The sequence below is a fragment of the Oceanibaculum pacificum genome (genome assembly GCF_001618175.1).
GTDB classification, from domain to species: Bacteria; Pseudomonadota; Alphaproteobacteria; order Oceanibaculales; family Oceanibaculaceae; genus Oceanibaculum; species Oceanibaculum pacificum.
In genome coordinates this window covers 111,743-167,143 of record NZ_LPXN01000001.1, presented here as the reverse complement: position 1 = coordinate 167,143, position 55,401 = coordinate 111,743, and the positions used below count along the sequence as shown (strand labels likewise).

Below are 55,401 nucleotides of genomic sequence, written 5' to 3'. Positions count from 1 at the left end.
AAATCACGAAGCCGTCGCGGTTCGCGTCATAGGGACGCGAAGCCTTCTCCGGCGTATCGTTATATTTCGACGACATGGCGCCCATGGCGTCGAACAGCACCGACATGGTCCAGTGCAGCTCCTCGCCGCCGCCGGCGAACACGATGTCCTGCTTGCCAAGCTGAATCAGCTCCGCGCCATTGCCGATGCAATGCGCCGAGGTCGAGCAGGCCGAGCTGATGGAATAATTTACGCCCTTGATCTGGAAGAAGGTCGACAGGCAGGCGGAGTTGGTGCTCGACATGGCGCGCGGCACCATGTACGGCCCGACCCGCTTCGGCCCCTTCTCGCGCGCCGTGTCGAAGGCCAGCATCATGTTGCTGGTCGACGGCCCGCCCGACCCCATGATCAGGCCGGTGCGGATATTGACGACATCCTTCTCCTCCAGCCCGGAATCGGCGATGGCCTGCTCCATGGCGAGGTAGTTGTAGGCAGCGCCCGGCCCCATGAAGCGCAGCAGCTTGCGGTCGATCGCCTGTTCCAGGTCGATCTTCAGCGAACCATGCACCTGGCAGCGGAAGCCCATCTCGCGATATTCATCGGCCGGGGCAATGCCCGACTTACCGATGCGCAGCGATTGAGTCACCTCTTCCGCGTTATTGCCGATGGAAGAGATGACGCCCAATCCGGTGACGACGACGCGTCGCATGTTCAGCCTCCGGCGGCCATCGCGGTGTCGGGCTGGAACAGGCCGACACGGATGTCCTTTGCTTCGTAGATCGTTTCCCCGTCGCACTCGACCCGGCCATCGGCGATGCCGAGGACCAGCTTGCGGCGGATGACGCGCTTGATATCCAACATATAGGTGACCTTCTTGGCGGTCGGCAGCACCTGGCCGGCGAATTTCACCTCGCCCACCGCCAGGGCACGGCCCGCGCCTGGCGCTCCCACCCAGCCCAGAAAGAAGCCCAGCAACTGCCACAGCGCATCCATGCCCAGGCAGCCAGGCATCACCGGATCGCTCTCGAAGTGGCACTTGAAGAACCACAGGTCCGGCTTAATTTCGAACTCGGCCTTCACGACGCCCTTGTCATAAGCGCCGCCCTCTTCGCTGATCTCGGTGATGCGATCAAACATCAGCATCGGCGGCAGCGGCAGGCGGGCATTTCCGGGTCCGAACAGCTTGCCATGCGCACAGGCGAGCAAATCCTCGTAGGTGTAGTTGTCCTTGCGGTCGGCCATCTCGGCTAGGCTTCTTTCCTGGTTGTTGCGACCCAATCATTCTTGCCGATCAGGCCCGTGAACGGAGCGATTCCCCTATCGCTGGCCAGCGACTTTACCGGAACACTTCCCCGAAACGGAACAGAAATGGCAGTCTCGATGCCGCAACGCAACCCGGAAGGCCGGAAAAGCGCAGCGCGGCGCGATTGAATCCCCTGTGGAAATCTCATAGAAGAATTACATATTACAGTTGCACGAGCTTTTTCGTGACGGTTTGCGGAAAACCGACAGTAACTGAACCCTGGTGGCCGGAATGCAGATAGATACGACCCGCCCCTACACCCACAGCATCGAACGCCTTAAGGCGGCGGGCCTGCGCCCGACGCGCCAGCGGCTGGCCCTGGCCCGGCTGCTGTTCGAGGGTTGCGACCGCCATGTGACGGCCGAACAACTGCATGGCGAGGCGCTGGGCGCCAATGTGCGGGTTTCCCTGGCCACGGTTTATAACACGCTGCACCAGTTCACCGATGCTGGCCTGCTGCGCGAAGTGGTGGTCGAGGCCGGCCGCTCTTATTTCGACACCAACACCGGCACCCATCACCATTTCTTCTTCACCGATTCCGGCGACCTGCTGGATATCGCCTCGGAGGATATCGGGCTGGAGCGCCTGCCCCAGGCGCCGACGGGCACGATCATCGACAGCGTCGACGTCATTATCCGGGTCCGGCGCGGCTGATCCCGGCTTTTGCCAGCGATTCCGCTATATTAGCGCCAACGCTTGTTTGAGAATGATTTTCATTCAAAATATTGTTTCAGATTAAGCACTTAAAATCGTCTTTAGAGCCATTCAAAGGCGTTGACTTGTCATAATCTAGCGTCCATATCCCTAGCTGTTGATAGTGATCGACCGCCCGGAGCCGTCCCAGCCCCGTCGATCCGCCCGCGATCCGCCTCTGCGAAGACCGATCAGGGGCAGCGTTCGAGCAAGGCAGCTCCGGCCGATGAACCGTGACAGGAAGGAGTAAGCCATGTCGGATCTCAAAGGTTCGAAGACCTTCGATAACCTCAAGGAAGCGTTTGCCGGCGAGAGCCAGGCCAACCGCCGCTATCTGTATTTCGCACAGAAGGCCGACGTTGAGGGCTATAACGACGTTGCCGCCGTGTTCCGCTCCACCGCCGAAGGCGAGACCGGCCATGCGCACGGCCATCTCGAATTCATGGAGAGCGTCGGCGACCCCGCCACCGGCGAGCCGATCGGCGCGACCGACCTGAACCTGAAGGCCGCCATCGCCGGCGAAACCCACGAGTACACCGACATGTACCCGGGCATGGCTCGCACCGCGCGCGAGGAAGGCTTCGACGAGATCGCCGACTGGTTCGAGACCCTGGCGAAGGCTGAGAAGAGCCACGCCGGTCGCTTCCAGAAGGCCCTCGAAACCCTCAACGGGTAATGAGGCTCCGCCCCCGCCGACGCCGACAAGGGCGTTGGCGGGGGCTGCTTTTTTATCGCGCCGCCCTACCTCGGTAGGCGCAGCGGCGTTCGAATGGGGGAGGGAAGCATGAAAGAAGGCAGTCTCGAAGCACCGATCCGGCACCCGCTCGCCTGGACCGATCCGGATTTTTACGACGAGGCCAAGTTGGATGAGGAGCTGCGTCGCGTCTTCGACATCTGCCATGGCTGCCGGCGCTGCTTCAACCTGTGCGACAGCTTCCCGCGCCTGTTCGATCTGGTCGATGAATCCGCCACCGGCGAGCTGGATTCGGTGCAGTCGGCGGATTTCAAGCCGGTCGTGGATGCCTGCACCCTGTGCGACATGTGCTTCCTGACCAAATGCCCCTATGTGCCGCCGCACGAATTCAACCTCGACTTCCCGCATCTGATGCTGCGCTACCGCGCCATCGAGCATAAGAAGCAGGGCACCCCCTTCGTGCTGAAGCAGGTCACCGAGACCGACCGCAACGGGAAGATGGCGGCCCCGGTCGCCGGGATCGCCAACTGGGTCAGCGATCGCAAGAACGGCATGACCCGCGGCGCAATGGAATCGGTCGCCGGCATCGACAAGCGCGCCGATTTGCCGAAATTCCACGCCAAGACCTTCACCCGCGCCGCCAAGAGCGACGTGCCGACGGTCAATGCACAGGCTCCGGCCTATGGCCGCAAGGCCGCCCTTTACGCCACCTGCTTCGTGAATTTCAACAATCCCGACACCGGCATGGCCGCACGCCGGGTGCTGGCGAAGAATGGCGTCCAGACCGAGGTGGTCTACCCCTCCTGCTGTGGCATGCCGCAGTTGGAGCAGGGCGATATCGCCGCCGTGGCGGAGAAGGCGAAGAACGTGGCCCGCGAGATGAAGCCCTGGATCGACCAGGGCTACGACATCGTGTCGCTGACGCCCTCCTGCACGCTGATGTTGAAATTCGAATGGCCGCTGATCCTGCCCGACGACGAGGATGTGAAGCGCCTGTCGGCCGCGACCAAGGATATCAGCGAATATCTCGTCGATATCGCTAAGAAGGAAGGTCTGGCCGAGGGCATCCGGCCACTCGATGGCGGTGTGACTGTCCATATCGCCTGCCATGCCCGCGCCCAGAATATCGGCCAGAAGGCGGCCGAGATGCTGCGCCTGATCCCGGAGACCAAAGTGTCGGTCATCGAGCGCTGCTCCGGCCACGGCGGCTCCTGGGGCATCTTCAAGGAGAATTTCGACATTGCCCTGAAAGTCGGCAAGCCGGTGTCGCGCCAGGCCCTGAAGGAGGCGAACAAATATGTCGTCTCCGAATGCCCGCTGGCCGGCATGCACATCCTGCAAGGCATGGAGGCCATCGACGAGAAGGCCGCCATCCCGTCGCAGTCCGAACATCCCATTGAGCTGGTCGCCAAGGCCTACGGGCTTTAGGCCGGCCGCAAAACCCACCGGAGGTCCCATGATGCCTGCTGCAGCCAAGCAGATCACGCACGCGGATATCCTGCCGCTGCCTGATTATGTAAAGATCCGCGCCGACCGCCGCCGCGCCGTGGTCGCGCTGAAGAAGAACCGCCGCATCGAGGTCGGCCCGCACGCCACCTTCTATTTCGAGAATTTCGAGACGATGCTGAGCCAGGTTCAGGAGATGCTCTACATCGAGAAGGGCGGCGACGCGCAGATCGAGGATGAGCTGAGCGCCTACAACCCGCTGATCCCGCAGGGCAAGGAGCTGGTCGCCACGGTGATGTTCGAGATCGACGACGAATATCGCCGTCGCCGCATCCTGGGCAAGCTGGGCGGCATCGAGCATCAGATGTTCGTCAAGGTTGCGGGCGAGACCGTGAAGGGCGTGGCCGAGGACGATGTCGACCGCACAACGGCCGATGGCAAGGCATCCTCCGTGCAGTTCGTGCACTTCCCGTTTACCGAGGCGCAGATCGCCGCCTTCCGCAAGCCGGAAACCGAGGTGATCGTCGGCTTCAGCCACCCGGAATATCCGCACATGTCCGTCCTGCCCGCCGCCATGCGCGACTCGCTGGCGCAGGATTTCGACTGACCCGATAAGAAGAAGCGACGCCCCAAGACTCCCCGTCCCGCCGTCAGGCTGGGCGGGGTTTTCTTTTGCCTCTTGTCAGCGGGCCAAACTCTGCTCAAATACGCATCAGCATCGTATTTCGCCAAATAATACACATCGGGAGCGTATTATGTCCGACCAGAAGCCGGTCTTTCGCGGCAAGATCTATGACAGCATCGTCGATACGATCGGCGCCACCCCGCTGGTCCGCGTGAAGCGGCTGGCCGACCGGCATGGCGTGCAGGCTGAGATCGTCGCCAAGCTGGAATTCTTCAATCCGCTGGCCTCGGTGAAGGACCGCATCGGCGCGGCGATGATCGAGGCCGCCGAGGCCGAAGGCAAGCTGAAGCCCGGCGCCATCATCGTCGAGCCGACCTCGGGCAATACCGGCATCGCGCTGGCCTTCGTGGCCGCCGCCAAGGGCTACCGGCTGATCCTGACCATGCCGGAGAGCATGTCGGTCGAGCGCCGCAAGATGCTGAAGCTGCTGGGAGCGGAACTGGAGCTGACGCCGCCGGAGAAGGGCATGAAGGGCGCCATCGCCAAGGCGGAGGAGATCGTCGCCAACACGCCCGGCGCCTTCATGCCGCAGCAATTCCAGAACCTCGCCAATCCGGCCGTCCACCGCCGCACCACGGCGGAGGAAATCTGGGCCGATACCGGCGGCCGCGCCGATGTGCTGATCAGCGGCGTCGGCACCGGCGGCACGCTGACCGGCGTGTCCGAGGTGCTGAAGCAGCGCAAGCCCGGCTTCCGAACCGTCGCGGTCGAGCCGGAGGATAGCCCCGTCCTGTCCGGCGGCCAGCCCGGCCCGCACAAGATCCAGGGCATCGGCGCCGGCTTCGTGCCCGACATCCTGCAGACCGGCCTGATCGACGAAACCATCCGCATCGGCAACGAGACCGCCTTCAAGATGGCGCGTGAGGCCGCCCGCACCGAGGGCCTGCCGGTCGGCATCTCCTCCGGCGCGGCGCTTGCCGCCGCCATCGAGGTTGGCAAGCGCCCGGAAATGGCCGGCAAGCTGATCGTCGCGATCATCCCCTCCTTCGCCGAACGCTATCTGTCGACCGCGCTGTTCGAGGGGCTGTAAGGCGGCCTATCCCAGCAGGGCCGGCAGCACGGCGTTCAGCCGCTGGCGGCCCTCGGGCGTGGCGCGCAGGCCAGCTTCGTCGGCGACGAGGAAGCCGCCCTCAACCAGGCGCGCAAGACGGCCGGCATCCAGAGCGGCGCGCATCTCCAGGCCGGTCTCCCGCCGGAAGCGCTCAGCCGGCACGCCTTCCGCGGTGCGCAGGCCCATCATCAGCATCTCGGTCAGGCGCTCTTCCAGGATCACCGGCAGCTCGGCCTGCGTGGCGTGGCCATCGCGCTCGACCCGCTCCAGCCAGATGGCAGGCGCGCGGTGCTGGCGGGTCGCCCGCTTCTCGCCGCCGATAGTCAATCGGCCATGCGCGCCGGGGCCGATGCCGGCATAGTCGCCATAGCGCCAATAGGCCAGATTGTGCCGCGATTCCTCGCCCGGCCTGGCATGGTTGGAAATCTCGTAGGCCGGCAACCCCGCCTCGCCCAGAACCGCTTGCGTCGCCTCGTAAAGCGCGGCGGCGGTGTCCTCGTCGGGAATCCGGAACTCGCCGCGCGCATGGCGGGCATAGAAGGGCGTGCCCTCCTCGATGGTCAATTGATAGACCGATAGATGCCCGACGGCATGAGACAGCGCCTGGCGCATCTCCGCCACCCAGCCCTCCACCGTCTGGCCCGGTCGCGCATAGATCAGATCGAAACTGAAACGATTGAACAGCCGCCCCGCCAGATCGACCGCCGCCAGCGCGTCGCGCGCCGAATGCTCGCGGCCGAGGAATTTCAGGTCGGCATCGTTCAGCGCCTGCACGCCGAGCGACACGCGATTCACTCCGGCATCGCGAAACCCGGCCAGGCGCGCCGATTCGACAGAGGTGGGATTGGCTTCCAGCGTGATCTCGACGCCCTCATCCAGCCTCCAGCGCCGGCCGATATGCTCGATCACCGCCGCCGTTGTCGCCGGCTCCATCAGCGAGGGCGTGCCGCCGCCGAAGAAGATGGAGATGACGAGGCGTCCCGGCGTGCGGTCGGCGTAATGATCGATCTCGCGCAGCAGGGCGGCGCGCCAGCGGGCATGGTCGATGCCGGCCGCGACATGGCTGTTGAAGTCGCAGTACGGGCATTTCGACAGGCAGAACGGCCAGTGCACATAGACCGCCAGCGTGTCCGGCCCGGCCATGGGTCAGCCCTTGAAGCAGCGATCGACCAGCTTGGCGAAGGCTGCGGCGCGGTGGCTGGTGGCGTGCTTGTCGGCCGGCTCGATCTCGCCATAGGTCAGGCTCTGCCCGGCCGGCTGGAACATGGCATCGTAGCCGAAGCCCTTTTCCCCGCGCGGCGGCCAGACCAGCGTGCCGTCCACCGTGCCCTCGAAGGTCTCGACATGGCCGTCCGGCCAGGCCAGCGCCAAAGCGCAGATGAAGCTGGCGCTGCGGTCCGTCTTGCCCGACAGCCCGTCCTCGACCTTGTGCATGGCCATCTGGAAATCCTTCGACGGGCCGGCCCAGCGGGCGGAATAGATGCCGGGATCGCCGTTCAGCGCCGCTACCGCCAGGCCGGAATCGTCGGCCAGCGCCGGCAGGCCGGCGGCCTCGGCCGAATGCCGGGCCTTCAGCTCGGCATTGGCCAGGAAGGTCAGGCCGGTTTCCTCCGGCTCAGAAATGCCGAGATCGCCGGCCGACACCACCGCGACGGCGAAAGGCGTCAACAGCTCGCCGATCTCGCGCACCTTGCCGGGATTGTGACTGGCGATGACCAGCTTTCCCTCGGTGAAACGACGCGCCATGGCTTACAGCCCCAGCGCCTGCCGCTGCAGCACCGCCAGCTCGCCGATGCCCTTATTGGCCAGCGCCAGCAGCTCGGAAAGCTGCGCCTGACTGAACGGCGCGCCCTCGGCGGTGCCCTGCACCTCGACGATGCCGCCCATGCCGGTCAGCACGAAATTGGCGTCGGCGTCGCAATCGGAATCCTCCGGATAATCCAGATCGAGCACCGGCTGGCCCTTATAGATGCCGCAGGAGATCGCCGCGACCGAATCGCTGAGCGGGATTTCCTTGATCATGTTCAGCCGCTTCAGATGCTGGAATGCCTGATACAGCGCCACATAGGACCCGGTGATCGCGGCGGTGCGGGTGCCGCCGTCGGCCTGCAACACGTCGCAATCGATCTTGATGGTGATCTCGCCCATCTTCCCGGTCTGAGTGATGGCGCGCAGCGAGCGGCCGATCAGGCGCTGGATTTCCTGCGTGCGGCCGCTCTGCTTGCCCTTGGCGGCCTCGCGGTCGGTGCGGGTGTGGGTCGAGCGCGGCAGCATGCCGTATTCCGCCGTCACCCAGCCCTTGCCGGAGTTGCGCATGAAAGGCGGCACCCGGTCCTCGACCGAGGCGCTGCACAGCACATGGGTATCGCCGAATTTAACGAGGCAGGACCCCTCGGCATATTTGCACGCACCCGGCTCCAGGGTGACGGCGCGCATCTGGTCGAGCGCACGGCCTGACGGTCGCATCCTTACCTCCGATTTTTCTGGATCATGGCGGCGGAAGCTACCGCTTGAGCGCCTGCCCGTCCAGCCCGACGCGCCATCCGCCGAGGACGCATTGACGCCCCACCCCCGCGTACCTAGATTCGGGTGGCCCTGACCATTAGCGGAAGCCAGCGGATTTGTTCGGATTTTCCAGCCCTGCACCCAATTTGATGATCAGCCAGCTGAACGAAAGATCACGCGAGATTTTCCGGCACATCGTCGACGCCTATATGGAGACGGGGGAGCCGGTCGGCTCGCGCACGCTGTCGCGGCGTCTCGATATGTCGCTGTCGCCGGCCACCATCCGCAATGTGATGGCCGATCTGGAGGAAGCCGGGCTGCTCTTCGCGCCCCATACCTCTGCCGGCCGCCTGCCGACCGATGCCGGACTGCGCATGTTCGTGAACGGGCTGCTGGAAGTCGGCCGGCTGAACGAGGGCGAACGCAGCGCCATCGAGGCGAAATGCGCCGCCGTCGGCCGCTCCTTCGGCGATGTGCTGGACCAGGCGACCACCACCCTCTCCGGCCTGGCCAACTGCGCCGGGCTGGTGATGGCGCCCAAGCTGGACCAGCGCCTGAAGCACATGGAATTCGTTAGCCTGGCGCCGGACCGTTCGCTGGTCGTCATGGTTTCCGACAATGGCATGGTGGAGAACCGGGTGATCGACCTGCCGCCCGGCATGCCGCCCTCCGCCCTGATGGAGGCCAGCAACTACATGAATGCGCGGCTCAACGGCCGCACGGTGGAGGAGGCCCGCAGCTTCATCCAGCAGGAGCTGGTGCAGCAGCGCGCCCAGCTCGACGCGCTGACCCAGAAAGTTGTCGAGGCCGGCCTGGCGAACTGGACGGCCGGCGACGGTTCGGGCTATCTCATCGTCCGCGGGCAGTCCCGGCTGCTGGAGGATGTGACGGCACTGGAGGATCTGGAGCGCATCCGCACCCTGTTCCAGACGCTGGAAACCAAGGAAAGCCTGGTCCGGCTGCTGGAGGCGACCAACAAGGGCGAGGGCGTGCAGATCTTCATCGGCGCGGAGAACGAGCTGTTCGGCCTTGCCGGCTGTTCGATGATCGTCGCGCCCTACGCCAACAGCCGGGAACAGGTGCTGGGCGCCATCGGCGTCATCGGACCCTCCCGGATGAACTATGCGCGGATCATCCCGATGGTCGATTACACGGCCAAGATCATCGGGCGGATGATCGGTTGATTTGAGAAGACGGAAACCAGAAGAAGCCATGACCCAGAACAAGCAGCACGACGAGACCCAGGCTCATCAGCAGGACGAGGCCGACATCGCCGACCTGACCGATGCGGAGATCGCCGAGGCCGAGGCCAGCGACCAGGAAGCCAAGGCGGCCCAGGACGCCGCCAAGGAGGCCGAGCCGGACCGCGCCGAACAGCTCGCCCAGGAGCTGGCCAGCACCCGCGACCAGCTCCTGCGCACCGTGGCCGAGCTGGACAATGCCCGCAAGCGCTTCGAGCGCGACCGCGAGCAGGACCGCAAGTTCGGCCAGTCCAATTTCGCCAAGGACATGGTGACCGTGGCCGACAATCTGCGCCGGGCGCTGGAAAGCGTGCCGGAATCGGCGGCCGACAACGAAGCGGTGAAGGCGCTGGTCGAAGGCGTGGAGATGACCGAACGGTCCCTGCTCTCCGCCTTGGAGAAGCACGGCGTGCAGCGCATCTCCCCGGCCGCGGGCGAGCCGTTCGACTATAACCAGCACCAGGCGATGTTCGAGCTGGAGAATACCGGCCATCCCGCCGGCTCCGTCGTGCAGGTGCTGCAGCCGGGCTATATCATCCACGAACGGCTGCTGCGTCCCGCCATGGTCGGCGTCGCCAAGGGCGAGTCGACGGCGAAGCCGCAGCGGGTCGATACTTCAGCGTAAGGCCAGGGGGCCTGAGCCCATGGAACTCGACGAGCAGCAATTCCACCGCTATGCCCGCCACCTGATCCTCGACGAGGTCGGCGAGGAGGGGCAGGAAAAGCTGCTCGACGCGAAGGTGCTGGTGGTCGGCGCCGGCGGGCTTGGCGCGCCGATGCTGATGTATCTGGCGGCGGCGGGAATCGGCACGCTGGGCATCGTCGATTATGACGAGGTCGAGCTGTCGAACCTGCAACGCCAGATCATCCACGGCACCGCCGATCTGGGCCGCCTGAAGGTGGACAGCGCGATCGACACGGTGACGGCGCTGAACCCGGGCATCAAGATCGTCGCCCATCGCGAGATGCTGACGGCGGAAAACGTCGCCGGTCTGGTCGCACAATATGATGTGGTGGCCGATGGCTCGGATAATTTCGACTGCCGCTATCTGCTGAACGATGCCTGCTATTTCGCCGGCAAGACCCTGGTTTCCGGCGCGCTGCTGCGCTTCGAGGGGCAAATCTCGGTGTTCAAGGCGCATCAGCCGGGCAATCCCTGCTATCGCTGCCTGTTCCCGGAGAAGCCGCCGGCCGACATGATCCCGCGCTGCTCCCAGGCCGGCATATTGGGCGCGGTCGCCGGCGTCGTCGGCACGCTGCAGGCGACCGAGATCCTGAAGGAAATACTGGGCCTGGGCGATAGCCTGGCCGGCCGGCTGATGCTGTACGACGCGCTGACCAGCCGGTTCCAGAGCGTGAAGGTGCCGAAAGACCCGGATTGCCCGCTCTGCGGCAGCCAGCCCAGCATCAGGCAGGTCGCGTAAGCCCCAGCCGGCGCAGCAACCGCCCGTCTATCGCCGCCAGGCCGCAGAGGATGGCGGCGAGGCCCAGCAGCTGCCGGGCTTCCAGCCGCTCGCCCAGCACCAGCGCGCCGAGTAGCACACCGCTGGCCGGCACCAGGAAGGTGACCAGCGCGATGTTGGTCGCCCCCGCCTTGCCGAGAATCCGGAAGAAGATGACATAGGCCAGCGCCGTGCTTAGCACCGCCAGCGCCAGGATCGCACCAACCGCCTGCATCGGCGGCATGGCCAGCGCGCCCAGGAACCCCCACGGAACTTGGGTCGCCAGGATCACCGGGGTGAGGATCAGCGTCGACATGGAGAGCTGGCCGGCCGCCAGCGCCATCGGCGGGCGGGCCTTGAAGCGCCGGCCGAAGATGTTGGCGAACCCGTAGGACAGGGCCGCGCCCAAGATGGCGAACTGCGCCAGCGTCGCCCCGCCAAGGCCCTCCAGCGCGTCCGGGCCGATCATCGCCGTGACCCCGGCGATGCCGATGGCGAGGCCAACCAGCTTGCCGCCGCTCAACCGCTCGTCCCCGGTCAGCAGATGCGCCAGCAGCACGGTGAAGAACGGCACGGTGGCGTTCAGGATCGAGGCGAGGCCGGCGCCGATATGCACCTGGCCCCAGAAGATCAGCGCGAAGGGGATGACGTTGTTCAGCACCCCCATGATCGCGACATCGCGCCAGAACCGCCCGTCGCGCGGCAGCTTCACGCCGAAGGCCGGCAGCAGCGCCAGCAGCAGCGACGCGGCGATCAGCACCCGTGCCCACACCACCACCAGCGGCGGCACATGCGTCACCGCCATCTTCGCGAACAGGAAGGAGCCGCCCCACAGCACCGACAGGGTGAACAGCAGCAGCCATTCCACCGGCCCCATCAGTGGGGCGGGGTCGGGCGAGTGGGATGTGCGCATGGTGGCTTTCTCCATTGAATGCCAGCATTCAATCCTATGCGCCTGCCGCTCGCTATCCGCTTCTTGTCCTGGAAACAATGCGGCGTCGGCGGCGTTACTGGCTCATGCCCATCGACATCGCCGCCATCGACATCCCCACCGCCATCGGCTTCGCCGCCGCGATCTGCTCCACCACCAGCTTCGCGCCGCAGGCCTGGAAGATCATCAAGACGCGCCAGACCGCCGATCTGTCGCTGCCGATGTATGTCATCACCGTGCTGGGCTTCGCCCTCTGGCTCGGCTATGGCGCGATTCTGGGGCAATGGCCGCTGATGCTGTCCAACGGCCTGTGCTTCCTGCTGTCCGGCTTCATCCTGGTGATGAAGCTGGCGCCGCGCCGGATGAAGAACCGGATAGCCGATGCGGTCGACCCGGAGGCCCCCGGGTCTTAGAACATCTGCTCCAGCACCCGGTCTGGCGGGGTGTGGCCGTCGACGAAGGTCTTGATGTTGATGATGACCTTCTCGCCCATATCGATGCGGCCCTCGATGGTGGCCGAGCCCATATGCGGCATCAGCACCACATTATCCAGCTCCAGCAACTTCGGGTTCACCGCCGGCTCATGCTCGAATACGTCGAGGCCAGCCCCGGCTAGCTCGCGGCCGGCCAGCGACTTCGCCAGCGCGTTCTCGTCGATCACCTCGCCGCGCGAGGTGTTGACCACAATGCTGGTCGGCCGCAGCAGCTTCAGCCGGCGCGAGGACAGCAGATGGTAGGTCGCCGGCGTGTGCGGGCAGTTGATCGAGATCACGTCCATGCGGGCCAGCATCTGGTCCAGGCTGTCCCAATAGGTCGCCTCCAGCTCGTTCTCGATGTCGGGATGGACACGGCGGCGGTTGTGATAATGGATCGACAGGCCGAAGCCGCGCGCCCGCCGGGCGACCGCCTGGCCGATGCGCCCCATGCCGATAATGCCCAGCCGCTTGCCCCAGATGCGATGGCCCAGCATCAGCGTCGGACCCCAGCCTTCCCAGCTACCGGCGCGCACCAGCCGCTCGCCCTCGGTCAGCCGGCGGGAAACGGCGAGGATCAGCGCCATCGTCATGTCGGCGGTATCCTCGGTCAGCACGCCTGGCGTGTTGGTGACCGTCACCCCGCGCTGGCGGGCCGTTGCGAGATCGATATGATCGACGCCGGTGCCGAAGGAGGCGATAAGACGGAGCTGCGGGCCGGCCTGCGCCATGATCCGCGCATCGACACGGTCGGTGACAGTCGGCACCAGCACCTCGGCCACCTTCACCGCCTCGATCAGCTCGGCCGGGCTCATCGGCCGGTCGTCCAGGTTCAGCCGTGCGTCGAACAACTCCATCATCCGGGTTTCAATGGCGTCCGGCAGCTTGCGGGTGACGACGACAATCGGCTTCTTGACGCTGGTCGGCATGCTTTCTTTCCGTCCCTGTTCGGACCTTCCGACGATTTCCCCGACCCTAGCATGAGCGCCGCTCGCGCGGCACCTGCTATGGCGCGGATATGCCTGCGGCGCTTTTCTTGACCCGCCGGAGAACGGCTTCGTTATAATGCGGCCCGCTCCTCGGTCCAGACCAGAATCGACGATTCCGCCGGCCATGCCGTTTCCAGAAAGCTTCCCCCCGATGGCCCGACCTTTTTTGGCCCGACCTCTTTCGGCCAGCCCCGCCCTGCTCACCCTGCTGGCCGCCTTCCTGTTCCTGCTGGCCGCGCCGATGGCGGAAGCGCAGGCGCAATCGGGCCTGCCGATCCCGCGCTTCGTCTCACTGCGCTCCGGCGAGGTGAATATCCGCACCGGACCGGGCGTGCGCTATCCGGTCGACTGGGTGTTCCTGCGCAAGAATTTGCCGGTTGAGATCGTCGCCGAGTTCGATACCTGGCGGCGCATCCGCGACAATGAAGGCACGGAGGGCTGGGTGCACCAGTCGCTGCTGTCGGGCAAGCGCACGGTGATTTTCACCGCCCCGCTGGCCAGCCTGCGCCGCGAGCCGCGCGAAAGCGCCCCGCTGGTCGCCCGGGCCGAGCCCGGCGTGGTCGGCGAGCTGATCGAATGCCGCCCCGCCTGGTGCCGCGTGCGCGCCGCCGGCCTGGAAGGCTGGGTCCAGCCGATCGAATTCTGGGGGACCTACCCGGACGAGAAGGTGCAGTAGCGAACGCGGCCCTTAGATCGTGAAGTCCAGCGGGGCCTTGGCGGCGCTGTCGATGCCCTTCTGGCGGGCCTGCTCGCACAGATCCTCGATGCTGATGGCGTCGAGCTTTTCCAGCAGGGCCGCCTGCATTTCGGCCCAGAGCGGGCGCACCACCTCGCGGCCCAGATCGGAGCCCTCTGTGTCCTCCAGCGCCTCCTGCTGCTCGACGCTGCCGGATTCGACGATGCGGCAGATTTCGCCCAGGCTGATGCGCCGGCGTTCGCGGGCCAGGCGGTAGCCGCCGCGCGGGCCGCGCACCCCGGTCAGGATGTCGGCGCGGACGAGCTGCTGCAGCACCGGTTCCAGATAGCGCCGGGGAATGCCCTGGCGTTCGGTGATGTCGCGGCTCTGCACCGGTGTGTTGGCGGCGTTATAGGCGATGTCCAGCACCGCCTCGATGGCGAACAGCAGCTTGCGGGAAGCTTTCAGCATCAGCGCCCTCCTGTACCAGTGGCGGTTCCGGTGGAGCCGAAGCCGCCGGCCCCGCGCGCGGTCTCGTCCAGATCGGCGACCGGGCGCCACTCGATCCGGGTGACCGGCGCGACCACCATCTGGGCGAGGCGCTCGCCGCGCCGCACGGTGAAGGGCTCCTGGCCCAGATTGATCAGCAGCACCTTCACCTCGCCGCGATAATCGGCGTCGATGGTGCCCGGTGTGTTCAGCACCGTGATCCCATGCTTCAGCGCCAGGCCGGAGCGCGGGCGAATCTGCGCCTCGAATCCGGCCGGCAGAGCGATGGTCAGGCCGGTCGGCACCAGCGCCCGCGCGCCGGGGGCCAGGACGACCTCCTCCGCCACCGCCGCCACCAGGTCGAGGCCGGCGCTGTGCTCGGTCTGGTAGGCCGGCAGGGCCAGCCCTTCACCATGCGGCAGGGTGCGGACGGATACGGGAAGGCTCATGCCGGAAGGCTCCTGAAATGCTCGGCGATGCGGGCGGCCAGCCGGTCGGCGACCTGCTGCTTGGTGAGGCGCGGCCAATCCTCGACGCTGTCGGCGGTGACCAGATGGATGGTGTTGGCGTCGCCGCCGAAGGTGCCGGTGCCGGTCGAGACATCATTCGCCAGCATCCAGTCGCAGCCCTTGCGGGCGCGCTTGGCGACGGCGTTCGCCACCATATTCTCGGTCTCGGCGGCGAAGCCGATCACCAGGCCGGGGCGGCCCTGCGCCAGCCGGGCGATGGTGGCGAGAATATCGGGATTCTCCGCGAACTCCAGGCGGGGCGGCTGCCCGCCTTCCTGCTTCTTCAGCTTCTGCGGCGCTTGCCCCGCGACCCGCCAATCGGCCACGGCGGCGGCGAAGACGGCGATGTCGACCGGCAGGGCGTCCTGGCACGCCGCCAGCATCTGCCGCGCGGATTCGATGCGCACAACCTGCACACCCTGCGGGGCCGGCTCGGCCGTCGGGCCGGTGATCAGCGTGGTTTCCGCCCCGGCCCGCGACAGGGCGGCGGCGATGGCGTGGCCCTGCTTGCCGGAGGAGCGGTTGCCGATGAAGCGCACCGGGTCGATGGCCTCATAGGTCGGGCCGCTGGTCACCAGCGCGCGGCGGCCGACCAGCGGCGCATCCTTGCCGAAATAGGCTTCGATGGCGGCGACGATCTCCATCGGCTCGGCGACGCGGCCGGGGCCGAATTCGCCGCAGGCCATGTCGCCCTCGTTCGGGCCGACGAAGCGCACGCCCCGGCTTTTCAGCGTGGCGAGATTGGCCTGGGTGGCGGCGTGGTTCCACATCCGCACATTCATCGCCGGGGCCGCCAGAACGTCCTTGTCGGTCGCCAGCAGCAGCGTGGTGGCGAGGTCGTCGGCGATGCCGCCGGCCATCTTCGCCAGGATGTTCGCGGTAGCCGGGGCGATCACCACCAGGTCGGCCTGACGGGAGAGGTTGATGTGCCCCATCTCCGATTCGTCGGTCAGGGAGAACAGCGCGCGATAGACCTTGTCCTCGCTGAGCGCCTGCAGCGACAGCGGGGTGACGAACTGTTCGGCCGATTCAGTCATCACGCAGCGCACGGCGGCCTTGCGCTCGCGCAGGCGGCGAATCAATTCCAGGCTCTTATAGGCGGCGATGCCGCCCGAGACGATCAGCAGGATGCGCTTGCCGGCCAGCATTCTTGTTCCCTCGGTTCTACACCAGCGGTCAGGACAATAGCGCGATCGCCAGCACAAGCGCCAGAGCCGCCCAGACCGGCCATTGCGCGACCAGCCCCGCGCGCCGGCGGCGCAGCAAGGCGGCGGCGGTATCGGGATGCAGCTTCACCCCGGCCGGATCGGCCAGCCGGTCGGCCGCGCGCTCCATCTGGCCCAGCAGGGCGGGCAGGCGTTCGACGACATGGCCGATATCCAGGGCGGCCTGGCGGATGCGGGCTTCCGGGCCGCGATGCTCGCGCATCCAGCGCTCGATCAGCGGGCGCGCCAATTCCCACATATTCAGGCGCGGGTTCAGCCGGCGGCCCACCCCCTCGGCGACCAGCATGGTCTTTTGCAGCAGCAGGAGCTGCGGCTGGGTCTCCATCTGGAACGCCTCGGTCACCTGGAAAAGCTGAGCGAGCAGCCGGGCGACGGAAATCTCGTGCAGCGGCCGGCCCAGGATCGGCGCGCCGATGGAGCGACAGGCCTGGGTGAAATCGTCGATCGACTGGTCGGCCGGCACATAGCCGGCCTGGAAATGCACTTCGGCCACCCGGCGGTAATCGCCGTTCAGGAAACCCACCATCATGTCGGCCAGGAAATAGCGGGTCTTCACGTCCAGCCGCCCCATGATGCCGAAATCGACCGGGCGCAGATCGCCGGCCGCATCGACGAACATGTTGCCGGGATGCATGTCGGCATGGAAGAAGCCGTCCCGGAACACCTGCAGGAAGAACACTTCGGCCGAGCGCTTCAGCAACAGGTCGGGATCGTGCCCCGCGGCCAGCAAGATCTCCACATCGTCGATCCGATGGCCGTCGATACGCTCCAGCGTCAGCACGCGGCGCGCGGTGCGCGGCCAGTCGATGCGCGGCACGCGGAAGCCGTCATAATCGGCGAAATTCTCCGCCAGCTCGGCGGCGGCGGCGGCCTCGAAGCGTAGATCCATCTCGGCGCGCACCGTGGCGGCGAAGATGGCCACCACCTCGCGCGGCTTCAACCGGCGGAGCTGCGGCTGGGTGCGCTCCACCAGCGCGGCGATCCAGGCGAACAGGTCGAGGTCGCGCGCGAAGGCCAGCTCGATGCCGGGCCGCAGCACCTTCACCGCGACCTTCTCGCCCTCCAGAGTCTCGGCGAAATGCACCTGGCTGATCGAGGCGGCGGCGACCGGCGCCTCGTCGAAGGCGGCGAACAGGCTTTCCAGCGGCTGGCCCAGCTCCAGCTCGATGGTGCGGCGGGCCTCGACGCCCGGAAAGGGCGGCAGCCGGTCCTGCAGGCGCGACAGATCGGCCGATATCTCCTCGCCGATCAGGTCGGAGCGGGTGGCCAGCGTCTGTCCCAGCTTGATGAAGCTGGGCCCCATCTCGTGCAAGGCAGCCGCCAGCCGCTCGCCGGGCCGGCCCGGCACGCCCTTGCGGGAGAAAATCCGCGACACCCAGCCCAGCAGCGGATAGGCGGGAAACAGCTCCAGCGGGAACAGCGCATCGTGCCGAGCCAGCGTCCGGCCGATCCGCAGCAGCCGGACCGTATTGCGAAGAGCGCGGATCATCGCGCTATAGACGCCAGCCGGAATGCAGCGCCGCGATCCCGCCCGACAAATTGCGGTAGCTCACCATCTCGAAGCCCACGGCGCGGATGCGCGCGGCCAGATCCTCCTGCGGCGGAAAGGTGCGGATGCTTTCGGCCAGATAGACATAGGCCTCGCGGTCCTTGGCCACATACTGGCCCAGCGCCGGCAGCACGCTGAAGGAATAGGTGTCGTACAGCTTGTCCAGCACCGGCAGCACCACCTGGCTGAATTCCAGGCACAGGAAGCGCCCGCCCGGCTTCAGCACGCGGAACGCCTCGGCCAGCGCCTTGTCGATCCGGGTCACGTTGCGCAGGCCGAAGGCGATGGTGTAGGCGTCGACCGAGCGGTCGGCGACCGGCAGCTGCTCGGCGTTGCCGGCGACCCAGTCGATGCCGCCCTCGGCGAAGCGCGTCAGCCGCCCCTTGTCGATGGCGCGGTCGCGGCCCACCGCCAGCATGCCCGGCGTCAGGTCGCAGACCATGACTGGCCCGCCGCCCCGCTCCTGAAAGCGGAAGGCGATGTCGCCGGTGCCGCCGGCGACGTCCAGCAGAGTCATGCCGGGACGCGGCGCCAGCCAGTCGAGCATGGCGGATTTCCACAGCCGATGAACCCCGCCGCTCATCAAATCATTCATCAGGTCGTAATTCTGCGCCACCCCGTCGAACAGGGTCTGCACCAGCCCGTGCTTCTCCGACGCCGCCACCTCGCGGAAGCCGAAGGGGGCCTTCTCCTGGTCCGTGCTCGCCTGCATCTGCGGCCGTTTATCCTGGTTCTGTCGGGACATGCAGCAGGAAGATAGCGTCTGGAAGCCGGTTTCGCTACGGTGACGCCGGTTGCAACAGAGGCGCTTCCCCCGCATGCCCGAACTCCCAGAGGTCGAAACCGTTCGTCGCGGCCTGGCGCCTTTCCTCGAAGGTCGCCGGCTGGTTCATGTCGAACAGCGCCGGCCGGATTTGCGCTGGCCGCTGCCGCCCGATTTCGTGCCGCGCCTCCAGGGCCGGCGAATCATCGCCTTGCGCCGGCGCGCGAAATACCTGCTGGCGGAAATCGAGGATGGCACGGTGCTGATCGCCCATCTGGGCATGTCGGGCCGCATGCTGATCACCCAGGGCCGCCCAGCGGCGCTTGAGAAGCACGACCATATCGTGCTGGCGACCGAGGATGACGTCTGGCTGCGCTTCAACGACGCGCGGCGCTTCGGCTCGATGGATCTGGCCACGCTGGAGACGCTGGACAGCCACAAGCTCTTGGCCGGACTGGGGCCGGAACCGCTGTCGAACGCCTTCAACGGGCCGGCGCTGGCCGCCGCACTGGCGGGAAAGCGCACGCCGATCAAGGCGGCCCTGCTGGACCAGAAGGTGGTTGCCGGCATTGGCAATATCTACGCCTGCGAGGCGCTGTACCGCGCCGGCCTGTCGCCGCGACGGCTGGCCGCCAGCGTGCAGGGCGGGCGGGCGGAGAAGCTGGCGACAGCCGTGAAGCAGGTGCTGGCCGAAGCCATCGAATCCGGCGGCTCCACCTTGCGCGACTATCGCCAGGCGGATGGCGAGCTGGGCTATTTTCAGCACAGCTTCAAGGTCTATGACCGCGAGGGGCTGGCCTGCGCAGCCGCCGATTGCGGCCGCCCGCTGCTGCGCCTGGTGCAATCCGGGCGGTCGACTTTCTATTGTGCCCGCTGCCAGAGCTGATGGTATAGACGGTCCTCATGAAGGCGTGGCGATGGCTTCCTTTCCTGCTGACGGCGCTGATGCTGGTCCTGGTTCAGGCGGCACCGGCGCGCTCGGCGGAGGCGTTCGTTCCCGGTTTCGAGGATCTGCCGCTGGCCCCCGGGCTTGAGGCGGTTCCCGACACCGGCGTCACTTTCGATTCGCCGGCCGGGCGGATCGTCGAATCCTATGCGGCCGGCCGCATGGCGCAGGAGGACGTTCTGCGCTTCTACGCCGCCACCCTGCCGCAACTCGGCTGGACCGCCGAGACCCCGACCCGCTATGCGCGGGAAGGCGAGGAGCTGACGCTCGACCTGACCCGGAAGGAGGGCGTGCTGAGCGTGCGCTTCTCCCTCTCGCCACGCTGACCGCCAAAACACGAGACACCCGACGATAACGGGAGTGGGGGAATAGATCATGGGCTATGAGAATATTATCGCCGACAAGCGCGGCGCGGTCGGCATCGTCACGCTGAACCGTCCGAAGGCGCTGAACGCGCTGTCCGCCGGACTGATTGCCGATTTGGGCAAGGCGCTGGACGATTTCGAAGCGGATGCGGAGATCGGCTGCATCGTCGTCACCGGCAGCGAGAAGGCCTTCGCCGCCGGCGCCGACATCAAGGAGATGGCCGGCTTCTCCTACATGGACGCTTATAAGCGCGATTTCATCACTGACGGCTGGGAACGGCTGGCGCAGTGCCGTAAGCCGGTGATCGCGGCAGTGGCCGGCTATGCGCTGGGCGGCGGCTGCGAGATCGCCATGATGTGCGACTTCATCCTGGCCGCCGACACCGCCAAGTTCGGCCAGCCGGAAATCACCATCGGCACCATGCCGGGCGCCGGCGGCACGCAGCGCCTGACGCGTTTCGTCGGCAAGTCCAAGGCGATGGAGATGTGCCTGACCGGCCGCATGATGGACGCCGAGGAGGCCGAGCGCGCCGGGCTGGTGAGCCGCGTGGTCCCGGCGGCGGAGCTGGTGGACGAGGCGATCAAGACCGCCGAACGCATCGCCTCGATGTCGAAGCCGGTGACGATGATGACCAAGGAATCGGTCAATCGCGCCTATGAAACCACACTGACCGAAGGCGTGCGCTTCGAGCGCCGGCTGTTCCATTCCACCTTCGCCACGGCCGACCAGAAGGAAGGCATGGCCGCCTTCGTCGAGAAGCGCAAGCCGGCCTTCAAGGACGAATAGGATTATCCACAGCGGTCTTGACGGCATGGGGGGCCGGGTATATAACCCGCCCTCCTTTAGATCAGGCGACAAAAACTACGTAGGCAAGGCACCATGGCCAATACAGCGTCGGCGAAAAAGCGTATCCGCCAGACCACCCGCCGCACCGAGATCAATCGGGCGCGCGTCAGCCGCATTCGCTCCTTCGTGAAGAAGGTCGAGATGGCTATTTCGTCGGGCGACAAGACCGCCGCCGCCGATGCCTTCAAGGCCGCCCAGCCGGAATTGCAGCGCGGCGTCGTGAAGGGCGTGCTGCACAAGAACACGGTCGCGCGCAAGTTGTCCCGGCTGTCGACCCGCATCAAGGCCCTCTAAGAGCCTTCCCTTTCGCGCAGCGCACCGCCCCCCGGCTCACGCCACGGGTCGTCGCTGCGCCTCCTCGACCCCAATAACGGCATCCCGGTGCGGACTCCAGCGTCCGCGGCGTCGATGCCCTATTGCGTTACGCTAACGTGACGAACTTTTTTCATCGTTCCCTTTTCGTCCTGTTGCGAGTCCAAATAGGGCTAGATACATTTTCCACAGGGGCGGCGCTAAGAAGCGAAACAGAATTACGGGACGCGCGGCCTTTAAATTTAAAAGCCAGCAAAAAGCCGGCTAAAGACACAAAAAGCGCCAAACTTGTAATGCTTGCGATTTACTTTACGGGACTGGCAAAGGAACAATACTTTCTTGCTTTTTACCGCCGCCAGACCGCAAAATCGGACGCTTCTTTTTAAGATGACCCGACAAGCAAGCTTCTATTGTAGGTCGTGGGCCGTGAGAGAGTCTTGATTCATCAACCTCTTGCAACCCATTCCCAAAGCGGTGGCACAAGAGAGGCCGCCTCGGCGATCCCCGGCAAAGGATCGTGTCGAGATGGTCATCAAATATAAAACGGAGAAGGCCACAGAAGATGGTTCAGGTCGGCAAGGCGCATATTGAGGAAAGTGTTTTTCCAGGCGAGTTGAGCGCGCAATGGACCCGGGTCCGTAACCGTCTGCGCCACGAGGTCGGCGATTCCGCCTTCCGCAGTTGGCTGAAACCGCTGACGCTGATCGAGGCGACGGCGGGCGGCGTGACCCTGTCGGTGCCGACCCGCTTCATGCGCGACTGGGTAGCCACCCATTATGCCGACCGGCTGCGCGCCTTGTGGGGCAGCGAGGATCCGGCAATCCGCTCGGTCGACATCGTGGCCCGCGCCTCCGCCGCCGCCTCGGCGGAAACGCCGGTCGCCGCCAATCGCGCGACGGCGACGACTCCCCCGACCACCCCCCCGGCAATGCTTGCAACGCCCGCGATCGTGCCGGCGGACGGCGCCCAGTTGCCGGTCGACCTGCTTGACCTCGACGCCAATCTGGACAATCGCTTCACTTTCGAGAATTTCGTCGTCGGCAAGCCGAACGAGCTGGCCTTCGCCGCCGCCCGGCGCGTGGCCGAAAGCTCGACCGTGCCATTCAACCCGCTGTTCCTGTATGGCGGCGTCGGCCTGGGCAAGACGCATCTGATGCATGCCATCGCCTGGCATATCCGCAAGCGCGATCCGAACCGCCGTGTGATCTACATGTCGGCGGAAAAATTCATGTACCAGTTCATCCGCGCCCTGCGCTTCAAGGACACGGTGGCGTTCAAGGAACAGTTCCGCTCGGTCGACCTGCTGATGATCGACGATGTGCAATTCATCAGCGGCAAGGATTCGACGCAGGAGGAATTCTTCCACACCTTCAATGCGCTGGTCGACCGCAACCGGCAGATCGTCATCTCCGCCGACAAGTCGCCGCACGATCTGGAAGGCATGGAGGAGCGGCTGCGCTCGCGCCTCGGCTGGGGGCTGGTTGCCGACATCCACCCGACCAGCTACGAGCTGCGGCTCGGCATCATGCAGGCCAAGGCGGAGAATACCGGCGTCACCATCCCGGAAAAGGTGCTGGAGTTCCTGGCCCACAAGGTCACCTCAAACGTGCGCGAGCTGGAAGGGGCGCTGAACCGCATCGTCGCCCACGCCCAGCTTGTCGGCCGCCCGGTGACGCTGGAGGGCACGCAGGAGGTGCTGCAGGATTTGTTACGGGCCAGCGACCGCCGCGTGACGATCGAGGAAATCCAGAAGCGCGTGGCCGAACATTTCAACATCCGCGTGGCCGACATGCATTCCGCCCGGCGCAGCCGCGCCGTCGCCCGGCCGCGTCAGGTGGCGATGTATCTCGCCAAGCAGCTCACCGCCCGCTCGCTGCCGGAGATCGGCCGCAAATTCGGCGGTCGCGACCACACCACCGTCATGCATGCGGTGAAGAAGGTGGACGAGTTGCGCGCGGCCGACCAATCCTTCGCCGAGGATGTGGAATTGCTGCGCCGGATGCTGGAAAGCTGAGCGCTTGCGCCCTCCCGGCGGGCCGCCGCCGAGGGGGCGTTTTTGGCCTTACAAAACACAATTTGTGTTATAGTGACCGACCTTTTCGGGTGGGGTTGATTCCGCCTGGAATTCGAATGAGAATCTTCACGGAAATCAGGCAGTTATCAGGATGAAGCTGATCATCGACCGGGCCGCTCTGCTGAAGCCCCTGGCCCATGTGCAGAGCGTCGTCGAAAAGCGCAACACGATCCCCATCCTGAGCAACGTGCTGCTGCGCGCCGAGGGCGACATGCTGTCGCTGACCGCGACCGACATGGACATCGACGTCGTCGAGAGCGTCGGCGCTGAGGTCAGCCGGCCGGGCGCCACCACCGCCCCGGCCCATACCCTCTACGACATCGTGCGCAAGCTGCCGGAAGGCACCCAGATCGAGCTGGCGGAGGAAAGCGGCAGCAACCGGCTGACGGTGCGCGCCGGGCGCTCCACCTTCAGCCTGTCGACCCTGTCGACGGAGGAGTTCCCGGCCTTGTCGGGCGGCGAGCTGCCGTATAATTTCGTGCTGCAGGCCGGCGAGGTGAAGTCGCTGATCGACCGCACCCGCTTCGCCATCTCCACCGAGGAGACGCGCTACTACCTGAACGGCATCTACATCCACGCCACCAATTCCAGCGGCGTGCCGGTGATGCGCGCGGTGGCGACCGATGGCCACCGGCTGGCGCGGGTCGAAATGCCGCTGCCGGACGGCGCGGCGGGCATGCCGGGCGTCATCGTGCCGCGCAAGGCGGTGGGCGAACTGCGCAAGCTGGTCGAGGATGCCGAGGGCGAGATCAGCGTATCGCTGTCGGAGACCAAGCTGCGCTTCGGCTTCGGCGACATCATGCTGACCACCAAGCTGATCGACGGAACCTTCCCGGATTACGAGCGCGTCATTCCCGCCGGGAACGACAAGACCCTGCAGGTCAGCCGCAAGGATTTCGCCGACGCGGTCGACCGCGTGGCCACCATCTCGACGGAAAAAAGCCGCGCGGTGAAGCTCTCCCTGCAGAATGGCGCGCTGATCCTGTCGGCCACCAGCCCGGAGAATGGCACCGCCATCGAGGAGCTGGAAGTGTCCTACAGCGCGTCCCCCATAGAGATCGGCTTCAATTCCCGCTATTTGCTCGACATCACCGCGCAGATCGAGGGCGACGAGGCGCAGTTCACTCTGGCCGACGCCGCCTCGCCCACCATCGTGCGCGACCAGTCCGACGAGAGCGCGCTGTACGTCCTGATGCCGATGCGCGTCTGACGCGAACGAGAGTGAACGCCGCCTTTGCCATTCAGCCCCGGCCGACCGGTTCCACCGCCCGGCTGGCGGTACGTCGCCTGACGGTGACCGATTTCCGCTGTTATGCCGGCGCACGGCTGGAGATCGATCAGCGGCCCGTCGTGCTGACCGGCGCCAATGGCGCGGGCAAGACCAACCTGCTGGAAGCGATTTCCTTCCTGTCGCCGGGGCGCGGCCTGCGCCGGGCGAAGCTGTCGGAGATCGACCGGTTGTCGGGCGATGCCGGCGGCTGGGTCGTCGCGGCCAAGGTGGAGACCCGGCAAGGGCCGGTCGATATCGGCACCGGGCGCGACATATCGGCCGCCCCCGGGGTGGAGCGCCGCGTGGTCCGCATCGACGGCGCGCCGGCCAGGAGCCAGAACGTGCTGGCCGATCACCTCTCGCTGGCCTGGCTGACGCCGCAGATGGACCGGCTGTTTCTGGACGGCGCGTCCGGCCGCCGCCGCTTCTTCGACCGGCTGGCCTATGGCGCGGACCCGGCGCATGCCACCCGGGTGAACAGTTACGAGCATGCCCTGCGCGAACGTGCGCGGCTGCTGAAGCAGGGCCGGGCCGACAATGCCTGGCTGACCGCCCTGGAAGAACAGATGGCTGCTGGCGGCATCGCCATCGCGGCCGCCCGGCAGGCGCTGGTGGCCCGGCTGAACCAGGCCTGCGAGGTCGCCGTCGGCCCCTTCCCGCGCGCCGCGCTGGCGCTGGAAGGCGCGGTCGACCGCTGGCTGGAGGAAATGCCGGCGCTGGCCGCCGAGGACCGGCTGCGCGCCGCGCTGGCGGCAAGCCGGCGTCAGGATTCGGAAAGCGGCGGCGCCTCGGAAGGGCCACATCGCAGCGATATCGTGGCTCGCCATGTCGACAAGGACATGCCGGCCGCGCTGTGCTCGACCGGCGAGCAGAAGGCGCTGCTGATCGCCATCACCCTGGCGCATGCGCGCCTGCAGGCGGCGGAAAGCGGCAGTGCGCCGATCCTGCTGCTGGACGAGGTGGCGGCGCATCTGGACGAGATCCGGCGCGCCGCGCTGTATGACGAGATTTGCGCGCTTGGCGCTCAGGCTTGGCTGACCGGCACCGACCGGTCGCTGTTCGAGCCTTTCGCCGGGCGCGCGCAATACGCCACCGTGGCCGATGCCGCGGTGGTTTTGGATTCTTCCGTTTGACGGGACAGATGAGATGAGCACGGAACCAGCCCCGCAGAATTTGCCGGACCGGCACGATGATTCGGACTATGGCGCCGATTCGATCAAGGTGCTGCGTGGTCTGGAGGCGGTGCGCAAGCGCCCGGGCATGTATATCGGCGACACCGAGGACGGCACCGGCCTGCACCATATGGTGTATGAGGTGGTGGACAACGCCATCGACGAATCGCTGGCCGGCTATTGCGACCTGATCCATGTCGAGCTGAACGCCGACGGCTCGGTCACGGTGCGCGACAATGGACGCGGCATCCCGGTGGAAATCCACAAGGAAGAGGGCATCTCGGCGGCCGAGGTCATCATGACCCAGCTGCATGCCGGCGGTAAGTTCGACCAGAATTCCTACAAGGTGTCCGGCGGTCTGCACGGCGTCGGCATCTCGGTGGTGAACGCGCTATCGGAACGGCTGGAACTGACGGTCTGGCGCGACGGGAAGGAACATTTCATCCGCTTCATTCACGGCGTCGCCGAAGCGCCCCTGGCCGTGGTCGGCCCGGCCGGCGGGAAGCGCGGCACCCAGGTGAATTTCCTGCCGGCGCTGGAGACCTTCAAGAATCGCGATTTCGACTTCGCCACGCTGGAGCACCGGCTGCGCGAGCTGGCCTTCCTGAACTCCGGCGTGCATCTGCTGCTGATCGACAGCCGCTCCGGCGAGGAGCCGACCTCGGTCGACCTGCATTACGAGGGCGGCCTGCGCGAGATGGTCAAATATATCGACCGTTCCAAGACCGCCGTGCACCAGCCGCCGATCCACATGATCGGCGAGCGCGACGGCATCACGGTCGAGATCGCGATGGAGTGGACCGACTCCTATCACGAGACCATGCTGTGCTTTACCAACAACATCCCGCAACGCGACGGTGGCACCCATCTGGCCGGCTTCCGCGCGGCGCTGACCCGCACCATCAATTCCTACGCGGTCGAAAGCGGCATCGCGAAGAAGGAGAAGGTGGCGCTGTCCGGCGAGGATGCGCGCGAGGGGCTGACCTGCGTGCTGTCGGTGAAGGTGCCGGACCCGAAATTCTCCAGCCAGACCAAGGATAAGCTGGTCTCCTCCGAAGTGCGGCCGGTGGTCGAGAACATCGCCGCCGAGCGCATGCAGCAATGGTTCGAGGAGAACCCGAACGAGGCCAAGCGCATCATCGGCAAGGTGGTCGAGGCCGCCATCGCCCGCGAGGCCGCCCGCAAGGCGCGCGATCTGACGCGACGCAAGGGCGCGCTGGACATCGCCAGCCTGCCCGGCAAGCTGGCCGACTGCCAGGAACGCGACCCGGCGCAAAGCGAGCTGTTCCTGGTCGAGGGCGATTCCGCCGGCGGCAGCGCCAAACAGGCGCGCGACCGGAAATACCAGGCCATCCTGCCATTGCGCGGCAAGATCCTGAATGTCGAGCGCGCCCGCTTCGACAAGATGCTGGGTTCGGCCGAAATCGGCACCATCATCGCCGCCTTGGGCACCGGCATCGGCCCGGACGACTTCAATGTCGACAAGGTGCGCTACCACAAGATCATCATCATGACCGACGCGGACGTGGACGGCAGCCATATCCGCACCCTGCTGCTGACCTTCTTCTACCGGCAGATGCCGGAGCTGATCGAGCGCGGCTACCTTTATATCGCCCAACCGCCGCTGTATCGCGCCAAGCGCGGCCAGTCTGGCGTCTATCTGAAGGATGACCGCCAGCTCGACGATTACCTGATCAATGAGGGGCTGGAGAATGCGGTTCTCACCTTGGCTGACGGCAGCACGCGAATCGGCCCCGATTTGCGGACCATCGTCGATTCGGCGCGCCGGATGAAAAGCCTGATCGAACCGCTGGGCCGCCGGGTCGGCAGTGCCGCGGTTATCGAGCAGGCGGCTATCGCCGGGGCGCTGAACGCGCCGCTGCTGCTGGACGAAAAAGCGGCCTCGGAAAAGGCCGCCTATATCGCCGAGCGTCTGGACGCGCTGGAGATTCCCTCCGAGCGTGGCTGGGAAGGCACCGCCGATCCGGAGCATGGCTTCACCTTCTCGCGCAAGCTGCGCGGCGTGCGCCAGAGCTTCCGCATCGATGCGCCGGTGCTGGCCAGCGGCGAGGCCCGCCGCCTTGACCAGACAGTCCGTGAGCTGCAGGCGGATTTCCAGCAATCCGCGCGCCTGTCCACCAAGGAGCGGGAAACCACCATCCACGGCCCGCTCGACCTGGCCGACCGGGTGATGGAAGCCGGCCGCAAGGGCATCACCATCCAGCGCTATAAAGGGCTGGGCGAGATGAACCCCGACCAGCTCTGGGAAACCACGCTGGACGCCAATGTGCGCTCGCTGCTGCAGGTGAAAGTCAGCCACGCCGACGAGGCGGCGGAGATTTTCTCCACCCTGATGGGCGATGTGGTGGAGCCGCGCCGCGACTTCATCCAGACCAACGCCCTGAAGGTCGCCAATCTGGACGTCTAGGCCCAGCCTCTAGCCGATGATGGCCCGCGCGCTCGCCCTGCTGCTACTGCTGCTGACGGCGCTGCCCGCCTGGGCGGCGCCGAAAGCGGATTTGTGGGAGCGTTGGGCGGCGTACGACCCCGCCTCCGCCCTGTCGATCGACCATCGCGACTGGGACGATTTCCTGAAGCGCTACCGCAGCATGGGGGCGGACGGCATCGCGCGCTTCGACTATGCCCGCGCCCGGGCGGAGCGCGCCGTACTGGATTTCTATCTGGCCGAGCTGACCATGGTGCCGATTGCCCGCTTCAACCGCGCCGAGCAGCTGGCCTTCTGGATCAACCTTTACAACGCGCTGACCATCCGCACCGTGTTGTCGCGCTATCCGGTGGAGAGCATCCGCGACATCGACATCTCGCCCGGCCTCCTCGCCTCCCTATTCTCCGGCGGTCCCTGGGGCGCGAAGCTGATCCGCATCGACGGCGCTGAACTCAGCCTGGACGATATCGAGCACCGCATCCTGCGACCTATCTGGCGCGATCCGCGCCTCCATTACGCCGTGAACTGCGCCGCCCTCGGCTGCCCCAACCTGCCGCCCGAAGCGTTCACCGCGGAGAACACCGAAAAGCTGCTGGAAGCCGGCGCGCGCGCCTATGTGAACCATCCGCGCGGCGCCTCGGTCACCGGCGACCGCCTGATCGTCTCGTCGATCTATGACTGGTTCCAGGAAGATTTCGGCGGCGACGATGCCAGCGTGATCGCCCATCTGCGCCGCTATGCCGACGGGCCGCTGGCAGACGACCTCGCCCGCATCACGACCATCGCCGACGATCGCTATGATTGGGCGCTGAACGATGTGAAGCGGTAACGGCCGCCCTTATCGGCCGCCGCCGCCAAAAACCCGATCCCTATGGCTTCGGCGCGCGCTTGTTCAGGATTCGCTGCAGGGTGCGGCGATGCATCTTCAGGCGGCGGGCGGTTTCCGAGACATTGCGGTCGCATTGCTGGAAGACGCGCTGGATATGCTCCCATCGCACCCGGTCGGCGGACATCGGGTCGTCCGGCGGCGGCGGCAGGGCTTCCTTATGATCCAGCAAAGCCGCCTCCACCGCGTCGGCGTCGGCCGGCTTCGGCAGGTAATCGACCGCGCCGGCCTTGATGGCGGCGACGGCGGTGGCGATATTGCCATAGCCGGTCAGCATGACGATGCGCATTTCCGGCCGGGCGTCGCGCAACGCCTGAACCACGTCGAGACCACTGCCGTCGGCCAGCCGCAGATCGACCACCGCATAGGCCGGCGCGCGGCCGGCATGGGCGATGGACAGGCCCTCGGCGACGGTTTCCACATCGGTCACAGTGAAGCCGCGCTTTTCCATCGCGCGCGCCAGGCGCTGGCGGAACGGCGTATCGTCATCGACGATCAGCAGCGTCATTTCCGCAGCCGGGCTCAGCGCGGGCATCTTGCGCGGGGATGCGAGTTGATTGATCGGTTCGTCGGCCATGCTGGTATCCTAGACCCTTATGACATCTCGCAATAGTTGGTGTTTTCGTGCGCCAGCACCAGAGCCATTCCGGCGGCTCATTGCAGATAGGCGGCGGGCCAGCGCACCACGATCAACGCCCCGCTCTCGCCCTCGCCGGTGGCATTGGCGAATTCCAGGCGCGCGCCGGCCCGCCCCAGCAGGGTCTGGGCGATGAAAATGCCAAGCCCCATATGCCCGTCGTCACCCGCCCGACTGGACAGGAAAGGCTCGCCCAGGCTGGCCAGCATGGCCGGCGGAAAGCCCGGGCCGTCATCATGGATCTCGACCAGCGCCCCGGCCTCGTCCCAGCAGAGGCGCACCTCCACGGTGCTGCGGGCGAACTGCACCGCGTTCTGCAACAGATTGCCGAGACCGTGCATCAGCTCCGGCGTGCGCGGCAGAGTCGGCTCCTCGCCGGACGGGGGATTGCCCTCCGCGTCGGCCTTCTCGATCAGCACATCGATCTCGTCGCGGGCATAGGGGCCGACCGCCTCCTCGATCACCGCCGAGATCGGCTGGCGCGCGAAGGGCGCCTCGCCGTTAATATCCGGCTGGTCGGCCAGGCGGGCCAATATCTGCCGGCAACGCTCGCTCTCGCTTTGCAGCAGGCGGACATCATCGGCGAATTCGCTGTCCGCCGGCACCTCGCGCCCCAGCTCCTTGGCGATCACGGCGATGGTGGAAAGCGGGCTGCCCAGCTCGTGCGCCGCCGCCGCCGCCAGGCCGCCCAGCGCCGAGACGCGCTGCTCGCGGCCCAGCGCCATCTGCGTCGCCGCCAGCGCGTCGCGCATGCGCCGCGCCTCCTCCGCCACCAGCCAGCCGAACGTGGCCATGAAGATGGTGGCGATCCACAGCCCGGCCCAGATGCCCAGCACATAGGTCGCCGGCAGGTCGAACAGCGCCGGCGAGCCCCCCATCACGCTGGGCAGCGGCAGATGGAAGAAGGCCAGCAGCGACAGGCAGGCCAGCGACAGCACGCACAGCCCGATGGTTGAGCGCGCCGACAGGATGGTCGCCGCCACCGTCACCGGGGCCAGGATCAGCAGCGAGAACGGGTTGGTCAGCCCGCCGGTCACCAGCAGCAGCACCGAGAGCTGCAGGATGTCGAAGCCCAGGAACAGCCCCGCCTCCCGGTCGGTCAGCCGGGCCGTGGAGGGCCGCCGCAGCGACACCGACAGGTTCAGCAGCACCGACAGGCCGACAATGCCGAGCGCCAGGCCCATCGGCAGGTCGAAGCCCAGCCACAGATGCGCGACCAGCAGCGTGCCGGCCTGCCCCACCACCGCGACCCAACGCAGCAGCACCAGCGTATGCAGCCGCACCGGATGGGTCAGCTCATAGGGCGTCAGCATGCCCTCGGGCGCTTGCGGCAAGCTCATGGCGGCCATCACTCCGTGACTCTGTACCCAACGGCCCATGCGGGCCTATATAACCGCTATGCCGCAAACCGCCATCGAAGTCCAATCCCTGCGCAAAGTCTTTTCCGGTGCCCGCGGCGATGTCGTGGCGGTGGAGGATATCGGCTTCTCCGTTCCCGCCGGCGGCACCATGGCGCTGCTGGGCGGCAACGGCGCGGGCAAGACCACCACCATCTCCATGCTGCTGGGGCTGCTGACGCCGAGTTCCGGGTCGATCCGCATCCTGGGCGAGGACATGATCCGGCACCGTTACCGCGTCTTGCCGCGGATGAATTTCTCCTCCCCCTATGTCGAGCTGCCGCACCGGCTGACGGTAGCGGAAAATCTGCACGTCTATGCCCGGCTATACGCCGTGCGCGACCGCAAGCGCCAGGTGGCGGCCATTGCCGAACAGCTCGACATCGTCGATCTGATGGACCGGCCGGCGGGCCGGCTTTCAGCCGGGCAGAAAACCCGGGTGGCGCTGGCCAAGGCGCTGCTGAACCGGCCCGAGGTGCTGCTGCTGGACGAGCCGACGGCCTCGCTCGACCCCGATACCGCCGATTGGATCAGAACCTATCTGGAGCAGTATCGCCGCGAAACCGGCGCCGCCATCCTGCTCGCCTCGCACAATATGGCCGAGGTGGAGCGGCTGTGCGACGGCGTGCTGATGATGCGCCGGGGGCGGATCGTCGATCAGGGATCGCCGGCCGAGCTGATCAGCCGCTATGGCCGCCGGAATCTGGAGGAAGTGTTCCTGGACATCGCCCGCGCCGAGGATGAGAGGGTGCCGGCATGATCGGCTCGATGAACCGCATCGCGGCGATGGTGCTGCGCTATCTCTACATCCTGCGCGGCTCCTGGCCCCGGCTGCTGGAGCTGGCTTATTGGCCGACCGTGCAGATGATCATCTGGGGCTTCATCACCAAATTCTTCATGGGTCATTCCTCCTGGGTGGCGGAGGCCATCGGCGTGCTGCTGGCCGCCGTGCTGCTATGGGACGTGGTGTTCCGCAGCCAGCTCGGCGTCTCGATCTCCTTCCTGGAGGAGATGTGGTCGCGCAATCTAGGCCATCTGTTCGTCAGCCCCCTGCGGCCCTACGAACTGTCGCTGTCGCTGATGGTGATGGCCTTCATCCGTACGCTGATCGGCGTGCTGCCGGCAATGCTGCTGGCGATACCGCTCTATCATTACTCGATCTTTTCGCTGGGGCTGCCGCTGCTCGCCTTCTTCGTCGGCTTGATGATCATGGGCTGGGCGCTGGGGCTGATCATCGTCGGGCTGATCCTGCGCCTGGGCATGGGCGCGGAAAGCCTGGCCTGGATATCGATCTTCGCCTTCGCGCCGATCAGCGGCATCTATTACCCGGTGGACACGCTGCCCGCCTGGCTGCAGCCGGTCGCCTGGGCCACGCCCTCGGCCTATGTGTTCGAGGGCATGCGCGCGGTGATGTTCGAGGGCGTGTTCCGCTGGGATCTGTGGGGTGGGGCGATGGCGGTGAACGCCGTCTATCTGCTGCTGGCGACGCTGTCGCTGCTGCTGGCCTTCAAATCCGCCCGCGAACGCGGCGCGCTGCTGCAACAGGGCGAATAGCCACCCGTTTAGCCCCGGCCGAACGGATCGTCCCGGCGCAGCCCATGCTGGCCAAGCGATTCGAAGTTGCGGATGCTGGCATCGTCCAGCGCCAGCCCGCGGGCGCGCACGATGCTAGCTGCTTCGGCAACGAGGTCCATAAATCGTTCCAGGGGCGAATCGAAGCTGAGCTTCTTGTCCCCGGCGGCCAGGGTGAGCTGCATCCACCCTTCCGAACGGTCGCGGCGGGTGGAGAAATAGGCCAGCTTCACCTGATCGATCTCCGCCCAGGCCAGGTCGCGGCGGCGGAAATCCGCCACCGTAAGCCCCGCCTCCGTGACCGTCACCGCCGTGCGCTGGCGGCGATATGTCCGGATGCCGAACGCCAGGAACAGCAGCGCCAGCCCGGCCAGAATGACCAGGAACACGCCGTGGATGCCGGGCACGAACAGGATCGGCCCCAGCGTGAAACCAAGGCCGACGCCGGCGCGGATATAATCCCAACGGATCGCCGAGCGCTGATAGCGCAGCACTTCCTGCATCAGGCCCCCGTGGCTAGGCGAGATCGACCAGGACGGGCACATGGTCCGAGGCCTTTTCCCAGCCCCGCACCGGCTTCAGTATCTGCCAGTTCTGCAAGGCCGGCTTCAGCTCCGGCGTCACCCAGATATGATCGAGGCGGCGGCCCCGGTCGGACGCCTCCCAATCCTTCGCCCGGTAGCTCCACCAGGAATAGAGCTTTTCCGTTTCGGGAACGAAATGACGAACCGCGTCGACCCAATCCAGCGTCTCCCGCAACTTCGCCATATGCGCCACCTCGATGGGCGTGTGGCTGACCACGTCGAGCAGCTGCTTGTGCGACCAGACATCGTGCTCCAGCGGCGCGATATTCAGGTCGCCGACCAGGATGCGCCGGGTGCCGTCTCCCTTCATTGCCTGGAACCAGGCGGTGATCTCCTGCAGGAATTGAAGCTTGTGGGCGAATTTCTCGTTCACCGCCGGGTCGGGAATATCGCCGCCGGCGGGAATGTAGAAATTATGCAGCTCGATCCCGTCCTCGAAGGTGACGGAGACGTGGCGGCAATCCTCCTTGCCGCACCAATGGCGGGGGCCGGTGAAGGCGAAGGGCCGGCGCGACAGGATCGCCACGCCGTTATAGCTCTTCATCCCGGCCACCGCCTGGTGCGTATAGCCCGCCGCCGCGATGGCCTCGCCGGGAAACACGCCGTTCTCCGCCTTGATCTCCTGCAGGCAGATCACATCCGGCTGCTGTTCCTCCATCAAGCGAAGCAGCAGCGGCAGGCGCAGGCGGACGGAATTGATGTTCCAGGTGGCAACGCGCAACGGCATCTTCCTCAGCCCATCGTCACGATGATGGCGCCGACGCCCTCGACGCTGCCTTCCATCGTCTCGCCCTTGGCGACCGGGCCCACGCCTTCCGGCGTGCCGCTATAGATCAGATCGCCGGGGAACAGCTCCACCAGGGTGGAGAGATAGGCGATGGTGTCCGGCACGTTCCAGATCATCGCCGAGATGTCGGCATCCTGCTTTACGGCGCCATTCACGGAAATCTGGATGCGGCCGGTGGTCGGATGACCGATTTCCGAGGCCGGACGGATATGGCCGCAAGGCGCGGAATGGTCGAAGCCCTTGGCCATGTCCCACGGGCGCGCCAGCTTCTTGGCCTCGGCCTGGATGTCGCGGCGGGTCAGGTCGATGCCGACGGCATAGCCATAGACATGCTCCAGCGCCTTGTCGGCCGGGATGTTCACCCCGCCCTTGCCCAGCGCCACCACCAGCTCGATCTCGTGATGCAGATCCTTGGTCGCCAGCGGATAGGGCGCGATGGCGGTTTCGCCCGTCCCCTTCTCGCACAGCACGATGGCGTCGGCAGGCTTGGCGAAGAAGAAGGGCGGCTCGCGATCCGGATCATGGCCCATCTCGCGGGCATGGGCCGCATAGTTGCGACCGACGCAATAGATGCGGCGCACCGGGAATTCGCCCGCGCCGCCGGCGACGGGAATGCTGATCTGGGCCGGAGCCGGGATCACGAAGCTCATCGGATATTCCTCATAATATTGTCAGGCGAGGCCGAGACGCTGGCGCTCTTCCTCGCTGAAATAGGGATCGGCATGGATATCGCCACGAGGCAGGCCACGGGCGACGAGCATGGAAGCAGCAGCTTCCACCATCGCCGGCGCGCCCGCAAGATAGGCTTTGCAGCCGGCGAAATTCGTAAAATCCGCCGCGACCACCTGATGGATGAAGCCGGTGCGGCGCGCCGTCATGCCCTGGGCCGCCGACAGCGCATAGGTGACCGACAGGGTGGGATGCGCGGCCCGCAAGACCTGAAAACGGTCCTCGTAATAGATGTCCGGCTCGTCCTGAAACCCGGCATAAAGGTGGATGTCGCCGCGATGGCCCTGCTCCAGCGCCGCCTCGACAATGGCGATCATCGGGGCCAGGCCGGTGCCGCCGCCAATGCACAGAATCGACCCCAGATGCTCGCGCCGCCACCAGCAATCGCCATAGGGGCCGGCCAGCTGCACGGCGTCGCCCGGCCTCAGGCCGGTCTGCACATAGGCGGCGGCGGTCTGCTCGCCCATCTGCCGAATATGGAAATCGAGATACGGCAGCCCCGGCGGGCTGGCGATGGAGAAGTCACGCGGCTGCTGGCCGGGGAAGGCGAGCGAGGCATATTGCCCGGCCAGGAAATCGAACCGATCGCGGCCCAGATCGAGCCGCACCCGGCTGGTCGCCCGCGCCAAGGGCTCAACCGAGGCGACCAGGACGGTCCGGCGCTGTTCTGAAATCGGCGCAGCCACGGCTCAGGCCGCGGCTAAGGCTGCGGAGCGTGCGAGAGCGCGGGCGCGACAGGCTTCCCCGAAAGCGGCGAACAAGGCCTTGGAGGTCGGCTCCTCCAGACTCGGCCATTCCGGGTGCCATTGCACCGCCAGGGCGAAGGCCTTGGCATGGGCCACGCTGACCGACTCGATGATGCCGTCCGGCGCCACCGCCTCGACCGTCAACCCCTCGCCCAGCCGGTCGATGCCCTGGGCGTGCAGCGAGTTCACCAGCACGCTGCGCGCGCCCAGCAACCGGTGCAGCACCCCACCCTCGGTAATCTCGATGGGATGGGCCGGCCGGTATTTCGCGTCGAAATCGACGTCGCGGCGCATGCGATGATCGAACTTGCCCGGAATCTCCTGGATCTTCTGATGCAGGCTGCCGCCCATCGCCACGTTCAGCTCCTGAATGCCGCGGCAGATGCCGAACACCGGTACGCCGGCGGCGATGGCGGCACGGATCATCGGCAGGCTGGTGGCGTCGCGGCTGGCGTCGCACGCATCGCCGGGATCGAGGTCCGACCGGGCGTAATTATGCGGCTCGACATTCGACGGGCTGCCGGTCAACAGCAAACCGTCCAGCCGTTCGACCAGGGCCGGCAAATCCAGCCTTTCGGCCAGGGCGGGGATCAACACCGGCAGGCCGCCAGAGGCATCGGTCACGCAGGTGATGTATTTTTCCGACACCGAATGCAGCGGATGATCGCCCGTCGTCTTGCGGCAGGCCGTAACGCCGATCAGGGGCAATATATTAGGCTTTGTCATGGAAATCAGCTAGCACCGCAGACGCGTCAGGGCAAGGGGGCGCAGCACAGACTCTGCCCCTCGCCGCCGGATGGATGAGATATAAATCAGGGGCATGAGCATCGAATCGCTGTTGGCCTGGAAGGCCGTAGCCGTGGGGGTCTGGATCGCGCTGCTGCTGGCGGCCGAACGACTGGTCCCGGCGGCGACGCGGCCAGTGGAGGCACGCGGCTGGCCCAGGCTGGCGCGCAATGGCGGGCTATGGCTGCTGAACGCGGTACTCTCGCCGCTGGCGGTGGTGCCGCTGACGCTGCTCGCCAGCCAGCATACGCTGGATTGGCGGCCGGCGGCCTGGCAGGGATGGCCGGCGCTGCTGCTCGACCTGTTGGTGTTGGATGCGCTGATCTATTGGTGGCATCGGGCCAACCATGTCCTGCCCTTCCTCTGGCGCTTCCACGCGGTGCACCATCTCGACCGGTTCCTGGACGCCAGTTCGGCGGTGCGCTTCCATTTCGGCGAGGTACTGCTGTCGGCCGCCGCGCGGGCGGCCGTCATCATGCTGCTCGACATCCCGCTCGTCTCGGTTCTCGTCTTCGAGGCGCTGGTGCTGATGGCATCGATCTTCCACCACTCGAACCTCCGCCTGCCGGAACGGCTGGAAAAGCTGCTGGCGCGCATCGTGGTGACGCCCTCGATCCATTGGATGCATCACCACCCCTGCCGGTCCGATACGGATTCCAACTACGCCACCATCCTCAGCCTGTGGGACGGGCTGTTCGGGACGCGCAACGCAAAACGCCGCCGAGGCGATCTTCCGATCGGCCTTGAGGGCGAAACGCGGGACGCGGATTTCCTGGGGCTGCTGGCCAAGCCTTTCCGCAAGGGCTAGTTGCGCGGGGCCTGCGGCAGGGTCTGCTGGTGGCGGAACAGGCCGGGATCGAGCTGACGGCCATAGCTGGTATTGTTCAGCGTGATCCGCGTCTGCACGCCCTGCGGATCGGTCACCGTCCATTGCCGCAACTCCAGCGGCACATCGCTGAACACCAGCGAGAGGGAACCGGCATCGCGTTCCTTGGTCTGCACCAGATTGACGCGGATGACGTTGTTCTCCTTCACCATGTCCGTCACGGTCACGTCGCCGGACAGCTTGATGGTGTCATCCAGCAGAAAGGCCACCGGCGTGGCGCTGACCGGCACATAGCTTTCCTGGTTCAGCGTCTGATCGACATAGACCAGCATGGTGCCATTCGCCATCAGGAAGGCGGGATCCGGCTCCTCATACTGCACGCGGATCTTGCCGGGGCGCGACAGATAGAGCGTGCCATTGGCGCTCTGACCGGTCGAGGCCGTCTGCAGGAAATCGGCCTGCATGGTCTTGATATTATTCAGATAATCCTCGATTCGCTGGATCGTCTCGCGATCGACCCGCGAATCAGCGGCCGCTAATTGAACGGGAGGGGTGGTCGCCGGCTCCAAGGCTGCGGAGGGGGGGGCGTGCAGTCCGAGGACACCGGCGACCAGGGCTGCGAGTAGGGGGACACTTCGCATGGATCGGAAATAGGTACCCCATCCCGCCGCAGCAAGCGCCGCCCCCAAAATGCCCTGAATTCGCCTTGCCTCGCCTTCGTGGTTCCAGCGATTCCTCATCTGCGGATCACTCATCCGGGTCCCGCAGCAGCACTTCCCGCTTGCCGACATGGTTGGCCTTGGAAATCATGCCTTCCGCTTCCATCCGCTCGACCAGACGGGCGGCGCGGTTATAGCCGATCTGGAGATAGCGCTGGATGAAGCTGGTCGAACATTTGCGTTCGCGCGCCACCAGCTCCACCGCCTTGTCGTACAAATCGTCGCGCTCCTCGCCATCGCCACCGCCAAGGCCGGCCAGATCGCCGCTGAAATCATCTTCCTCGGTCACCGATTCGATATAGTCGGGCACGCCCTGCGCCTTCAGATGGCGCACCACATCCTCGACCTCAAGATCGCTGACGAAGGGGCCGTGCACGCGCGTCAGGCGTCCGCCGCCGGCCATGTAGAGCATATCGCCCTGGCCCAGCAGGGTTTCCGCCCCGCCCTCGCCCAGGATGGTGCGGCTGTCGATCTTGGAGGTGACCTGGAAGCTGATGCGGGTCGGAAAATTCGCCTTGATCGTGCCGGTGATGACGTCTACCGACGGGCGCTGCGTCGCCATGATGATGTGAATGCCCGCCGCGCGCGCCATCTGCGCCAGGCGCTGGATCGCCGCCTCGATATCCTTGCCGGCGACCAGCATCAGGTCGGCCATCTCGTCGACCACGACGACGATGTAGGGCAGCGGTTCCAGATCCAGCGGCTCGTCCTCGAAGACCGGCTTGCCGGTCTCGCCGTCGAAGCCGGTCTGAACGCGGCGCTTCAGCACCTCGCCCTTCTTGCGCGCCTCCGCCAGGCGCAGATTGTAGCCGTCGATATTGCGCACGCCGAGCTTGGACATGCCGCGATAGCGGTTCTCCATCTCGCGCACGGTCCATTTCAGCGCCACCACCGCCTTGGAGGGGTCGGTGACCACCGGCGCCAGCAGATGCGGGATGCCGTCATAGATCGACAGCTCCAGCATCTTCGGATCGATCATGATGAAACGGCAGCGTTCCGGCGGCAGCTTGTAGAGCAGCGACAGGATCATCGCATTGACCGCCACCGACTTGCCTGAGCCGGTGGTGCCGGCGACCAGCAGATGCGGCATGCGCGCCAGGTCGGCAATCACCGGCACGCCGCCGATATCCTTGCCCAGCGCCAGCGGCAGCTTGGCGGCGCTGCGCTCGTAGCTCTCCGCCTCGAAGGTCTCGCGCAGCAGCACCGTCTCGCGATTCTGGTTCGGCAGCTCAATGCCGATGACGCTGCGCCCCGGCACCACGGCGACGCGCACCGACACGGCGCTCATCGAGCGGGCGATATCGTCCGACAGGCCGATGACGCGCGAAGATTTGGTGCCCGGCGCCGGCTCCAGCTCGTACAGGGTGACGACCGGGCCGGGACGGATTTTCACAATCTCGCCCTTCACGCCGAAATCCGACAGCACGGTTTCCAGCAGCCGGGCATTGGCCTCCAGCGCTTCCTGGTCCGGGCCGACGCGACGGCCAGGCTTCGGCGGCTCCAGAAGGTCGATGTCCGGCAGCTGGTAAGCGCCATCGGGCACGAGGTCGAGGCTGGCCTGCTTCACCGGGGTCTTTTGCGGCTTGCGTTCGACCCGGGGTTCCGGCCGCGATTCGCCACGGGGCGCGCGCTCCAGCGGCGCGTCGATGCGGGCGCGAACGGGGCGCGGGGCCTCCTCTTCATCCTCCCGGTCGCGCTCGATCAGCCGGTCACGCGCCGACGCCCTGCCGGCGAGGCTGGGCTCCTGGCGCACGCCGCGTTTCGCCATATCGAAACCGGCCTTGGCGGCGGCCCCGCCCATCTGCCCGCCGGCGGCGGCGGCGCGGTAGGTCAGCCGGCCGCCGGCCCACAGCATGCGGCCGGCATTGCGCAGGAAGACCCACCATTCGCGGATCGAGAAGCCCAGCACATAAAGCAGCAGGATGGTCGCGAGGCCCCCAGCGATCATGCCGACCAGCGCCAGCGATATCGAGGCCCCGACCAGCGGCAATAGCCCGCTTATCTTCGCCAGCAGCAAGGTGCCGGTGAAGCCGCCCAGGCCGCTGACCAGCGGCCAGCCGGCCGGCGGCGTCAGGGTCGCCAGCGCCATCGCCCCAGCCAGCAGGCCGAACGGCAACAGGGCGGCGCGCAGCCAGGGGTTGGCGAGGCCCAGCCCGGCCGCCAGGCGATAGCCCCAAGCGGCGATCACCAGCGCCAGCAGCCCGCCGCCCAGCCCCAGCGTCTGCAGTAGCAAATCCGCCGTCAGCGCGCCGGGCAGGCCCAGCCAGTTTTGCGCCGGGCCGGCGGTGGCGGTGTTCAGCGAGGGATCGCCCGGCTGATAGCCGGACATGGCGACGGCAAGGGCGAGCGCCAGCCCGATCAGAACAAAGCCGGCGAGACCGATCAACCGCCGGCGCACAAAGGCGCCGAAGCCGGGCGGAAAGAGAACGCTGCGGTTCGTGCTGCTGCCGGTGCTCGCCATGCCCCCTCCTCTCTGTCGCCCTAAAGCGCGCGGGCCAGGCGGCCCAGCGCTTCCTCCGTCACGTCATTGTCGTAGACCAGCGCCACGCGGATATAGGGCGCGCCGGGATTGACGCCCTTCGCATCCGGCACCGCCATATAGGCGCCCGGGATGGTGCGGATCGCCGCCTCCTTCCACAGCCGCGCGCAGGTCGCCTCGCCATCGCCGACATCGAGCCACAGGAAAAACCCCGCCTGCGGCCGGAAATAACCCGCCTTGCCATCCAGCAGCCGGGTCGCGATGTCGAAATTGCCGCGATACATCTTCTGATTCACCGCGACATGCGCCTCGTCGCGCCACACCGCAGTGGCGGCGGCGACGATGGGCAGCGGCATCGGCGTGCAGGCATAGCCGATCAGCTCGGCATAGCGCGCCATCACCCGGGCGTCGCCGGCCATGAAGCCGGCGCGCAGGCCCGGCGCGGAGGAGCGCTTGGACAGCGAGTGAAACACCACGACATTGTCCATCGCCGTGCCATAGGGCCCGTCACCCAGCGCCGCACAGGCCTCCAGCGCGCCCGACGGCGGCTGGACATCGTAAATCTCCGCGTAGCATTCATCGACCGCCAGCACGAAATCATGCTCGCGCGCCAGCTTGATCCAGCTTTTCAGATAAGCGAGATCGCCCATCGTGCCCTGCGGGTTGGACGGCGTGCAGAGATAGCAGATCGCAGTGCGGTCGAGCACCGCCTTCGACACTGTCGCCGGGTCGGGCAGGAAATTGCTTTCGGCCGTCGCCGGCAGATAGACACTCTCCGCATTGGCGGCCATCGCCGCCCCGCGATAGACGTGATAGGAGGGGCTGGGCATCAGCACCACCGGCCGGCCGCCGCCCTTGGACTGCGGAATGGCCACCAGCGCCAGCATGAACAGCGGCTCGCGCGTGCCCGGCACGGGAACGATATTGCGGTCGGGATCGACAAAGCCGGCGGGCAGCTTGTAGCGCATCGTCAGCCAGTCGGCGACCGCCTGCCGGTAGGCCGGGGTGGCCAGCGCCGGCGGATATTTGTTCCATAGATGCGCATTCTCGCTCAGCACATCCTTGATGAAAGCGGGCGGCTGGTTTTGCGGCTCGCCGACCGACAGCATGACCGGCGCGTCGTTGCAGACCGGCTGGATCGGATCGAGCAGGGCGGCAAGCTTGCGGAACGGATAATCGGCGAGCGGGTCGAGCCGGTCGTTGAACATGGGCGCCTGGCAGAATCGCAACATCGGGCGCGGACGATCCACGCCCCCCTCCGCCGTACTATAACTGCGGTCAAAATAAAGACAATACAGAAGGCTAAGGCGATTCGTTCAGAGTCTTTCTGAGGTGAGTGGCGGCGGACAAACAAAAGCCCGGGCGGTTTCCCGCCCGGGCCCTGTTTTACCCCGTCTTCCGGCAGCTTAGGAGCGGCCGAACTCCGGATAGGCTTCCATGCCCAGCTCGACCTTGTCCTGACCGAGCACCTCTTCCTCCTCCGGCACGCGGATGCCGACGGTGAATTTGAGGATCAGCCAGAAAATCGCGCTGGTCACGATCATGAAGATCGCGATGGCGACGATGCCGGTGAGCTGGGTGACCAGGCTGCCGGCGCCGAAGATGCCGACCGCGAGCGTGCCCCAGATGCCGCAGACCAGATGGGCCGGGATGGCGCCGACCACATCGTCGATCTTCAGCTTGTCGAGCAGCGGGACCGCGACCACGACCAACACGCCACCAACGCCGCCGATGACGATCGACCAGAAGTGATTGGTCAGGTCAGGGCCGGCGGTGATCGACACCAGGCCGCCAATGGCGCCGTTCAGGGCCATCGTCAGGTCGATCTTGCCGTACATCAGCTGGGTCAGCAGGCAGGCAGCCACGACGCCGCCGCAGGCCGCCAGGTTGGTGTTGGCGAACACGATGGCCATGGCCGAGGCGTCCAGCGCCGAGCCGAGGGCCAGCTGCGAGCCGCCATTGAAGCCAAACCAGCCGAGCCACAGGATGAAGGTGCCCAGCGTGGCCAGCGGCAGGTTCGAGCCCGGCATCGGCGCGATACGGCCGTCAGCGGTGAACTTGCCCTTGCGCGGGCCGAGGATGATGGCGCCCACCAGCGCCGCCCAGCCGCCCACGGAATGGACGATGGTCGAACCGGCGAAGTCGCTGAAGCCCATCTCGCTGAGCCAGCCGCCGCCCCAGGTCCAGGAACCCTGGATCGGGTAGAGGATGGCGGTCAGCACGGTGGTGAAGATGATGAACGGCCAGAATTTGATGCGCTCGGCCAGCGTGCCCGAGACGATCGAGGCCGCGGTGGCGACGAACACCATCTGGAAGAACCAGTCGGACATCACCGAATAGCCATTCTCGACCACGGCGGCGACCTGCTCGGCCGTCGGCTCGTCGGCGCCCAGGAGCGCCAGCTCGGCGTCCGAGGTGTTGTAGAAGAACGAGATCGAGCCGATCCAGCCGCTGACGTCGGTATACATCAGGCTGTAGCCGATGACGTAGTACATGATGCCGGCGACGGCGTAGATGGTGATGTTCTTCAAGCAGATGGTGGCGGTGTTCTTGGACCGCACCAGGCCCGATTCCAGCATGGCGAAACCCGCGGCCATCCACATGACCAGCGCGCCGCACATCAGGAACGAAAACGTATTGAAGATAAAAGCCGTCTCCTCGGAGACTTCGGCCTTGGCGGGCGACGCCATAAGGGCCAGCGGCGCTGCGATCAATGCGAGCGTGCCGACGGCCTTTGCGAGCCCCTTGTTAAACCCCTTCATCATTGCCTCCTCGCAATCCCTCAAAGCGCGTCCGCGTCGGTTTCGCCGGTCCGGATGCGGATGGCGCGGGCAATCTCCACCACGAAGATCTTGCCGTCGCCGATACGCCCGGTATTCGCGGCCTTCTGGATCGCCTCGACGACCCGCTCGACCAGATCGTCGGTCACGGCGACCTCGATCTTGACCTTTGGCAGGAAGTTCACGGCATATTCCGCGCCGCGATAGATTTCCGTCTGCCCCTTCTGACGGCCAAAGCCCTTCACCTCGCTTACAGTGAGGCCTTGGATGCCCAGCTCGGTCAGTGCCTCGCGCACTTCGTCGAGCTTGAAGGGCTTGATGATCGCCATCACCAGCTTCATGTCGCCCGCTCCCCTTCCTTCAGGTTTCTCTCCCGGCCACACGACCGGACCCGCAATACAATCCAAGAATTGTGCCGGTTTGTGCTGCGTTGCGGAAAAGCTGGCTTTTTTGTGGCTTATCCTGCCCGGGCGACGCGAAAGCGCCTTTTGGACAGGCACTAAATTGCATAAATTTTCATCACATGAATGGAAAACGCCCATTCTTTAGCCGCCATTGCGCGACACTCGGTCCGCTGGACAGCGGCACGGGGTCGACCCACACTAACCCGCATAATCAGGGCGAGCCGGAACCGGGTCGGGGCGATGAAAAACGAGTTGAAGGCGGATGTGGCGATTATCGGCGGCGGGCTGGTCGGGCTCACGCTCGGCCGGGCGCTGGCGTTGCGCGGCATCGCCGCCTGCGTGATCGACCGCCAGCCCTTGGAGATCATGACCGACGCCGCCTATGACGGGCGCGGCTCCGCCATCGCGCTTGGCTCCCAGCAACTGCTGGACTCGCTCGGGCTTTGGGCGGATATGGCGGCGCAAGCCGGACCCATTCTGGATATCCGCGTCTCGGACGGCGATTCCAGGCTGTTCCTGCATTATGACCATCGCGAAATCGGTAGCGATCCGATGGGCTGGATCGTCGAGAATACGGTCACCCGCCGCGTGCTCGCCAAGGCGGCCGGGGAAACCGGGGGGCTGACGGTGATCGCGCCCGCCGCCGTCGAGCGGCTGGAGCGCGGCGCCGGCCGCGTGGTCGCGCATCTGTCGGACGGGCGCACAATCCGCGCCGCCTTGGCGGTCGCCGCCGACGGCAAGCAGTCACCGACGCGGGAAGCCGCCGGCATCCGTGCCACCCGCTGGGATTATCCGCAGACCGGCATTGTCTGCTCGGTCAGCCTGGAACGGCCGCACCGGGGCATCGCGCATGAGCGTTTCCTGCCGGCCGGCCCCTTCGCGCTGCTGCCGATGACCGGGATTCCCGGCCATCCGCACCGCGCCTCCATCGTCTGGACCGAACGGCAAGCACTGGCCCCCGCCATGCTGGCGCTGGACGACGCTGATTTCAGTATCGAAATGAACAGGCGGTTTGGCGATTATTACGGCAGGCTGACCCTGCTGGGCCGGCGCTGGAGCTATCCTCTGTCGCTGCTGCTGGCGTCGCGCACGACCGACCACCGGCTGGCGCTGATCGGCGATGCGGCGCACGCCATCCACCCGATCGCCGGGCAGGGGCTTAACCTCGGATTGCGCGATATCGCGGTCCTGGCCGATATACTGGGCGAGGCGCAGGGGCTGGGCCTCGATCTCGGCGACAAATCGTTGCTGGACGAGTATGCGCGCCGGCGCCGGGTCGACACGCTGGGGCTGATCGCCGCCACGGACGGGCTGAACCGGCTATTCTCCAACGATCTGGCGCCGGTGCGGCTGGCGCGCCGGCTGGGCCTCGCCACGGTGAACCGGCTGCCGCCGCTGAAGCATCTGTTCATGCGCCACGCCATGGGCACGATGGGCGGCAGCCTGGGGATGCTGCTGGGGCAGGGCCCGCGCTAACCGCGCCGTTTCGGTTCGCGCGACAGGCCGCTCTTTTCCAGGGCTTTCAGGTAGTTGCCCCACAGCTCTTCCTGGCGCTCGCCCAGCTCATACAGATACCGCCAGGAGAAGATGCCGGTATCGTGCAGATCGTCGAAGATGATGCGCACCGCGTAATTGCCGACCGGCTCCAGGCGCATGATGCCGACATGGGCGCGCCCGGCGACCACCTTCTTCTGCGACGGGCCGTGGCCCTGAACCTCGGCCGAGGGGCTTTCGACACGCAGATATTCCGCTGGCAGAACAAACTGCCTGCCATTGTCGAAACTGACCTCCAGCGCCTTCTCCGCCTTGCGCAGCTTCAGCTCGGTCGGCCAGTGCTCGGTGTCGAAGCCGTCGCTCATCGCCGCTGAATTTCCTCGTCGGCGAGCTGTCGCGCCTCGTCGATCAGCATGATCGGGATGCCGTCGCGGATCGGGTAGGCCAGCCGCGCCTGGTCGCTGATCAGCTCCTGTCGATCGGCATCGTAGCGCAGGCCCGCCTTGGTCAGCGGGCAGACCAGAATTTCCAGCAGCTTGGGATCGACCCCGCCGCCGCGCCGGGTATCCGTCTCGCTCATCTCGCCTGCCTCATCCTCTCGAAGCGCCGTCAGTGCCGCGCCGGCGCGTTGCCGCCACCCTCGGCCACCGCCATCTCGACCAGCGTGGTGATGACCTGCGCCCGGTCGGCCAGCGTGGCCGCCTCAAGCAATGCCTGTTTTTCGGGCGGCGCGAAAGGGCAGATCATCGCCAGCGAGGTGATCAGCCGCTCATCCGGCGCTTCGCGAATCGTATCCCAATCCGCCTGCATGCCGTTTACCCGGAAGTAACTGGCCAGCGCCGCCTCGAAACGCTCGCGATCCAGCCCGGAGGCGCAGCATGGCTCCATATCCTGCGCATAGGCGGACCAATCCGCCGCCACCCGGCGATAGCCGCGGATGGTGGCGATCTCCTGCGTCGCCGTGAAGCGGCACAGGCCGGTCAGGGTGATAAGATAGCGGCCGTCATCCGTCTCGGCGAAGGCGCTCAGCCGACCGGCGCAGCCGACCGGATAGATCTCCGCAGCCCCCACATCGCTGGTCGCGCCCGGCTTCGGCTGCACCATGCCGATCAGCCGGTCGCCGGCCAGCGCATCCTGGATCATCGCCAGATAGCGCGGCTCGAAAATGTTCAGCGGCAGCCGGCCGCGCGGCAACAGCAGCACGCCGGGCAGCGGAAAAATCGGCAGAGTCGCCGGCAAATCCTGGAATTTCAGGTCGAAGCTTGTATCGCTCATGCAAATAATATGGAGGACAACCTGCGTCTCGACAGGGCCGTGACCGGATCTGTCGGCCCCCAGGCCTCGAAAAATTTCAACAGCTGCTTGCGCGCCGCCTCTTCGTTCCAGGTCCGATTACGCCGGATGCTCTCCAGCAGCGCGTCGGCCGCCCCTTCCATGTCGCCCGTGGCGTAGAGCGCCAGGGCCAGCTGCAAGCGGGCCTCATGGTCGTCCGGATTGGCCGCCAGCTTGCCCTGCAGGCTGGCCAGCTCGCCGGCCGCCGCCGCGGCCTCCTCGGCCAGCGACAGCGCCTGGGCGGCACCCGTCACCTCCGGCGTCTTCGCCAGCTCGGGCGGCAGTTGCGCCAGCATCGCCTTGGCCTGGTCGACGCGCCCGGCGGCGATCAGCGCCCGGATCAGGCCGGCCGCCGCCCCGGCATTCTCCGGATCATGCTGCAGGATGCGCGAATAGAGGGCGGCGGCCTGACCGGCCTCGCCCTGCTCCATCAGCAGCTTCGCCTGCTCCAGCGCCTCGGCCAGGCCATCGTCGGCGCCGCCGCCCGCCGCTTCGATCAGGCGCGCCACGAAGGCCTTCACCTGGCTTTCCGGCAAGGCGCCCTGGAAGGCGTCGATCGGCTGGCCCTGGAAGAAGGCGTAGACGGTCGGGATCGACTGGATGCGCAGCTGCGCCGACAGCTCGGGATTTTCGTCCACATTGATCTTCACCATGCGGACCGCGCCCTTGGCCTCGGCCACCGCCTTCTCCAGCGCCGGGCCGAGCTGCTTGCACGGGCCGCACCAGGGCGCCCAGAAATCGACGATGACCGGCTGCTGGCGCGACGGCTCGATCACGTCGGCCATGAAGCTCGCGGTCGAGCTGTCCTTCACATAAGGGTTGCCGCCGGGTCCGCCGGCCGGCGCGCCGGACTTGTTGCCGCCGATCAGAATATCCATGGTGTCTGGTCCTGGTGCTTGGATTTCCGCCTGGCGCGGAAGCTCTGTTGGGCGATGGCGCGATGGCCGCCGCCGGGATATCCGGAAATGTGGCTGCTGCGCCCGAGACTGACAACCCCGCGCGGCGACATGGCAGCTTAAATCCGGCCGAACCCCGAACGTCAGTCGCCGAGGTCGAGAATCAGCGGCTCGTGGCCGGTGGCGCGCAGGAAGGCGACCAGATCGTCGGGGTGGATGGCCACCGTGCGGTCATTCACCAGCGGATGGTAGTTCAGCGGGTCGCGCGCCAGCATGGCGCTGTCCAGCACGACGCGCACCTGGCCCGCGCGGTCGTTGATCGCGGCGAACGGCGTCACCGCCCCTGGCCGCACGCCCAGCGCCTCCCACAGCCGGTCGGCGCTGCCGAAGGACAGCCGGGCCGCGCCGATCGCCTTGTCCAGGCGCTTCAGATCGACCTGCCGGTCCTCCAGCGTGACCACCAGCCACATCTGTCCCTTCTTGTCCTTCAGGAACAGATTCTTGCAATGCCCGCCCGGCAGGTCGCCGCGCAGCGCTTTGGAATCCTCCACCGTGAAGAGCGGCGGATGGCGATGCTCCACGACCTTGATGCCGCGCTCGGCCAGGAAGGCGAGAAGCTGCTCGGGCGATGTCGGCGGCGGCGGGGCCGCGCTCTCCATTGGATGGCTGTTCATGACGGCGCCAGCCTAGCCAAACTGGCCCCGCCGCCTCAACCGCAAATGCACGGGAATTTTTCCGCGATTCACCGCTTGCAAAGGAGGTCGCAATGGGTATTATCGCGGCCTCGCCAGGGCCTGCGGCTTTCGGCGTACCCAATGCGGGCGTAGCTCAGGGGTAGAGCACAACCTTGCCAAGGTTGGGGTCGAGGGTTCGAATCCCTTCGCCCGCTCCAATTCGAAAAGGACCGGCCTCGCCCGGTCCTTTCGCTTTTCTGGGCCCCGTCTGCACTCCCCGCCTGCATTCTCTCTGCGCGCATATCATTACTTGCGCCGCAAAGCCCAATTTGCCTGGGCTTTAGCGATGCCTAAATTTTGCCCAATTGATGAATTGTTGGGCCGACTTTTGCCACCCCAATACTCATCCGATCTATATTGATGTCGAGTCCGCACAGATTCTTGGCAGGAAATAAGAACCAAGTTGACGCGGTATATTTATTGCAATTTGATGGATGAGTGCATTGCACCAATGAGCGATCCCGTCATCCGGTCGGGCATGTCCCGGGGGATCGAGCGGGCTGGGAACAGGGTATTAGAGCGAGGGGCATAGCAGATGAAGCAGCTACTTCTGGGTAGCACCGCCTTGGTGGCGGTTGGCGTGGTCGCGGCGGCACAGCCCGCCCGGGCGGCCGATCCGATCGCGCTGTCGGTGAACGGCTATTACGAGAATGTGGTCAGCTATACCGACCAGGATGGCGCGACCGACCTGAAGGATGTCGCTTTCCGTCACGAAGGGGAACTGGACTTCAACGGCGAAACCACGCTGGATAACGGCCTGACGGTCGGTTTCTCGGCGCGGCTGGAGATCGTCAATACCGGCAACACCAACGGGCCGATGGACGAAGTCTACATGTATCTGCAGGGCGGCTTCGGTAAGGTGCAGCTCGGCTCGCGCGAGACCGCAGCCTATCTGATGCACTACCAGGCGCCCTATGTCGGCATCGGCGTGAACACGCCGAACTTCGCGCCCTACGAGAATAGCGGCGCGCCGACCTCGACCTATCTGGTGCAGACCGACGACGCCAACAAGATCACCTACTTCACCCCGGAATTCGCCGGCTTCCAGTTCGGTGTGTCCTACGTGCCGGACGTGTCGAACACCTCGGGCAACACCCAGGGCTTCGGCGTGCTGCCGAAGGGCCTGGTCGGGGAGCAGGAGGATTGGTTCAGCTTCGGCGCCAGCTACACCCGCGAATTCGGCGAGGTCGAGCTGGGCCTGTCTGCGGGCTATGAATTCGCCTCGCTGGGGGCGAACGACGCGACCGGCACCTATGACGACTATAAGAGCTACTCCTTCGGCATCAATGTCGGCTTCGCCGGCTTCACCGTCGGCGGCTCCTACGCCAAGTGGAACAACGGCCTGTCCGGCAGCAATGACGGCAAGGCCTGGGACGCCGGCATCATCTACGAGACCGGGCCCTACGGCTTCGGCGTCACCTACTTCAATGGCGAGGACGAGGGCGCGGGGGCGGAATCCAAGCTGTTCGACATCGCCGCCTCCTACACGCCGGTCGAGGGCATCAAATTCGCCAGCGGCGTGATCCTCGGCGATTTCAGCCCCACGCCGGCCTCGGGCGCGGATGACAACGCCCTGGCGGTGTATTTCGGCACCTTCCTGACCTTCTAAGCCAGCGCCTCACACTGGACTGCGAAGGAAGAACGGCCGGCGGCGACGCCGGCCGTTTTCTTTTGTCTAAAAAGCAGTGGCTTCTTTCCCAGACCGGTTTGCGCTAGCGTGAGGCCATCCGCGCCGCCAGGAGGCTGCCGGCGGGCCGTCCGCGCCCACCGCCCTCCGCCACGAAGGCGCCGACTGGGAGGGGTCATGTCCGGGAAGCTGGAAATCCGCAAACAGGAAGTCATCGACAGCGTCGCACGGCTTGCCAGGGACCGGCTGAAGGCGGAGCAGGCCGGCCAGGCCGACCGCTTCCTGCGGCTGCTCTACGCCAATGTGCCGCCCGACGATCTGCTTGAGCGCGAGCCGGAAAACATCCTGGGCGCGGCCTTGTCGATCTGGGGTTTCGCCGCCCAGCGCAAGCCGGGCGAGGCGAAGGTCCGCGCCTTCAACCCGCATTTCGAATCGCATGGCTGGCGCTCCAGCCACACCGTCATCGAGATCGTGAATGACGACATGCCGTTCCTGGTCGATTCGGTGACCGCCGAGATGACCCGGCGCGGGCTGACCGTGCATCTGGTCATCCATCCCATCGTGACGGTGCGGCGCGACGCCAAGGGCGCGCTGGTCGAGCTGATCGACGCCGACGCCAAGCCGAAGAAGCCGAAGGACGATGTCCTGCTCGAATCGGTGATGCTGCTGGAAGTCTCCGAGCAGTCCAACCCCGCCGCGCTGCGCGACATCGAGACCGGCTTGAGCGCCGTGCTGGCCGATGTGCGCGCCGCCGTCGAGGATTGGCGGCGGATGCGCCAGACCATGCTGGCCGAGATTGAGCGCATTGAAAAGCAGCCGCCCGCCGGCCGCCCGGCCGACGAGCTGGCGGAAGCCGGCGATTTCCTGCATTGGGTCGAGGATGGTCATTTCACCTTCCTGGGCTACCGCGCCTATGCCTATGAGGGCAAGGGCAAGCAGGCCACCCGCGAGGTCATCGCGGAGAGCGGGCTGGGCATCCTGCGCGACCCCGAGGTGCGGGTGTTCGACGGCATGCGCGAACTGGGCAAGCTGCCCGACGATGTGCGCGACTATCTGCTCCAGCCCTCGGTCATCGATGTGGTGAAAACCAACCGGCTGGCCACCGTGCACCGCCCGGTGCATATGGATTCGATCGCCGTGAAGCGCTTCGATGCCGCCGGTAAGGTGGTGGGGGAGCATCGCTTCGTCGGGCTGTTCACCTCGGTCGCCTATAACCAGCCGCCGAACCATATCCCGCTGCTGCGCCGCAAGGTGGCGCGCATCCTGACCCGCGCCGGGTTCCCGCCGGCCAGCCATGACGGCAAGGCGCTGGTCAATATCCTGGAGACCTTCCCGCGCGACGAGCTGTTCCAGATCGGCGATGACGAGCTGTTCGAAATGGCGCTGGGCATCCTGCACCTGCAGGAACGCCAGCGCATCGCGCTGTTCGTGCGCCGCGACCCGTTCGAGCGGCATGTCTCCTGCCTGGTCTATGTGCCGCGGGACAATTTCAACACCGACCTGCGCATCCGCATCCAGAGCCTTCTGGAGAAGATTTTCAACGGTAAGCTGTCGGCCTTCTATACCCAGCTCTCCGATTCCGTGCTGGCGCGGATTCATTTCATTATCAAAACGACACGGGGGCAGATCCCGCCCTACGATGTGAAGGAGGTCGAGCAGCGGCTGATCGAGGTTGGCCGCTCCTGGGCCGAAAAACTGTCCGAAGCGCTGGTCGACGCCAAGGGGGAGGAGCAGGGCATGCATCTGTTCCAGACCTATGGCCGCGCCTTTCCGCCGGGCTACGCCGATGCCTTCAACGCGCAATCGGCGCTGCTGGACATCGACCGCATCGAGGCGCTGCGCGAGGGCGCGCCGCTGGCGATGAACCTCTACAGGCCGATGGAGGCCGCCGACAATGAGGTGCGCTTCAAGGTCTACCGCGCCGGGCAGCCGGTGCCGCTGTCCGACATTCTGCCGATGCTGGAGCATATGGGGCTGCGGGCGATCAGCGAGGTGCCGTTCGAGGTGCAGCCGGCCGGCATGGAGCATCCGGTCTGGATTCACGATTTCTACCTGCAGACCGGCGATGGCTCGGGCATCGATATCGGCCGCGTGCGGGCCAATTTCCAGGAGGCCTTCGCCGCCGTGTGGCTGGGCGAGGCGGAGGATGACGGCTTCAACCGGCTGGTGATGCGCGGCGGCTTGACCGTGCGCCAGGCGACCATCGTGCGCGCCTATGCGAAATATCTGAAGCAGACCGGCTTCACCTTCAGCCAGGATTATATCGAGCAGACGCTGGCGAAATACGCGCCGGTGGCGCGCCTGGCGGTCGATCTGTTCACCACCCGGTTCGACCCGGCGAATCAGCGCGATGCGCACACCAAGGCGCGCGGCATCCTGGTCGAGATCGACCATGCGCTGGACGATGTCGGCAATCTGGACGAGGACCGCATCCTGCGGCGCTTCGTCAATCTGGTCGACGTCACCTTGCGCACCAACGCCTTCCAGCCGGACGAGAAGGGGCTGCCCAAGCCCTATATCTCCTTCAAGCTGGACAGCCGGCGGATCGACGAGCTGCCGCTGCCCCGGCCGATGGTGGAAATCTGGGTCTATTCGCCGCGCGTCGAGGCGGTGCATCTGCGCGGTGGCAAGGTGGCGCGCGGCGGCATCCGCTGGTCCGACCGCAAGGAGGATTTCCGCACCGAGGTGCTGGGGCTGATGAAGGCGCAGATGGTGAAGAACGCCGTCATCGTGCCGGTCGGCTCAAAGGGCGGCTTCGTGGTGAAGCGCCCGCCGGCCGACGCCAGCCGCGAGGCGCTGATGGAAGAGGTCATCGGCTGCTACAAGATCTTCATGCGCGGCATGCTCGACATCACCGACAATGTGAAGGGCGCCGAGATCGTGCCGCCCAGCCATGTGGTGCGGCTGGACGAGGACGATCCCTATCTGGTCGTCGCCGCCGACAAGGGCACGGCCACCTTCTCCGACATCGCCAACTCGATCTCCATCGAATACGGCTTCTGGCTGGGCGACGCCTTCGCCTCCGGCGGCTCGGCCGGCTACGACCATAAGAAGATGGGCATCACCGCGCGCGGCGCCTGGGAAGGGGTGAAGCGGCATTTCCGCGAGATCGGCCGCGATATCCAGGCCGAGGATTTCACCGTGGTCGGCGTCGGCGACATGTCGGGCGACGTGTTCGGCAACGGCATGCTGCTGTCGCGCCACATCCGCCTGATCGCCGCCTTCAACCATCTGCATATCTTCATCGATCCGAACCCGGACCCGGTCGCCAGCCTGGCCGAACGCCAGCGGCTGTTCGACCTGGCGCGCTCCAGCTGGACCGATTATGACGCCAAGACGCTTTCCAAGGGCGGGGCCGTGTTCGACCGCAAGGCGAAATCGCTGAAGCTGTCCCCGGAGGCCCGCGCGGCACTGGGCATCGCACAGGAAACCTTGACGCCGAACGAGCTGATGAACGCGATCCTGAAGGCGGAGGTCGATCTGCTGTGGTTCGGCGGCATCGGCAGCTATGTGAAATCGCGACTGGAAAGCAACGCCGAGGTCGGCGACCGCGCCAACGACGCGATTCGCATCAACGGCCTGGATATCCGCGCCAAGGTCGTGGGCGAGGGCGCCAATCTGGGCATGACGCAGCGGGGGCGCATCGAATACGCCATTCGCGGCGGACGCCTCAACACCGACTTCATCGACAATTCCGCCGGAGTCGATTGCTCCGACCATGAGGTGAATATCAAGATTCTGCTGGGCGGTGTGGTGCAGGCCGGCGACATGACGGAAAAGCAGCGCAACAAGCTGCTGACCGAGATGACCGAGGCGGTCGGCGACCATGTGCTGCGGCATAATTACCTGCAAACCCAGGCGATCAGCATCGAACAGGCGATGGCGCCGGAGCTGCTGGACGGGCATACCCGCCTGATGCGCCATCTGGAACGCGCCGGCAAGCTGGACCGGGTGATCGAATTCCTGCCCGACGACGAAACCCTGGCCGACCGCGCCACCGCCCGGCAGGGCCTGACCCGGCCGGAACTGGCCATCCTGCTCTCCTACTCGAAAATCTCGCTCTACAACGATCTTCTGGATTCCGACCTGCCGGACGATCCGCTGCTGGTCGAGGATCTGGTCCGGTATTTCCCGGAACGGCTGCGCGAGACCTATAAGGATCATATCGCCCAGCACCGGCTGCGCCGCGAGATCATCACCACCGTCACCACCAACTCGATGGTCAACCGGGTCGGCAGCGGCTTCGTCGACGCCATCCATGAGAAGACCGGCCGCCCGGCCAGCGATATCGCCCGCGCCTACACCATCAGCCGCGAAGCCTTCGGCCTGCGTGGCCGCTGGGCCGAGATCGAGGCGTTGGACGGCAAGGTGCCGGCCGACATCCAGATCGAGATGCTGCTGGAGCTGGGCCGCCTGACCGAGCGGTCCACGCTTTGGTTCCTGGCGCATGGCGACCAGCCGCTGGACATCGCGAAGTCGATCGCCGCTTTCGGCCCCGGCATCGCCGCCCTGCAAAGCGCGCTGGAGCGCGTGATGTCGCCGGAGGAGCGGGAGCTGCTGACGCAGCGCGCCGCCGCCTACAGCGAACGCGGCGTCTCGCCCGGCCTGGCGACCGAGGTGGCCGCCGTCGATTATCTGGCCAGCGCGCCGGATATCGTGCGCATCGCCTGGTCCGACGACGCCAAGACGATGAAGGCCGACGTGGCCGACGTGGCGCGGATTTATTTCGCCGTCGGCGCGCGCTTCGGGCTGGACTGGCTGCGTCTGGCCGCCGCCGACTTGCCGGTCGACACCCATTGGCAGAAGGTCGCCATCACCAGCGCGGTGGACGATCTGTACCAGCACCAATCCTACCTGACCCGCAAAGTGCTGGATTATGCCGAGGCGCAATCCCTGGCGCCGGATATCGAGGCCATCGAGAGCTGGGCCAAGGCAGAGGGGGAGGCGACCGCCAAGGCCGCCCAGTTGCTCGCCGATCTGCGCAGCACACCCGGCGGCGTGGACCTTGCCATGCTCACCGTCGCCAATGCGCAGATACGGGCGCTGTTGCTAGGATAGCCTCTTGTGACTTTCAGCCCACCTGGCAAGCCCAGCCGCCGCGCCGTCTTCTCCTGGTGCCTGTTCGACTGGGCGAACAACGCCTATCCGACGGTTATCACCACCTTCATCTTCGCCGCCTATTTCACCCGCGGCGTGGCCGAATCGCCGGAGCAGGGCACCTTCCTCTGGGGTCAGGCGACCGGCCTGGCCGGCCTGGCGGTTGCGCTGACCGGGCCGCTGCTGGGCGCGATCGCCGACCGGGCGGGGGCGCGCAAGCCGTGGATTCTGTGGTTCAGCCTGCTCAGCATCGCCGCCAGCATGGGGCTGTGGTTCGTGCATCCCGATCCGGGCGACGTGCCGCTGGCGCTGATCCTGGTGGCGCTGGGGGCGCTGGGCTACGAATATGCCAGCATCTTCTACAACGCCATGCTGCCGGACCTCACCACGCCCGGCCGGGTCGGCCGGCTGTCCGGCTGGGGCTGGGCGGCGGGCTATGGCGGCGGGCTGCTGTGCCTGGTCGTCGCCCTGTTCGGATTGGTGCAAGCCGATCCACCGCCCTTCGGCCTCGACCCCGACGCGGCGGAGCCGGTGCGCGCCACCGCGCTGCTGGTCGGGCTGTGGTATCTGGCCTTCATGGTGCCGATGTTCCTCTGGACGCCCGACCGGCCGAAGAGCGGCCTGGGGATCGGGGCATCGGTCCGCCAGGGCGTCGTGGAGCTGCGCCGGCTGCTGGCGGAAATCCGGCAGTACAAGCCGATCCTGCGCTTCCTGCTGGCGCGCATGTTCTATGTCGACGGGCTGACCACTTTGTTCGCTTTTGGCGGCATCTACGCCGCCGGCACTTTCGGCATGAGCTTCGCGGAGATCATT

At 66.1% G+C, this 55,401-nt stretch carries 55 protein-coding genes and 1 tRNA gene (2 of these 56 only partly in view); 27 read left to right on the top strand and 29 right to left on the bottom strand.

The window, feature by feature from the left end; translation table 11 throughout:
• On the bottom strand, positions 1-688 hold the 5' portion of the coding sequence (gene fabB / locus AUP43_RS00840) for a beta-ketoacyl-ACP synthase I (RefSeq protein WP_067551248.1). Its footprint begins 527 nt before the window's first position; the window shows 688 of its 1,215 coding nt (coding positions 1-688); its start codon is at positions 686-688; its stop codon lies beyond the left edge, outside the window.
• A 2-nt stretch (positions 689-690) separates the two neighbouring features.
• Complete coding sequence (gene fabA / locus AUP43_RS00835; RefSeq protein ID WP_067551247.1) at positions 691-1,221, bottom strand: 3-hydroxyacyl-[acyl-carrier-protein] dehydratase FabA; 531 nt, start codon at positions 1,219-1,221, stop codon at positions 691-693.
• A 292-nt stretch (positions 1,222-1,513) separates the two neighbouring features.
• On the opposite strand from fabA, the gene irrA reads away from it, so the two are divergent.
• The 5 genes from irrA (at position 1,514) to cysK (ending at position 5,830) form a co-directional block, all read left to right on the top strand.
• Complete coding sequence (gene irrA, locus AUP43_RS00830; protein WP_067551245.1) at positions 1,514-1,936, top strand: iron response transcriptional regulator IrrA; 423 nt, start codon at positions 1,514-1,516, stop codon at positions 1,934-1,936.
• Positions 1,937-2,228: 292 nt separating this feature from the next.
• A complete protein-coding gene (locus AUP43_RS00825; RefSeq protein ID WP_067551243.1) occupies positions 2,229-2,651 on the top strand; it encodes a rubrerythrin family protein in 423 nt (140 codons plus the stop codon).
• A 108-nt stretch (positions 2,652-2,759) separates the two neighbouring features.
• Positions 2,760-4,097, top strand: coding sequence for a (Fe-S)-binding protein (locus AUP43_RS00820; RefSeq protein WP_067551241.1), 1,338 nt, complete (start codon positions 2,760-2,762; stop codon positions 4,095-4,097).
• A 28-nt stretch (positions 4,098-4,125) separates the two neighbouring features.
• Positions 4,126-4,722, top strand: coding sequence for a DUF3501 family protein (locus tag AUP43_RS00815; RefSeq protein ID WP_084462373.1), 597 nt, complete (start codon positions 4,126-4,128; stop codon positions 4,720-4,722).
• A 148-nt stretch (positions 4,723-4,870) separates the two neighbouring features.
• Positions 4,871-5,830: a cysteine synthase A gene (gene cysK / locus AUP43_RS00810; RefSeq protein ID WP_067551238.1), complete on the top strand. Its 960-nt coding sequence runs from the start codon at positions 4,871-4,873 to the stop codon at positions 5,828-5,830.
• Positions 5,831-5,836: 6 nt separating this feature from the next.
• Here cysK and hemW read toward each other — a convergent pair whose 3' ends face one another.
• From hemW to rph, 3 genes are read right to left on the bottom strand one after another with little or no spacing between them, the layout of a single operon-like run.
• Positions 5,837-6,994, bottom strand: a complete 1,158-nt coding sequence (gene hemW / locus AUP43_RS00805) for a radical SAM family heme chaperone HemW (RefSeq protein WP_067551237.1) — start codon at positions 6,992-6,994, stop codon at positions 5,837-5,839.
• A 3-nt stretch (positions 6,995-6,997) separates the two neighbouring features.
• Positions 6,998-7,597 carry an RdgB/HAM1 family non-canonical purine NTP pyrophosphatase gene (rdgB, locus tag AUP43_RS00800; RefSeq protein ID WP_067551234.1) on the bottom strand — a complete coding sequence of 200 codons (600 nt, stop codon included), beginning with the start codon at positions 7,595-7,597 and terminating at the stop codon, positions 6,998-7,000.
• 3 nt (positions 7,598-7,600) lie between these two features.
• Positions 7,601-8,317, bottom strand: coding sequence for a ribonuclease PH (rph, locus tag AUP43_RS00795; protein WP_067551232.1), 717 nt, complete (start codon positions 8,315-8,317; stop codon positions 7,601-7,603).
• A 188-nt stretch (positions 8,318-8,505) separates the two neighbouring features.
• Here rph and hrcA point away from each other — a divergent pair, with 188 nt between their 5' ends.
• Genes hrcA through AUP43_RS00780 form a run of 3 tightly spaced genes read left to right on the top strand, consistent with a single transcriptional unit; the run spans position 8,506 to position 11,021 of the window.
• Positions 8,506-9,540: a heat-inducible transcriptional repressor HrcA gene (gene hrcA, locus AUP43_RS00790; RefSeq protein ID WP_067551229.1), complete on the top strand. Its 1,035-nt coding sequence runs from the start codon at positions 8,506-8,508 to the stop codon at positions 9,538-9,540.
• Between the two features lie 28 nt (positions 9,541-9,568).
• The gene (gene grpE / locus AUP43_RS00785) at positions 9,569-10,222 is read left to right on the top strand and encodes a nucleotide exchange factor GrpE (protein WP_067551227.1); all 654 of its coding nucleotides are present in this window, start codon (positions 9,569-9,571) and stop codon (positions 10,220-10,222) included.
• A 19-nt stretch (positions 10,223-10,241) separates the two neighbouring features.
• The gene (locus tag AUP43_RS00780) at positions 10,242-11,021 is read left to right on the top strand and encodes a HesA/MoeB/ThiF family protein (RefSeq protein ID WP_067551225.1); all 780 of its coding nucleotides are present in this window, start codon (positions 10,242-10,244) and stop codon (positions 11,019-11,021) included.
• On the opposite strand, the gene AUP43_RS00775 is transcribed toward AUP43_RS00780, so the two are convergent.
• Complete coding sequence (locus AUP43_RS00775; RefSeq protein WP_232314840.1) at positions 11,005-11,952, bottom strand: DMT family transporter; 948 nt, start codon at positions 11,950-11,952, stop codon at positions 11,005-11,007. The genes AUP43_RS00780 and AUP43_RS00775 overlap by 17 nt on opposite strands.
• 104 nt (positions 11,953-12,056) lie before the next feature.
• On the opposite strand from AUP43_RS00775, the gene AUP43_RS00770 reads away from it, so the two are divergent.
• Entirely contained in the window at positions 12,057-12,383 is a 327-nt protein-coding gene (locus AUP43_RS00770; RefSeq protein ID WP_084462371.1) for a SemiSWEET family sugar transporter, read from the top strand.
• Here AUP43_RS00770 and AUP43_RS00765 read toward each other — a convergent pair.
• Positions 12,380-13,372, bottom strand: a complete 993-nt coding sequence (locus AUP43_RS00765; RefSeq protein WP_067551220.1) for a 2-hydroxyacid dehydrogenase — start codon at positions 13,370-13,372, stop codon at positions 12,380-12,382. The genes AUP43_RS00770 and AUP43_RS00765 overlap by 4 nt on opposite strands.
• Before the next feature lie 211 nt (positions 13,373-13,583).
• Between AUP43_RS00765 and AUP43_RS00760 the strand changes: the two genes are divergently transcribed.
• Positions 13,584-14,108: an SH3 domain-containing protein gene (locus tag AUP43_RS00760; protein WP_067551218.1), complete on the top strand. Its 525-nt coding sequence runs from the start codon at positions 13,584-13,586 to the stop codon at positions 14,106-14,108.
• A 12-nt stretch (positions 14,109-14,120) separates the two neighbouring features.
• On the opposite strand, the gene AUP43_RS00755 is transcribed toward AUP43_RS00760, so the two are convergent.
• The 5 genes from AUP43_RS00755 to AUP43_RS00735 are packed head-to-tail and all read right to left on the bottom strand — an operon-like array spanning position 14,121 to position 18,593.
• On the bottom strand, positions 14,121-14,579 hold the full coding sequence (locus tag AUP43_RS00755; protein ID WP_067551216.1) for an RrF2 family transcriptional regulator: 459 nt from the start codon (positions 14,577-14,579) through the stop codon (positions 14,121-14,123).
• A complete protein-coding gene (gene dut, locus AUP43_RS00750) occupies positions 14,579-15,046 on the bottom strand; it encodes a dUTP diphosphatase (RefSeq protein WP_067551212.1) in 468 nt (155 codons plus the stop codon). Before dut ends, AUP43_RS00755 begins: the two co-directional genes overlap by 1 nt.
• Positions 15,043-16,254 (bottom strand): bifunctional phosphopantothenoylcysteine decarboxylase/phosphopantothenate--cysteine ligase CoaBC, encoded by a 1,212-nt coding sequence (gene coaBC / locus AUP43_RS00745; protein WP_067551210.1) that lies wholly within the window; start codon positions 16,252-16,254, stop codon positions 15,043-15,045. The genes dut and coaBC overlap by 4 nt, the downstream gene beginning before the upstream one ends.
• Positions 16,255-16,282: 28 nt before the next feature.
• Positions 16,283-17,821, bottom strand: a complete 1,539-nt coding sequence (gene ubiB / locus AUP43_RS00740; protein ID WP_067551208.1) for a 2-polyprenylphenol 6-hydroxylase — start codon at positions 17,819-17,821, stop codon at positions 16,283-16,285.
• 4 nt (positions 17,822-17,825) lie between these two features.
• On the bottom strand, positions 17,826-18,593 hold the full coding sequence (locus tag AUP43_RS00735; protein ID WP_067551205.1) for a class I SAM-dependent methyltransferase: 768 nt from the start codon (positions 18,591-18,593) through the stop codon (positions 17,826-17,828).
• Positions 18,594-18,699: 106 nt separating this feature from the next.
• On the opposite strand from AUP43_RS00735, the gene mutM reads away from it, so the two are divergent.
• The 9 genes from mutM (at position 18,700) to AUP43_RS00690 (ending at position 28,905) form a co-directional block, all read left to right on the top strand.
• A complete protein-coding gene (gene mutM, locus AUP43_RS00730) occupies positions 18,700-19,530 on the top strand; it encodes a bifunctional DNA-formamidopyrimidine glycosylase/DNA-(apurinic or apyrimidinic site) lyase (protein ID WP_067551203.1) in 831 nt (276 codons plus the stop codon).
• Positions 19,531-19,547: 17 nt separating this feature from the next.
• Positions 19,548-19,916 carry a hypothetical protein gene (locus tag AUP43_RS00725; RefSeq protein ID WP_067551201.1) on the top strand — a complete coding sequence of 123 codons (369 nt, stop codon included), beginning with the start codon at positions 19,548-19,550 and terminating at the stop codon, positions 19,914-19,916.
• A 49-nt stretch (positions 19,917-19,965) separates the two neighbouring features.
• Positions 19,966-20,742 carry an enoyl-CoA hydratase gene (locus tag AUP43_RS00720; protein ID WP_067551199.1) on the top strand — a complete coding sequence of 259 codons (777 nt, stop codon included), beginning with the start codon at positions 19,966-19,968 and terminating at the stop codon, positions 20,740-20,742.
• A 93-nt stretch (positions 20,743-20,835) separates the two neighbouring features.
• Positions 20,836-21,096: a 30S ribosomal protein S20 gene (rpsT, locus tag AUP43_RS00715; protein WP_067551190.1), complete on the top strand. Its 261-nt coding sequence runs from the start codon at positions 20,836-20,838 to the stop codon at positions 21,094-21,096.
• A gap of 580 nt (positions 21,097-21,676) precedes the next feature.
• Complete coding sequence (gene dnaA / locus AUP43_RS00710; protein ID WP_067551187.1) at positions 21,677-23,128, top strand: chromosomal replication initiator protein DnaA; 1,452 nt, start codon at positions 21,677-21,679, stop codon at positions 23,126-23,128.
• Positions 23,129-23,279: 151 nt separating this feature from the next.
• Entirely contained in the window at positions 23,280-24,398 is a 1,119-nt protein-coding gene (dnaN, locus tag AUP43_RS00705; RefSeq protein WP_067551185.1) for a DNA polymerase III subunit beta, read from the top strand.
• Between the two features lie 11 nt (positions 24,399-24,409).
• The gene (gene recF, locus AUP43_RS00700; protein ID WP_067551183.1) at positions 24,410-25,591 is read left to right on the top strand and encodes a DNA replication/repair protein RecF; all 1,182 of its coding nucleotides are present in this window, start codon (positions 24,410-24,412) and stop codon (positions 25,589-25,591) included.
• A gap of 13 nt (positions 25,592-25,604) precedes the next feature.
• Positions 25,605-28,058, top strand: coding sequence for a DNA topoisomerase (ATP-hydrolyzing) subunit B (gene gyrB / locus AUP43_RS00695; RefSeq protein ID WP_067551180.1), 2,454 nt, complete (start codon positions 25,605-25,607; stop codon positions 28,056-28,058).
• 16 nt (positions 28,059-28,074) lie between these two features.
• Positions 28,075-28,905 (top strand): DUF547 domain-containing protein, encoded by an 831-nt coding sequence (locus tag AUP43_RS00690; RefSeq protein WP_067551179.1) that lies wholly within the window; start codon positions 28,075-28,077, stop codon positions 28,903-28,905.
• A gap of 40 nt (positions 28,906-28,945) precedes the next feature.
• Here AUP43_RS00690 and AUP43_RS00685 read toward each other — a convergent pair whose 3' ends face one another.
• Positions 28,946-29,539, bottom strand: a complete 594-nt coding sequence (locus AUP43_RS00685; protein ID WP_067551177.1) for an ActR/PrrA/RegA family redox response regulator transcription factor — start codon at positions 29,537-29,539, stop codon at positions 28,946-28,948.
• A 77-nt stretch (positions 29,540-29,616) separates the two neighbouring features.
• A complete protein-coding gene (locus AUP43_RS00680; RefSeq protein WP_067551310.1) occupies positions 29,617-30,939 on the bottom strand; it encodes an ActS/PrrB/RegB family redox-sensitive histidine kinase in 1,323 nt (440 codons plus the stop codon).
• A 58-nt stretch (positions 30,940-30,997) separates the two neighbouring features.
• Between AUP43_RS00680 and AUP43_RS00675 the strand changes: the two genes are divergently transcribed.
• Both AUP43_RS00675 and AUP43_RS00670 read left to right on the top strand, forming a co-directional pair.
• Positions 30,998-31,756, top strand: coding sequence for an ABC transporter ATP-binding protein (locus AUP43_RS00675; protein WP_067551308.1), 759 nt, complete (start codon positions 30,998-31,000; stop codon positions 31,754-31,756).
• The gene (locus tag AUP43_RS00670; protein ID WP_067551174.1) at positions 31,753-32,550 is read left to right on the top strand and encodes an ABC transporter permease; all 798 of its coding nucleotides are present in this window, start codon (positions 31,753-31,755) and stop codon (positions 32,548-32,550) included. Before AUP43_RS00675 ends, AUP43_RS00670 begins: the two co-directional genes overlap by 4 nt.
• An 8-nt stretch (positions 32,551-32,558) precedes the next feature.
• Here AUP43_RS00670 and AUP43_RS00665 read toward each other — a convergent pair whose 3' ends face one another.
• The 5 genes from AUP43_RS00665 to AUP43_RS00645 are packed head-to-tail and all read right to left on the bottom strand — an operon-like array spanning position 32,559 to position 36,140.
• Positions 32,559-33,071 carry a hypothetical protein gene (locus AUP43_RS00665; RefSeq protein WP_157089164.1) on the bottom strand — a complete coding sequence of 171 codons (513 nt, stop codon included), beginning with the start codon at positions 33,069-33,071 and terminating at the stop codon, positions 32,559-32,561.
• Positions 33,072-33,084: 13 nt separating this feature from the next.
• Complete coding sequence (xth, locus tag AUP43_RS00660) at positions 33,085-33,873, bottom strand: exodeoxyribonuclease III (RefSeq protein ID WP_067551168.1); 789 nt, start codon at positions 33,871-33,873, stop codon at positions 33,085-33,087.
• 11 nt (positions 33,874-33,884) lie between these two features.
• A complete protein-coding gene (locus AUP43_RS00655) occupies positions 33,885-34,589 on the bottom strand; it encodes a fumarylacetoacetate hydrolase family protein (protein WP_067551165.1) in 705 nt (234 codons plus the stop codon).
• 21 nt (positions 34,590-34,610) lie between these two features.
• Entirely contained in the window at positions 34,611-35,354 is a 744-nt protein-coding gene (locus AUP43_RS00650) for an FAD-binding oxidoreductase (RefSeq protein ID WP_084462364.1), read from the bottom strand.
• 3 nt (positions 35,355-35,357) lie between these two features.
• Positions 35,358-36,140: a gamma-glutamyl-gamma-aminobutyrate hydrolase family protein gene (locus AUP43_RS00645; RefSeq protein ID WP_067551160.1), complete on the bottom strand. Its 783-nt coding sequence runs from the start codon at positions 36,138-36,140 to the stop codon at positions 35,358-35,360.
• Between the two features lie 94 nt (positions 36,141-36,234).
• On the opposite strand from AUP43_RS00645, the gene AUP43_RS00640 reads away from it, so the two are divergent.
• Positions 36,235-37,008 (top strand): sterol desaturase family protein, encoded by a 774-nt coding sequence (locus AUP43_RS00640; protein WP_067551157.1) that lies wholly within the window; start codon positions 36,235-36,237, stop codon positions 37,006-37,008.
• Here the strand turns inward: AUP43_RS00640 and AUP43_RS19145 are convergent.
• The 5 genes from AUP43_RS19145 to glnK all read right to left on the bottom strand — a co-directional run bounded on the left by AUP43_RS19145 (position 37,005) and on the right by glnK (position 43,345).
• A complete protein-coding gene (locus tag AUP43_RS19145; protein WP_198154769.1) occupies positions 37,005-37,490 on the bottom strand; it encodes a LolA family protein in 486 nt (161 codons plus the stop codon). The two genes, AUP43_RS00640 and AUP43_RS19145, sit on opposite strands and share 4 nt — an antisense overlap.
• Before the next feature lie 283 nt (positions 37,491-37,773).
• On the bottom strand, positions 37,774-40,206 hold the full coding sequence (locus AUP43_RS00630) for a DNA translocase FtsK (protein ID WP_084462360.1): 2,433 nt from the start codon (positions 40,204-40,206) through the stop codon (positions 37,774-37,776).
• Between the two features lie 20 nt (positions 40,207-40,226).
• On the bottom strand, positions 40,227-41,474 hold the full coding sequence (locus tag AUP43_RS00625; protein ID WP_322096341.1) for an aminotransferase class I/II-fold pyridoxal phosphate-dependent enzyme: 1,248 nt from the start codon (positions 41,472-41,474) through the stop codon (positions 40,227-40,229).
• Between the two features lie 156 nt (positions 41,475-41,630).
• Positions 41,631-42,989: an ammonium transporter gene (amt, locus tag AUP43_RS00620; RefSeq protein WP_067551153.1), complete on the bottom strand. Its 1,359-nt coding sequence runs from the start codon at positions 42,987-42,989 to the stop codon at positions 41,631-41,633.
• A gap of 17 nt (positions 42,990-43,006) precedes the next feature.
• Positions 43,007-43,345, bottom strand: coding sequence for a P-II family nitrogen regulator (glnK, locus tag AUP43_RS00615; protein ID WP_067551151.1), 339 nt, complete (start codon positions 43,343-43,345; stop codon positions 43,007-43,009).
• A gap of 303 nt (positions 43,346-43,648) precedes the next feature.
• Here glnK and AUP43_RS00610 point away from each other — a divergent pair, with 303 nt between their 5' ends.
• A complete protein-coding gene (locus tag AUP43_RS00610; RefSeq protein WP_067551149.1) occupies positions 43,649-44,884 on the top strand; it encodes a UbiH/UbiF/VisC/COQ6 family ubiquinone biosynthesis hydroxylase in 1,236 nt (411 codons plus the stop codon).
• Here AUP43_RS00610 and AUP43_RS00605 read toward each other — a convergent pair.
• The 5 genes from AUP43_RS00605 to AUP43_RS00585 all read right to left on the bottom strand — a co-directional run bounded on the left by AUP43_RS00605 (position 44,881) and on the right by AUP43_RS00585 (position 47,804).
• Positions 44,881-45,267, bottom strand: coding sequence for a gamma-butyrobetaine hydroxylase-like domain-containing protein (locus AUP43_RS00605; RefSeq protein WP_067551147.1), 387 nt, complete (start codon positions 45,265-45,267; stop codon positions 44,881-44,883). The two genes, AUP43_RS00610 and AUP43_RS00605, sit on opposite strands and share 4 nt — an antisense overlap.
• The gene (locus AUP43_RS00600) at positions 45,264-45,482 is read right to left on the bottom strand and encodes a Trm112 family protein (RefSeq protein WP_067551144.1); all 219 of its coding nucleotides are present in this window, start codon (positions 45,480-45,482) and stop codon (positions 45,264-45,266) included. The genes AUP43_RS00605 and AUP43_RS00600 overlap by 4 nt, the downstream gene beginning before the upstream one ends.
• A 29-nt stretch (positions 45,483-45,511) precedes the next feature.
• Positions 45,512-46,177: an LON peptidase substrate-binding domain-containing protein gene (locus AUP43_RS00595; protein WP_067551140.1), complete on the bottom strand. Its 666-nt coding sequence runs from the start codon at positions 46,175-46,177 to the stop codon at positions 45,512-45,514.
• The gene (gene trxA / locus AUP43_RS00590; RefSeq protein ID WP_067551137.1) at positions 46,174-47,112 is read right to left on the bottom strand and encodes a thioredoxin; all 939 of its coding nucleotides are present in this window, start codon (positions 47,110-47,112) and stop codon (positions 46,174-46,176) included. Before trxA ends, AUP43_RS00595 begins: the two co-directional genes overlap by 4 nt.
• A gap of 161 nt (positions 47,113-47,273) precedes the next feature.
• Positions 47,274-47,804 carry a prolyl-tRNA synthetase associated domain-containing protein gene (locus AUP43_RS00585; protein ID WP_067551133.1) on the bottom strand — a complete coding sequence of 177 codons (531 nt, stop codon included), beginning with the start codon at positions 47,802-47,804 and terminating at the stop codon, positions 47,274-47,276.
• Between the two features lie 143 nt (positions 47,805-47,947).
• On the opposite strand from AUP43_RS00585, the gene AUP43_RS00580 reads away from it, so the two are divergent.
• The 4 genes from AUP43_RS00580 to AUP43_RS00565 form a co-directional block, all read left to right on the top strand.
• Positions 47,948-48,022, top strand: a tRNA-Gly gene (locus tag AUP43_RS00580).
• 377 nt (positions 48,023-48,399) lie between these two features.
• Positions 48,400-49,473 carry a porin gene (locus AUP43_RS00575; protein ID WP_067551130.1) on the top strand — a complete coding sequence of 358 codons (1,074 nt, stop codon included), beginning with the start codon at positions 48,400-48,402 and terminating at the stop codon, positions 49,471-49,473.
• A gap of 195 nt (positions 49,474-49,668) precedes the next feature.
• Complete coding sequence (locus AUP43_RS00570) at positions 49,669-54,549, top strand: NAD-glutamate dehydrogenase (RefSeq protein WP_067551127.1); 4,881 nt, start codon at positions 49,669-49,671, stop codon at positions 54,547-54,549.
• A 6-nt stretch (positions 54,550-54,555) separates the two neighbouring features.
• Positions 54,556-55,401: the 5' portion of an MFS transporter gene (locus AUP43_RS00565; RefSeq protein ID WP_067551124.1), read on the top strand. 432 nt of this gene lie beyond the right edge of the window; the window shows 846 of its 1,278 coding nt (coding positions 1-846); the start codon lies at positions 54,556-54,558; its stop codon lies off the right edge, out of view.

Coding starts and splice junctions, on each gene's coding strand:
- fabA (WP_067551247.1), bottom strand. CDS start 1,221: ATGGCCGACCGCAAGGACAACTACACCTACGAGGATTTGCTCGCCTGT.
- irrA (WP_067551245.1), top strand. CDS start 1,514: ATGCAGATAGATACGACCCGCCCCTACACCCACAGCATCGAACGCCTT.
- AUP43_RS00825 (WP_067551243.1), top strand. CDS start 2,229: ATGTCGGATCTCAAAGGTTCGAAGACCTTCGATAACCTCAAGGAAGCG.
- AUP43_RS00820 (WP_067551241.1), top strand. CDS start 2,760: ATGAAAGAAGGCAGTCTCGAAGCACCGATCCGGCACCCGCTCGCCTGG.
- AUP43_RS00815 (WP_084462373.1), top strand. CDS start 4,126: ATGATGCCTGCTGCAGCCAAGCAGATCACGCACGCGGATATCCTGCCG.
- cysK (WP_067551238.1), top strand. CDS start 4,871: ATGTCCGACCAGAAGCCGGTCTTTCGCGGCAAGATCTATGACAGCATC.
- hemW (WP_067551237.1), bottom strand. CDS start 6,994: ATGGCCGGGCCGGACACGCTGGCGGTCTATGTGCACTGGCCGTTCTGC.
- rdgB (WP_067551234.1), bottom strand. CDS start 7,597: ATGGCGCGTCGTTTCACCGAGGGAAAGCTGGTCATCGCCAGTCACAAT.
- rph (WP_067551232.1), bottom strand. CDS start 8,317: ATGCGACCGTCAGGCCGTGCGCTCGACCAGATGCGCGCCGTCACCCTG.
- hrcA (WP_067551229.1), top strand. CDS start 8,506: ATGATCAGCCAGCTGAACGAAAGATCACGCGAGATTTTCCGGCACATC.
- grpE (WP_067551227.1), top strand. CDS start 9,569: ATGACCCAGAACAAGCAGCACGACGAGACCCAGGCTCATCAGCAGGAC.
- AUP43_RS00780 (WP_067551225.1), top strand. CDS start 10,242: ATGGAACTCGACGAGCAGCAATTCCACCGCTATGCCCGCCACCTGATC.
- AUP43_RS00775 (WP_232314840.1), bottom strand. CDS start 11,952: ATGCGCACATCCCACTCGCCCGACCCCGCCCCACTGATGGGGCCGGTG.
- AUP43_RS00770 (WP_084462371.1), top strand. CDS start 12,057: ATGCCCATCGACATCGCCGCCATCGACATCCCCACCGCCATCGGCTTC.
- AUP43_RS00765 (WP_067551220.1), bottom strand. CDS start 13,372: ATGCCGACCAGCGTCAAGAAGCCGATTGTCGTCGTCACCCGCAAGCTG.
- AUP43_RS00760 (WP_067551218.1), top strand. CDS start 13,584: ATGGCCCGACCTTTTTTGGCCCGACCTCTTTCGGCCAGCCCCGCCCTG.
- AUP43_RS00755 (WP_067551216.1), bottom strand. CDS start 14,579: ATGCTGAAAGCTTCCCGCAAGCTGCTGTTCGCCATCGAGGCGGTGCTG.
- dut (WP_067551212.1), bottom strand. CDS start 15,046: ATGAGCCTTCCCGTATCCGTCCGCACCCTGCCGCATGGTGAAGGGCTG.
- coaBC (WP_067551210.1), bottom strand. CDS start 16,254: ATGCTGGCCGGCAAGCGCATCCTGCTGATCGTCTCGGGCGGCATCGCC.
- ubiB (WP_067551208.1), bottom strand. CDS start 17,821: ATGATCCGCGCTCTTCGCAATACGGTCCGGCTGCTGCGGATCGGCCGG.
- AUP43_RS00735 (WP_067551205.1), bottom strand. CDS start 18,593: ATGCAGGCGAGCACGGACCAGGAGAAGGCCCCCTTCGGCTTCCGCGAG.
- mutM (WP_067551203.1), top strand. CDS start 18,700: ATGCCCGAACTCCCAGAGGTCGAAACCGTTCGTCGCGGCCTGGCGCCT.
- AUP43_RS00725 (WP_067551201.1), top strand. CDS start 19,548: ATGAAGGCGTGGCGATGGCTTCCTTTCCTGCTGACGGCGCTGATGCTG.
- AUP43_RS00720 (WP_067551199.1), top strand. CDS start 19,966: ATGGGCTATGAGAATATTATCGCCGACAAGCGCGGCGCGGTCGGCATC.
- rpsT (WP_067551190.1), top strand. CDS start 20,836: ATGGCCAATACAGCGTCGGCGAAAAAGCGTATCCGCCAGACCACCCGC.
- dnaA (WP_067551187.1), top strand. CDS start 21,677: ATGGTTCAGGTCGGCAAGGCGCATATTGAGGAAAGTGTTTTTCCAGGC.
- dnaN (WP_067551185.1), top strand. CDS start 23,280: ATGAAGCTGATCATCGACCGGGCCGCTCTGCTGAAGCCCCTGGCCCAT.
- gyrB (WP_067551180.1), top strand. CDS start 25,605: ATGAGCACGGAACCAGCCCCGCAGAATTTGCCGGACCGGCACGATGAT.
- AUP43_RS00690 (WP_067551179.1), top strand. CDS start 28,075: ATGATGGCCCGCGCGCTCGCCCTGCTGCTACTGCTGCTGACGGCGCTG.
- AUP43_RS00685 (WP_067551177.1), bottom strand. CDS start 29,539: ATGGCCGACGAACCGATCAATCAACTCGCATCCCCGCGCAAGATGCCC.
- AUP43_RS00680 (WP_067551310.1), bottom strand. CDS start 30,939: ATGAGCTTGCCGCAAGCGCCCGAGGGCATGCTGACGCCCTATGAGCTG.
- AUP43_RS00675 (WP_067551308.1), top strand. CDS start 30,998: ATGCCGCAAACCGCCATCGAAGTCCAATCCCTGCGCAAAGTCTTTTCC.
- AUP43_RS00670 (WP_067551174.1), top strand. CDS start 31,753: ATGATCGGCTCGATGAACCGCATCGCGGCGATGGTGCTGCGCTATCTC.
- AUP43_RS00665 (WP_157089164.1), bottom strand. CDS start 33,071: ATGCAGGAAGTGCTGCGCTATCAGCGCTCGGCGATCCGTTGGGATTAT.
- AUP43_RS00655 (WP_067551165.1), bottom strand. CDS start 34,589: ATGAGCTTCGTGATCCCGGCTCCGGCCCAGATCAGCATTCCCGTCGCC.
- AUP43_RS00645 (WP_067551160.1), bottom strand. CDS start 36,140: ATGACAAAGCCTAATATATTGCCCCTGATCGGCGTTACGGCCTGCCGC.
- AUP43_RS00640 (WP_067551157.1), top strand. CDS start 36,235: ATGAGCATCGAATCGCTGTTGGCCTGGAAGGCCGTAGCCGTGGGGGTC.
- AUP43_RS19145 (WP_198154769.1), bottom strand. CDS start 37,490: ATGCAGGCCGATTTCCTGCAGACGGCCTCGACCGGTCAGAGCGCCAAT.
- AUP43_RS00630 (WP_084462360.1), bottom strand. CDS start 40,206: ATGGCGAGCACCGGCAGCAGCACGAACCGCAGCGTTCTCTTTCCGCCC.
- amt (WP_067551153.1), bottom strand. CDS start 42,989: ATGATGAAGGGGTTTAACAAGGGGCTCGCAAAGGCCGTCGGCACGCTC.
- glnK (WP_067551151.1), bottom strand. CDS start 43,345: ATGAAGCTGGTGATGGCGATCATCAAGCCCTTCAAGCTCGACGAAGTG.
- AUP43_RS00610 (WP_067551149.1), top strand. CDS start 43,649: ATGAAAAACGAGTTGAAGGCGGATGTGGCGATTATCGGCGGCGGGCTG.
- AUP43_RS00605 (WP_067551147.1), bottom strand. CDS start 45,267: ATGAGCGACGGCTTCGACACCGAGCACTGGCCGACCGAGCTGAAGCTG.
- AUP43_RS00600 (WP_067551144.1), bottom strand. CDS start 45,482: ATGAGCGAGACGGATACCCGGCGCGGCGGCGGGGTCGATCCCAAGCTG.
- AUP43_RS00595 (WP_067551140.1), bottom strand. CDS start 46,177: ATGAGCGATACAAGCTTCGACCTGAAATTCCAGGATTTGCCGGCGACT.
- trxA (WP_067551137.1), bottom strand. CDS start 47,112: ATGGATATTCTGATCGGCGGCAACAAGTCCGGCGCGCCGGCCGGCGGA.
- AUP43_RS00585 (WP_067551133.1), bottom strand. CDS start 47,804: ATGAACAGCCATCCAATGGAGAGCGCGGCCCCGCCGCCGCCGACATCG.
- AUP43_RS00575 (WP_067551130.1), top strand. CDS start 48,400: ATGAAGCAGCTACTTCTGGGTAGCACCGCCTTGGTGGCGGTTGGCGTG.
- AUP43_RS00570 (WP_067551127.1), top strand. CDS start 49,669: ATGTCCGGGAAGCTGGAAATCCGCAAACAGGAAGTCATCGACAGCGTC.